This is a genomic window from Pelomonas parva (assembly GCF_043555835.1).
Lineage (GTDB): Bacteria > Pseudomonadota > Gammaproteobacteria > Burkholderiales > Burkholderiaceae_C > Pelomonas > Pelomonas parva.
In genome coordinates this window covers 112,301-169,228 of record NZ_JBIGHV010000008.1, presented here as the reverse complement: position 1 = coordinate 169,228, position 56,928 = coordinate 112,301, and the positions used below count along the sequence as shown (strand labels likewise).

The 56,928-nt window shown below is 67.8% G+C and carries 49 protein-coding genes (2 of these 49 only partly in view); 28 read left to right on the top strand and 21 right to left on the bottom strand.

The window, feature by feature from the left end; translation table 11 throughout:
- Positions 1–2,006 carry the 5' portion of a S41 family peptidase gene (locus ACG00Y_RS20915; RefSeq protein WP_394482224.1) on the bottom strand. It extends 1,324 nt beyond the left edge of the window, so only the first 2,006 of its 3,330 coding nucleotides appear in the window; its start codon is at positions 2,004–2,006; its stop codon lies off the left edge, out of view.
- Positions 2,007–2,143: 137 nt separating this feature from the next.
- Between ACG00Y_RS20915 and ACG00Y_RS20910 the strand changes: the two genes are divergently transcribed.
- The 6 genes from ACG00Y_RS20910 to ACG00Y_RS20885 all read left to right on the top strand — a co-directional run bounded on the left by ACG00Y_RS20910 (position 2,144) and on the right by ACG00Y_RS20885 (position 7,514).
- Complete coding sequence (locus tag ACG00Y_RS20910) at positions 2,144–3,676, top strand: DUF4331 domain-containing protein (RefSeq protein WP_394482222.1); 1,533 nt, start codon at positions 2,144–2,146, stop codon at positions 3,674–3,676.
- Positions 3,677–3,687: 11 nt separating this feature from the next.
- On the top strand, positions 3,688–3,960 hold the full coding sequence (locus ACG00Y_RS20905; RefSeq protein ID WP_394482220.1) for a hypothetical protein: 273 nt from the start codon (positions 3,688–3,690) through the stop codon (positions 3,958–3,960).
- A gap of 2 nt (positions 3,961–3,962) precedes the next feature.
- The gene (locus ACG00Y_RS20900) at positions 3,963–5,099 is read left to right on the top strand and encodes a hypothetical protein (protein WP_394482218.1); all 1,137 of its coding nucleotides are present in this window, start codon (positions 3,963–3,965) and stop codon (positions 5,097–5,099) included.
- On the top strand, positions 5,096–6,196 hold the full coding sequence (locus tag ACG00Y_RS20895) for a HupE/UreJ family protein (protein ID WP_394482217.1): 1,101 nt from the start codon (positions 5,096–5,098) through the stop codon (positions 6,194–6,196). The genes ACG00Y_RS20900 and ACG00Y_RS20895 overlap by 4 nt, the downstream gene beginning before the upstream one ends.
- A gap of 94 nt (positions 6,197–6,290) precedes the next feature.
- A complete protein-coding gene (locus tag ACG00Y_RS20890) occupies positions 6,291–6,968 on the top strand; it encodes a hypothetical protein (protein WP_394482215.1) in 678 nt (225 codons plus the stop codon).
- A 45-nt stretch (positions 6,969–7,013) separates the two neighbouring features.
- On the top strand, positions 7,014–7,514 hold the full coding sequence (locus ACG00Y_RS20885; RefSeq protein ID WP_394482213.1) for an endonuclease V: 501 nt from the start codon (positions 7,014–7,016) through the stop codon (positions 7,512–7,514).
- A gap of 267 nt (positions 7,515–7,781) precedes the next feature.
- Here the strand turns inward: ACG00Y_RS20885 and ACG00Y_RS20880 are convergent, their stop codons facing one another.
- Genes ACG00Y_RS20880 through ACG00Y_RS20870 form a run of 3 tightly spaced genes read right to left on the bottom strand, consistent with a single transcriptional unit; the run spans position 7,782 to position 10,177 of the window.
- A complete protein-coding gene (locus ACG00Y_RS20880; protein ID WP_394482211.1) occupies positions 7,782–8,222 on the bottom strand; it encodes a hypothetical protein in 441 nt (146 codons plus the stop codon).
- A gap of 16 nt (positions 8,223–8,238) precedes the next feature.
- Positions 8,239–9,156: a 5'-nucleotidase gene (locus tag ACG00Y_RS20875; RefSeq protein WP_394482209.1), complete on the bottom strand. Its 918-nt coding sequence runs from the start codon at positions 9,154–9,156 to the stop codon at positions 8,239–8,241.
- A gap of 31 nt (positions 9,157–9,187) precedes the next feature.
- Positions 9,188–10,177 carry an AAA family ATPase gene (locus ACG00Y_RS20870; protein ID WP_394482207.1) on the bottom strand — a complete coding sequence of 330 codons (990 nt, stop codon included), beginning with the start codon at positions 10,175–10,177 and terminating at the stop codon, positions 9,188–9,190.
- A gap of 266 nt (positions 10,178–10,443) precedes the next feature.
- Here ACG00Y_RS20870 and ACG00Y_RS20865 point away from each other — a divergent pair, with 266 nt between their 5' ends.
- Positions 10,444–12,003, top strand: coding sequence for a methyl-accepting chemotaxis protein (locus tag ACG00Y_RS20865; protein WP_394482205.1), 1,560 nt, complete (start codon positions 10,444–10,446; stop codon positions 12,001–12,003).
- Positions 12,004–12,267: 264 nt separating this feature from the next.
- Here the strand turns inward: ACG00Y_RS20865 and gspF are convergent, their stop codons facing one another.
- The 11 genes from gspF to gspG are packed head-to-tail and all read right to left on the bottom strand — an operon-like array spanning position 12,268 to position 22,761.
- A complete protein-coding gene (gspF, locus tag ACG00Y_RS20860) occupies positions 12,268–13,479 on the bottom strand; it encodes a type II secretion system inner membrane protein GspF (protein WP_394482203.1) in 1,212 nt (403 codons plus the stop codon).
- 11 nt (positions 13,480–13,490) lie between these two features.
- Positions 13,491–14,915 (bottom strand): type II secretion system ATPase GspE, encoded by a 1,425-nt coding sequence (gene gspE / locus ACG00Y_RS20855; RefSeq protein ID WP_394482201.1) that lies wholly within the window; start codon positions 14,913–14,915, stop codon positions 13,491–13,493.
- A gap of 9 nt (positions 14,916–14,924) precedes the next feature.
- Positions 14,925–17,111: a type II secretion system secretin GspD gene (gspD, locus tag ACG00Y_RS20850; RefSeq protein ID WP_394482199.1), complete on the bottom strand. Its 2,187-nt coding sequence runs from the start codon at positions 17,109–17,111 to the stop codon at positions 14,925–14,927.
- 2 nt (positions 17,112–17,113) lie between these two features.
- Complete coding sequence (gene gspN / locus ACG00Y_RS20845) at positions 17,114–17,974, bottom strand: type II secretion system protein N (protein ID WP_394482197.1); 861 nt, start codon at positions 17,972–17,974, stop codon at positions 17,114–17,116.
- On the bottom strand, positions 17,974–18,498 hold the full coding sequence (gene gspM, locus ACG00Y_RS20840; protein ID WP_394482195.1) for a type II secretion system protein GspM: 525 nt from the start codon (positions 18,496–18,498) through the stop codon (positions 17,974–17,976). Before gspM ends, gspN begins: the two co-directional genes overlap by 1 nt.
- Positions 18,498–19,730, bottom strand: coding sequence for a type II secretion system protein GspL (gene gspL, locus ACG00Y_RS20835; protein ID WP_394482193.1), 1,233 nt, complete (start codon positions 19,728–19,730; stop codon positions 18,498–18,500). The genes gspM and gspL overlap by 1 nt, the downstream gene beginning before the upstream one ends.
- A 52-nt stretch (positions 19,731–19,782) precedes the next feature.
- The gene (gspK, locus tag ACG00Y_RS20830) at positions 19,783–20,748 is read right to left on the bottom strand and encodes a type II secretion system minor pseudopilin GspK (protein WP_394482191.1); all 966 of its coding nucleotides are present in this window, start codon (positions 20,746–20,748) and stop codon (positions 19,783–19,785) included.
- Entirely contained in the window at positions 20,745–21,371 is a 627-nt protein-coding gene (locus ACG00Y_RS20825) for a PulJ/GspJ family protein (protein WP_394482189.1), read from the bottom strand. The genes gspK and ACG00Y_RS20825 overlap by 4 nt, the downstream gene beginning before the upstream one ends.
- Positions 21,372–21,375: 4 nt before the next feature.
- Positions 21,376–21,735, bottom strand: a complete 360-nt coding sequence (gspI, locus tag ACG00Y_RS20820) for a type II secretion system minor pseudopilin GspI (protein ID WP_394482187.1) — start codon at positions 21,733–21,735, stop codon at positions 21,376–21,378.
- Positions 21,732–22,334, bottom strand: a complete 603-nt coding sequence (locus ACG00Y_RS20815; protein WP_394482185.1) for a pilus assembly FimT family protein — start codon at positions 22,332–22,334, stop codon at positions 21,732–21,734. Before ACG00Y_RS20815 ends, gspI begins: the two co-directional genes overlap by 4 nt.
- A 4-nt stretch (positions 22,335–22,338) precedes the next feature.
- The gene (gene gspG, locus ACG00Y_RS20810; RefSeq protein ID WP_394482183.1) at positions 22,339–22,761 is read right to left on the bottom strand and encodes a type II secretion system major pseudopilin GspG; all 423 of its coding nucleotides are present in this window, start codon (positions 22,759–22,761) and stop codon (positions 22,339–22,341) included.
- A 60-nt stretch (positions 22,762–22,821) separates the two neighbouring features.
- Between gspG and ACG00Y_RS20805 the strand changes: the two genes are divergently transcribed.
- Positions 22,822–23,394, top strand: a complete 573-nt coding sequence (locus ACG00Y_RS20805) for a hypothetical protein (RefSeq protein ID WP_394482181.1) — start codon at positions 22,822–22,824, stop codon at positions 23,392–23,394.
- A gap of 4 nt (positions 23,395–23,398) precedes the next feature.
- Here the strand turns inward: ACG00Y_RS20805 and ACG00Y_RS20800 are convergent, their stop codons facing one another.
- Positions 23,399–24,472 (bottom strand): nicotinate-nucleotide--dimethylbenzimidazole phosphoribosyltransferase, encoded by a 1,074-nt coding sequence (locus ACG00Y_RS20800; protein WP_394482179.1) that lies wholly within the window; start codon positions 24,470–24,472, stop codon positions 23,399–23,401.
- A gap of 33 nt (positions 24,473–24,505) precedes the next feature.
- On the bottom strand, positions 24,506–26,074 hold the full coding sequence (ilvA, locus tag ACG00Y_RS20795; RefSeq protein ID WP_394482177.1) for a threonine ammonia-lyase, biosynthetic: 1,569 nt from the start codon (positions 26,072–26,074) through the stop codon (positions 24,506–24,508).
- A gap of 340 nt (positions 26,075–26,414) precedes the next feature.
- On the opposite strand from ilvA, the gene ACG00Y_RS20790 reads away from it, so the two are divergent.
- Positions 26,415–26,846: an OsmC family protein gene (locus ACG00Y_RS20790; RefSeq protein WP_394482175.1), complete on the top strand. Its 432-nt coding sequence runs from the start codon at positions 26,415–26,417 to the stop codon at positions 26,844–26,846.
- On the opposite strand, the gene coq7 is transcribed toward ACG00Y_RS20790, so the two are convergent.
- A complete protein-coding gene (gene coq7, locus ACG00Y_RS20785; RefSeq protein ID WP_394482173.1) occupies positions 26,847–27,509 on the bottom strand; it encodes a 2-polyprenyl-3-methyl-6-methoxy-1,4-benzoquinone monooxygenase in 663 nt (220 codons plus the stop codon).
- Between the two features lie 197 nt (positions 27,510–27,706).
- Here coq7 and ACG00Y_RS20780 point away from each other — a divergent pair, with 197 nt between their 5' ends.
- The 6 genes from ACG00Y_RS20780 to ACG00Y_RS20755 all read left to right on the top strand — a co-directional run bounded on the left by ACG00Y_RS20780 (position 27,707) and on the right by ACG00Y_RS20755 (position 34,157).
- Entirely contained in the window at positions 27,707–28,735 is a 1,029-nt protein-coding gene (locus tag ACG00Y_RS20780; protein WP_394482171.1) for a porin, read from the top strand.
- Positions 28,736–28,915: 180 nt separating this feature from the next.
- Positions 28,916–30,085, top strand: a complete 1,170-nt coding sequence (locus ACG00Y_RS20775; protein WP_394482169.1) for a porin — start codon at positions 28,916–28,918, stop codon at positions 30,083–30,085.
- A 175-nt stretch (positions 30,086–30,260) separates the two neighbouring features.
- On the top strand, positions 30,261–31,238 hold the full coding sequence (locus ACG00Y_RS20770; RefSeq protein WP_394482167.1) for an ABC transporter permease: 978 nt from the start codon (positions 30,261–30,263) through the stop codon (positions 31,236–31,238).
- 5 nt (positions 31,239–31,243) lie between these two features.
- Positions 31,244–32,188: an ABC transporter permease gene (locus ACG00Y_RS20765; RefSeq protein WP_394482165.1), complete on the top strand. Its 945-nt coding sequence runs from the start codon at positions 31,244–31,246 to the stop codon at positions 32,186–32,188.
- Entirely contained in the window at positions 32,185–33,165 is a 981-nt protein-coding gene (locus ACG00Y_RS20760; protein WP_394482163.1) for an ABC transporter ATP-binding protein, read from the top strand. Before ACG00Y_RS20765 ends, ACG00Y_RS20760 begins: the two co-directional genes overlap by 4 nt.
- Positions 33,162–34,157 (top strand): ABC transporter ATP-binding protein, encoded by a 996-nt coding sequence (locus ACG00Y_RS20755; protein WP_394482161.1) that lies wholly within the window; start codon positions 33,162–33,164, stop codon positions 34,155–34,157. Before ACG00Y_RS20760 ends, ACG00Y_RS20755 begins: the two co-directional genes overlap by 4 nt.
- On the opposite strand, the gene lptM is transcribed toward ACG00Y_RS20755, so the two are convergent.
- Positions 34,154–34,303, bottom strand: coding sequence for an LPS translocon maturation chaperone LptM (gene lptM / locus ACG00Y_RS20750; protein ID WP_394482159.1), 150 nt, complete (start codon positions 34,301–34,303; stop codon positions 34,154–34,156). The genes ACG00Y_RS20755 and lptM overlap by 4 nt on opposite strands.
- Before the next feature lie 11 nt (positions 34,304–34,314).
- On the opposite strand from lptM, the gene cyaY reads away from it, so the two are divergent.
- Positions 34,315–34,647, top strand: coding sequence for an iron donor protein CyaY (gene cyaY, locus ACG00Y_RS20745; protein WP_394482157.1), 333 nt, complete (start codon positions 34,315–34,317; stop codon positions 34,645–34,647).
- 6 nt (positions 34,648–34,653) lie between these two features.
- Here the strand turns inward: cyaY and ACG00Y_RS20740 are convergent, their stop codons facing one another.
- Positions 34,654–37,053 (bottom strand): penicillin-binding protein 1A, encoded by a 2,400-nt coding sequence (locus ACG00Y_RS20740; protein ID WP_394482155.1) that lies wholly within the window; start codon positions 37,051–37,053, stop codon positions 34,654–34,656.
- Between the two features lie 287 nt (positions 37,054–37,340).
- Between ACG00Y_RS20740 and ACG00Y_RS20735 the strand changes: the two genes are divergently transcribed.
- From ACG00Y_RS20735 to ACG00Y_RS20680, 12 genes are all read left to right on the top strand, one after another.
- On the top strand, positions 37,341–38,420 hold the full coding sequence (locus tag ACG00Y_RS20735) for a pilus assembly protein PilM (protein WP_394482153.1): 1,080 nt from the start codon (positions 37,341–37,343) through the stop codon (positions 38,418–38,420).
- Entirely contained in the window at positions 38,417–39,019 is a 603-nt protein-coding gene (locus ACG00Y_RS20730; RefSeq protein WP_394482151.1) for a PilN domain-containing protein, read from the top strand. Before ACG00Y_RS20735 ends, ACG00Y_RS20730 begins: the two co-directional genes overlap by 4 nt.
- 6 nt (positions 39,020–39,025) lie before the next feature.
- A complete protein-coding gene (locus tag ACG00Y_RS20725; protein WP_394482150.1) occupies positions 39,026–39,715 on the top strand; it encodes a type IV pilus inner membrane component PilO in 690 nt (229 codons plus the stop codon).
- 11 nt (positions 39,716–39,726) lie between these two features.
- On the top strand, positions 39,727–40,236 hold the full coding sequence (locus tag ACG00Y_RS20720; RefSeq protein WP_394482148.1) for a pilus assembly protein PilP: 510 nt from the start codon (positions 39,727–39,729) through the stop codon (positions 40,234–40,236).
- Complete coding sequence (locus tag ACG00Y_RS20715) at positions 40,233–42,413, top strand: type IV pilus secretin PilQ (protein WP_394482147.1); 2,181 nt, start codon at positions 40,233–40,235, stop codon at positions 42,411–42,413. Before ACG00Y_RS20720 ends, ACG00Y_RS20715 begins: the two co-directional genes overlap by 4 nt.
- 60 nt (positions 42,414–42,473) lie before the next feature.
- Entirely contained in the window at positions 42,474–44,600 is a 2,127-nt protein-coding gene (locus ACG00Y_RS20710) for a hypothetical protein (RefSeq protein WP_394482145.1), read from the top strand.
- A complete protein-coding gene (locus ACG00Y_RS20705; protein WP_394482143.1) occupies positions 44,566–45,165 on the top strand; it encodes a shikimate kinase in 600 nt (199 codons plus the stop codon). Before ACG00Y_RS20710 ends, ACG00Y_RS20705 begins: the two co-directional genes overlap by 35 nt.
- 27 nt (positions 45,166–45,192) lie before the next feature.
- Positions 45,193–46,287 (top strand): 3-dehydroquinate synthase, encoded by a 1,095-nt coding sequence (gene aroB / locus ACG00Y_RS20700; protein ID WP_394482141.1) that lies wholly within the window; start codon positions 45,193–45,195, stop codon positions 46,285–46,287.
- Positions 46,287–47,426, top strand: a complete 1,140-nt coding sequence (locus ACG00Y_RS20695) for a deoxyguanosinetriphosphate triphosphohydrolase (protein WP_394482140.1) — start codon at positions 46,287–46,289, stop codon at positions 47,424–47,426. Before aroB ends, ACG00Y_RS20695 begins: the two co-directional genes overlap by 1 nt.
- A gap of 53 nt (positions 47,427–47,479) precedes the next feature.
- On the top strand, positions 47,480–48,184 hold the full coding sequence (locus tag ACG00Y_RS20690) for an REP-associated tyrosine transposase (protein ID WP_394482138.1): 705 nt from the start codon (positions 47,480–47,482) through the stop codon (positions 48,182–48,184).
- Positions 48,185–48,312: 128 nt separating this feature from the next.
- Complete coding sequence (locus ACG00Y_RS20685; RefSeq protein ID WP_394482136.1) at positions 48,313–53,070, top strand: glutamate synthase-related protein; 4,758 nt, start codon at positions 48,313–48,315, stop codon at positions 53,068–53,070.
- Between the two features lie 66 nt (positions 53,071–53,136).
- Positions 53,137–54,612, top strand: coding sequence for a glutamate synthase subunit beta (locus ACG00Y_RS20680; protein WP_394482134.1), 1,476 nt, complete (start codon positions 53,137–53,139; stop codon positions 54,610–54,612).
- 166 nt (positions 54,613–54,778) lie between these two features.
- Here ACG00Y_RS20680 and ACG00Y_RS20675 read toward each other — a convergent pair whose 3' ends face one another.
- Positions 54,779–56,928, bottom strand: partial view of a pilus assembly protein gene (locus ACG00Y_RS20675; RefSeq protein ID WP_394482132.1) — the 3' portion only. 1,666 nt of this gene lie beyond the right edge of the window; 2,150 of the gene's 3,816 nt are visible here — the last part of the coding sequence; the start codon falls outside the window, past its right edge; it ends in the stop codon at positions 54,779–54,781.

The window sequence follows — 56,928 nt, the reverse complement described above, 5'->3', positions numbered from 1 at the left end:
TTGCGCACCAGCATCAGCTTCTTGCCATCGGCGCTGATGTCGTAGCCGCGCACGTCGCTGGCCAGCACTTCGGGCGGGCCGCCCTGGTTGTCGACGGCGATGGACTTGAGCTGGGTCTTGCGCTCCAGGTCCTGGTCCAGGAACCACAGCCGCTTGCCGTCGGCGCGCAGCGCCCGGTAGTTGCCGCCGGGCACGGGAAGTTCATGCAGGCGCTCGGCCAGGCCTTCGAAGACGATGGCAGGCTTGCCCTTTTTCTCTGCCGCCGGCTTGGCGTCCTTGTCGTCCGGTTTGCGTTCGGTGGGTGCCTTGTCGGTGGCCTTGCGGTCTTCGGCGCGCTGCTCTTCGGCCTTCTTCTCGGTGACGGATTCCAGCTCGTCCTTGGCCGCGAACGGCGAGCGCAGGCCCGGCTGCAGCGCCAGCGCATAGAGCTTGCTGCGGAAGGCCAAGAAGGGCCCGGTGTTGCGGTCGCCCCAGGGGCTGGGCTGGCCGGTGGTCGCGAAGTTGCGGTCGGAGGCGAAGTACAGCCATTGCCCATCGGGGCTGAAGGCGGCGGCGTCGCTGTCGTAGCGGTCGCTGGTCAGCGTGTGCGTGCGGCCGTCGGCCAGATTGTGCAGCTGCAGTTGGCTGCGGTCGCCGTGGCGCAGCGGCGTGGTCCAGGCCAGGGCTTGGCTGTCGGGGCTCCAGGCCTGCAGCTGCGGCGTGCCGAAGCCGCCGCGGCCGATCTCCTTCGTGGTCTTGGCCTTGATGTCAGTCAGCCAGATGCGGGCCTCCTTGTCCGTATGCGCCAGCCAGCGGCCGTCGGGCGAGGGCAGCAGGTCGCGTCGCTGTGTCGTTGCGCCCTCGGTGATGCGCTCCGGCTGGCCCGTGCCATTGGCGGCGAAGCGCCATACCTCTTGCTCGCCGCTGAAGTCGCAGACGGCAAACACGCTCTTGCCGTCGCTGCTGAACTCACCGTTGCGGCAGCGGCCGTCGGCGGGCTGAGGCAGCTCGGCGCGGCGCAGCTGCTGCACGCCCTGCGTGGCGAGACGGCCCCGCGCGGCCAGCAGCACGCGCTCGCCGTTGGGGGCGAAGGCCGCGCCGGTCAGGAAGTCCTGCGGCTTCTTGACCCAGCGCTCGCGCTGCTGGTCGAAGTCGCCGCCCAGGCTCACGGTTAGCTTCTTCGGCACGACCCCTTGCGCGAGATCCAGCGTGTAGAGGTCGGCGCCCAGCGCGTAGACGACACGGCTGCCGTCGATGCTGGCATGGCGGATGTCCCAGCCCTTGTGCGCGCTGTGCTGGCGAAGGTCCGCGCCCTGCGCGTTGACGCTCCACAGGTTGACCGTGCCGTCGCGGTCGGACAGGAAGGCGATGCGGTCGATGTTGCCGATGCGGTAGGGCAGGGGGCGGCGGTCGTTGTTGCCTTCGGCGATCAGCGGCTTGGCTTCCGCGTTGCCGCCGAGGTCCAGCGACCACAGCCGCGCGATGGCGCCGCCGCGGTATTGGCGGGCGTTGTCGCTGCGCAGGCCACTGCGGGTGAAGTAGAGCGTCTTGCCATCGGCGGTCAGTGCGCCGTCGCTGCCCTGGCCGACGGGCAGCTGGCGGCGCTGGCCGGTCTGGGTGTTGAGCGCAAAGAGTTGGGCGCCGGGGCGCGCGTCGAGCGACGTGTAGATGACTTCTCCTGCCGCGCTGAAACCCCACACGCGCATGCCGCCGCCTTCCCAGGTCAGCCGCTTCGGCGGGCCGCCGCTCACGGGCATCAGGTAGATCTCGGTGCCGCCGTCGTACTGGCCGGTGAAGGCCAGCCAGCGGCCGTCGGGCGACACGGCGGGCTGGCTCTCCAGGCCGTTGTGCGTCGTCAGGCGCTGGGCGTCGCCGCCCTGTGAACTGACCCGCCACAGGTCGCCCTCGGCGACGAGATAGACGGTGTCGCCCTGCAGGGCGGGCTGGCGGTAGAAGCCGCTGGTGCCGGCCAGCGCGCTTGTGGCGCACAGGGCGGCCGCAAGTGCGGCGAAACGGAAACGAGGCATTCGGCTCTCCTGTAGGAGGCGCCATTGTGTTGCTAGGGGGATTCCCGGCGATTCGTCACGCTGGTGAATCCGGGGCGGGTGTGGCGGCGTAGAGCCCCACAGATGCCAAGCCGGTATCGCCCCACAGGATGCCCCCCATGAATGCCCGACTCACCCGCAGCGCCATGGCCACGGCACTGCTCTGCATGGCCGCTGGCGCCCAGGCCTCCAGCCACCGCGAAGCGCCCTTCCTGACGACCGTGCCCAAGGTCGATGCGACGGACTTCTACATGTTCCGCAGCTACGAGGCAGGCCGCGACGGCATGGTCACGCTGATCGCCAACTACCTGCCGCTGCAGGACCCCTACGGCGGCCCCAACTACTTCTCGCTGGACCCGAACGCGCTCTACGAGATCCACATCGACAACAGCGGCGACGCCAAGGAAGACCTGACCTTCCAGTTCCGCGTCAAGAACCGCCTGGCCAACAACGGCGCGGGCGTCAGCCTCAACGTCGGCGGCAAGATGGTCGGCATCCCGCTGATCCAGGCGGGCGGCGTGGCCAACGTGAAGGACGCCAACCTGCAGCTCAACGAGAGCTTCACGGTGACGGTCGTGCGCGGCGACCGCCGCAGCGGCACCGCCCAGGCAGTCACCCATGCCACCAGCGGCGCCACGACCTTCGACAAGCCCGTCGACAACATCGGCAAGAAGACCATCGCCGACTACCCGGCCTACGCGGCCAAGCATGTCTACCCGATCACCATCCCGGGTTGCGCCACGCCGGCCAAGGTCTTCGTCGGCCAGCGCCAGGACCCGTTCGCGGTCAACCTCGGCACCATCTTCGACCTGGTCAACGCGCCTGTCGCCGTCATCACCGACCCCGCGCTGATCAATGCCGCACCCAACACTATCGGCGACAAGAACGTCACGACGCTGGCGCTGGAAGTCCACAAGGACTGCCTGAAGAGCGCCGGCAGCGACGTCATCGGTGGCTGGACGACGGCCAGCCTGCGCCAGGGCCGCCTGCTCGACCCCAAGCCGGCCTCGGGCCACCAGGCGGCCGAGAAGGCCGGCGGCGCCTGGGTGCAGGTCTCGCGCCTGGGCATGCCCCTGGTCAACGAGGTCGTCATCGGCCTGAAGGACAAGGACAAGTTCAACGCGACGAAGCCCACCGGCGACGGCCAGTTCGCCGACTACGTGACCAACCCGACGCTGCCCGCGCTGCTGGAGATCGCACTCGCCCTGCCGGGCACGGCGCCCACCAACTTCCCGCGCATGGACCTGGTCACGACCTTCCTGACCGGCATCAAGGGCGTCAACCAGCTGGCCACCGTCACGCCGTCCGAGATGCTGCGCCTTAACACGGCCATTGCGCCGGTCGCCTTCGCGCAGCAGAACCGGCTGGGCATCGTCGGCAACATCCTTGCCGGCGGCAGCGACAGCGCCGGCTACCCGAATGGCCGCCGGCCGAAGGACGACGTCGTCGACATCTCGCTGGTGGCCGTGATGGGCGGCCTGTGCATGGCCAATGGCGACACCGACGCGCTCGGCTTCGGCGCGGCCTGCAAGCCGTCCGCCGTGCCGCTGGGCGCCACCGCATTCAAGCTGCACGACGCGGTGGACCAGGCCGTCGTGCCGCTGCTGGCCGCCTTCCCGTATCTCAACACGCCCCTGCCGGGCACCAAGTGAAGGAGGCCGCCATGCGCACCCTGTTGACCCTGGCGGCGGCCGCTGCCGCCAGCCTTGCCCTCGTCGCCTGCGGTGGCGGGTCCGATGACGACGCCGGTTCGGCGCCCGGTCCTGGCCCGACGCCAACGCCGCTGACGGCGATACCCGACGGCGTCATCGTGTCGAGCGACGCGCTGGTGGGCTACCTCAATGTGCAGCCGACCAGCGACGAGATCAGCGAGGCGCTGACCTTGCCGGCCGGGGAGCCGTTCACCAGCGAGACCGCCGAGCCTTACTCGATCTGAACGTGCGCACGCTGCTTGTTCTGCTGCTTGCTGCGCCGCTCGCGGCCTCGGCCGAGCCCTTCACACCGAAGAGCGACGCCGAGATCGTCCAGCGCCTGCCCTACCGTGTCGGCGCCGACGAGCGGGCACGCCGGGTTGCACTCGCACGCGATCCCGCCCAGCTGCCTCTCGCGCTGGCCTCGGCCCGCGCCGCGCTCGACCGCGCCCGCGTGCTGGGCGACCCGCGCGAGCTGGGTGCTGCCCAGGCCGCGCTGGCGCCATGGTGGTCGCTAGCCGATGCGCCGCCCGAAGCCCAGCTGCTGCGCGCCCGCGTGCTGCAGGCCCGCCATGAGTTCGACACTGCCCAGGCCCAGCTGCGCGGCCTGCTGGCGCGGCAAGACCTGGCCCCCGAGCTGCGCGCCCAGGCGCTGCTGGACAGCGCCGCCCTGCACCAGCTGCGCGCCGAGCTGCCGCAGGCGCGTGCGCTGTGCGAGCAGTTGCAGCCACTCGCGCCGCTGCCCGCCACGGCCTGCCTGGCCGAGTTGGACAGCCTGACCGGCAGGGCCCCCGCCGCCGCGCAGGTGCTGGCCCGGTTGAGCCCCGGCCGCAGCGTCCTGCCCTGGCTCGCGCTGATGCGTGCCGAGCTGGCCGAGCGCATGGGCGACGCCGCCGCGCTGGGTCTGTACCGGCAGGCACTCGTGGGTGCCGACGAGGTCTACACCCGCGCCGCGCTGGCCGACTGGCTGCTGGCCCAGGGCCGCCACGCCGAGGCGCTGGCGCTGACCCAGGGCAGCGACGCCGACGCGCTGCTGCTGCGCCACGTCATCGCCTTGCACCGTCTGGGCCGCGACGCTGCCGAGCCCACCGCCCGCCTGCGCGACAGCCTGGCCTCGGCCGACAAGCGCGAGCCCGGCAAGCATGCCCGCGAGCAGGCCCGCTTTGCGCTGGACGTGGCCAGGCAGCCGCGCGAGGCCTTGCGCCTGGCCCAGGCCAACTGGGCCATGCAGCGCGAGCCGGCCGATGCCGTGCTGCTGCTGCGCGCCGCCCAGGCCGCCGGTCGCGATGGCGAGCCCGCGCGACGCGAGCTGGCCCGCTTCGTGCGCGAGCGGGGCTGGCAAGATGCCCGCCTCGCCGCCCTTGATCGACCCTTGAACTCGTGATCCGTGCACTGATCCTGCTGTTGTTCTGCACCGGCGCCTGGGCCCACCAGTCCAGCGACGCCTACCTGCGCTATCGCGTGGAGGGTGCCAGCGTGGAGCAGCGCCTGGACATCGCGCTGCGTGACCTCGACCGCGACCTGGGCCTGGATGCCGACGGCGATGGCACGCTCAGCTGGGGCGAAGTGCGCACTCGCTGGAGCGACATCGAGCGCCTCGCCGCCGACGGCGTGCGCTTCACGGCCGACGGCGCTGCCTGCCAGCCCGCAGGCGCCGACACGCCGCAGCTCGACGAACACAGCGACGGCATGCACGCCGTGCTCGTCACCCGCTGGCAATGCCCGGCTACCGTACAGGCGCTGGCCATCGACTACCGCCTCTTCACCGCCACCGACGCCGGCCACCGCGCGCTGGCCCGCCTCGTGGGCACGGCGGGCGAGCCACTGGTGCTGGTGCCCGGCGCCGGCCCGCAGACACTCAGCGCCAACAGCGCGGGCCTCGGCGGCTTCGTCATCGAAGGCATGGCCCACATCGCGGCCGGGCTGGATCACCTTCTGTTCCTCGCCACCCTCGTTCTCGTGGCGGTGTGGAAGCGCGATGGCACCGGCTGGGTGCCGCGCGCCAGCGGTCGCAGCGCCTTCGTCGAGACGCTGAAGCTCGTCACCGCCTTCACCGTGGCCCACTCCATGACGCTGGGCCTGGCGGCCGGCGGCGTCATCGACCCGCCGACGCGCTGGACCGAATCGCTGATCGCGCTGACCGTGCTGCTGGCCGCGCTGGACAACATCCGCCCCTTCCTGCCCGGCCCGCGCTGGGCCATGGTGGGCTTGTTCGGCCTCGTCCACGGCGTGGGTTTCGCGGGGCCGCTGAAGGACCTGGGCCTGAGCGGCAGCGAGCTGCTGCTGCCGCTGCTGGGCTTCAACGTCGGCGTGGAGCTGGGCCAGCTCGCCGCCGTCGCGCTGCTGCTGCCGCCGGCGCTGTGGCTGCGTGGGCGCACCGTCTACCGGCGCTGGTTCGTGCCCGGTGCGTCCAGCGCCGTCGCCGCGCTGGCGACGCTGTGGCTGGCCGAGCGCAGCCTGGCGCTGCAGCTGCTGCCCTGACGCGGGCGGGTAGTGGGCCGGGTGGCGTGCGCGCGCCACGTTCCTTGCGCCCACCGTGTCGGTCGCTAACATGCCCGTCCGGGAGGACTGGCCCATGAACCAGCTACCGATCGAGGTGGCGCGCGAGCTGCGCGTGCGGCTGAGAGACGCGCATTTCACGACCTTCAACACGCTGAACACCATCTTCACCGGCGGGCTGGTGGCCTACCTGCTGCGCCGGGTCTTGGAGATGCCAGAAGCCCAACGGCCGTGGCTGCTCGTGCTGGCGAGTCTGCTCACCCTCATCGCCTGCTGGAGCGGGCTGTTCCGCATGCTGGCGCTCGTGCGTTTTCCGTCGCGCATGTCGGACGCCTTGTTGTCCTTCGGCGCCGGCGCCGCCGTCTACATGATGGTCAGCCTGCTGGACGCGGGGCCGCAGGTCTGGTTGCGAACGGCCGCAGCCGTCGCGTTCTTCGGTGGCGTGGGCACCTTGAACATGCTGCGCGGTGCGCGCAAGGACCCCTTCAACGATGACGTGCTGCCGCTGATCGAACGTGACCTCCGACTCGCCGCCTGGGCACGATTGGGCTTTGTGCCGCTGACGCTGCTGCTGGCGCAAAGTGGGCTGCCGGACTGGGTGCTGAGCGGTGCGGCTGTTGTCGGGGCCGTGCTGGCACTGGTCGTGGACGATGTCGTGTGGGGGCGTTCGGTCTCGCTCACCTCGCGGCCCGACGTGCTCGCGAGCGAGCGGGAGGCTTTGCGCCAGGCGGCGCTGCTGGGCGAGCGGCGCTAGCCGCTGTTGCTCGATGGCCTGCGCCGCAGCGGCTCATACTCCTGCATGAAATTGATCGTGGCTGTTCATGTCGATGGTGCGCAGGCGACCGCTGCCGCCGTGGCTTTCGAGGCCTGGGATGCGGCGGAGGCGACGAAGACCTACGTCTGCCGCATCGCCCATGTCGAGAAGGCCGTGCGAGGCGAGCTGGACCTGCGCGAACTGCCCTGTGTGATGCAGCTGTTGCGCGAGCACGGCCTGGCGCCCGAGCTTGTCCTGTTTGAAGGCTTCGTCCATCTGGATGCCGACGAAACGCCGGGCCTGGGCCAGCACCTGCATCAGGCGCTGGGCGGCAAGGTGCCGGTCGTCGGTGTTTCGAAACGGGGTCTGCCGGGCCTGTCGGCGCAGTTCGAGGTCATGCGCGAGGACGAAGCGCCGCCGCTGTTCGTGACCTGCGCGGGTATCGACATCGGCGCGGCCAAGGCGCGGCTGCGTGGCATGCATGGCAGGAAGCGCGTGCCCACGCTGATGAAGCTCGCGGCGCGCCTGGCGAAGAACCAGGATTGATGCCGGGCGCGATGGTTCGCGGGGCGCCGCGAACGTCGGTTGGGCAGCGCTGGCTGTCATTGATACAGCCAAGTCCGCCGACCACTTCATGCCCCCTTCGGCCGCTCGCGCGGTAGATGCGATCAAGCGCCGTCGATATGCCGAGGCTTGGCGTTCCAGCGTGAGAGGGTCAGGTATTGCTCAAGCTATGGCTTGAAACCTGAGCCCTGACTCTGAACCTTGCGTGACCGTGAGCCTGCGAGCCTGATCTCTGCGGGGTTCGGCCGCTCATACCCTGGCAAGGAAGGCCGCCGCATCACCCGCTTCACACTTCCAGTCTGCGAAGACCCCGACCAGATTGCATTCCACGCAGCGGCAAGCGATGTAGTACCAGCGCACGTCATGTGTGCCCTCGTACACGGAGACGCCGGACATCAGCTCGAACACCTCGTTCTCGCACACGCACTCGTGCACCTCGGGCGCGGCTTCTTCAACGTAGTCCGCGCTGTCGCCCATCAGGTGTTCCTGCCCGCAGTCGGTGCAGGTGCGGATCGCCACGCCGGCTTCTTCATCGCTCTGCAGCGCGAAGGTCCGGCACCCGCAATCGCATTTGGACGCGGCAAACCGGACGGCCTCATGGCGATTCGCAACGCTGTAGCTGCGCAGCTCGGCCTGGGTGTCGCCGGACGTCGTCCCGTACCAGAACTCGCCCTTCTTCGTCAGTGCCATTGATGCTGCTCCATTCTTAAACCGGAATCTCCGAAACACGCGCCGCAGCCACTCCCGCTGTCACCTGCCCCGCCGGCACATGCGCCGCCGCGCTTTCGACATGGCCGACCTGGTCGTCGAAGAAGAAGTCCGGCTCGAACTCGCGCAGGAACTCGCCCTTGGCCAGGCCGCCGAGGAACATCGCCTCGTCGACCTCGATCTGCCAGTCCATCAGCGTGCGCAGCGCACGCTCGTGGGCGGGCGCGCTGCGGGCCGTCACCAGCGCGGTGCGCACCTTCATGCCGCCACCGGGCGCGTGCTGCAGCCGCTGCAGCGCCTGCAGCACCGGCTTGAACGGGCCGGCCGGCAGCGGCAGGTGGGCGCGGCTGCTCTCGTGCTCGCGGAACGCCGCGAGGCCGTCGCGCTGGAAGACCTGCTCCGCCTCGTCGGAGAACAGCACCGCGTCGCCGTCGAAGGCGATGCGCAGCTCACGGGGATGGGCGGCCGAGGCGCGCGCGGCCAGCGGCATCACGCGCGCCGCCGCCACGCCAGCATTCAGCGCCTGGCGCACATCGTCGTCGTTGGCCGACAGGAAGAGCTGGGCCGACAGCGGCTTCAGGTAACGCCACGGCGAGGCGCCGCGCGTGAAGACGCCGCGCTCGATGGCCAGCCCGTAATGCTTGGCCGAGCGGAACACGCGCATGCCCGAGATCGGGTCGTTGCGCGACAGCACGACCACCTCCACCTGCGGCGGCCCGCCGGCGTTGAAGGCCAGCAGCTTCTCGACCAGCGAGAACGCCACGCCGGGCGGCGCGGGCTCGTCCAGGCGTTGCTGCTGCAAGGCCATGTAGGCGCGGTCGTCGCCGGCCTCGAAGACCTGGTTCTCGGCCTCGAAGTCGAACAGGGCGCGGGAGGAGATGGCGACGACGAGTTGACCGTTCAGCGTGGCAGGCATGCCGCCATTCTGGCCTGCGCGCCTCCTTGCACTACTGCATGAAGCCGATGCGACCCTTTTTGCCGTTGCCACTGGGCAGGTCTTCGCAGAGCAGCGTGTCGCGTTGCGCGAGGCGGGCGTTGCCGAAGGCGGTCATCCAGACGCGGCGCATCTCGCGCGGCGCCAGCTCGGCCATGCGGTCCAGCACGGCGTCGCTGGGGTGCTCGTCGAAGCGGCGGCCCCAGTCGTGCGAGCCGCGCAGCTTCTGGTAGAGCCGCAGCGCAATCGTGCGGGCGGCGGCGAAGTCGGGCGCCTGCACCTCGTAGACGTTGACGCGGTTCAGGATGGGGTCGGGAATGCTGCGGGCGTCGTTGGCCGTGGCCACCCAGATCACCTGGCTGGCGTCCACGGCCACCTCGGCGAACTCGTCGATGAAGCTGCTGGCCGTGTCGTGCTCCAGCAGGCTGTAGAGCGAGCCCAGCGGGTCGTAGGCGGCCTCGCCGCCGGCCTTGTCGATCTCGTCGACCACCATGACGGGGTTGGCGTAGTCGCCGTCGACGAGCGCCTCGAAGACCTTGCCGGCGCGCGCGCCCTTCCACTGGCTGGAGGCGCCCGACAGCACCCAGCCGGCCGTCAGCGAACTCATGGACACGAAGCCCATGCCGGTGCCCAGCAGCTCGGCCAGCTGGCGCGCGAAATGCGTCTTGCCGACGCCGGGCGGGCCGAGCAGCAGCAGCGGCGTGATCTCCAGCGCGTCGCTGCTGTCGTTGCACAGGGCGATCTGGCGGCGCACGTCGTCCAGCACCTCGTGGAAGTTGGGCAGCTCGGCATACAGCGCGTCCATCACCGGCAGGCCCGAGGGCTTGACCTGGAAGCGCTCCTCGCCTTTTTCGAGCATGCGCTCGTAGGTGGCGCGCAGGGATTCGTGCTCCTTGGGCGGCAGCTTGTCGAGGCGGCGGGTCACGTCCTCGGCGCGGTAGATGCTGCGCATCCGGGCGACCGGGATGCGCGGGGCGACACAGGCGATGGCGGTACTGCTCATGGCTGGGATCTCCGTCTAGTCAGCTTCATTCAAGCAAAAACGGCGCCCGGCGTGTGCCTAGAGAAATCACCGAGTCGTGCAGTCTGTCGCGGCGGCGCGCACCTGCACGCGGAGCCGATGTGGGCCTCCGTCGCTCGATTCCGTGAAGCAGTCCTCGTTGTGTCCGGGTTTACCCGTTATATCGGTGGCGCATTCGCAGCAGCCCACCGAACATGCGCGGTTTCAAGCGGCCGCGACACCTCGCGTGCGCCACAGGGAGTTTCTCAATGTCGTCCATCACAACCGCCCGCCAGGGCTCCATCGGGCGCCGGCTTGCGCTGGTGCTGTCATGCATCCTCGGCCTGTCGGTGTTCAGCAGCGTCGTCGCCGTCTGGCAGCTGCGCTCGCTCGGCGTCGAGGTCGCAGACATGCTGCAAAGCAGCCTGAAGGTCGAGCGTGCGGCCACCGACTGGCTGCGTAACACGACGTCCGGCGTACAGCGGGCCGCCGCCATCGCCAGGAGCAGCGATGCGTCGCTGATCGAGTATTTCGCGCCCGCCACGGCAGCCGCCATCAAGGAGACCAACGAGCTGCAAAAGTTCATCGAGGCAGCGCTGACCACGCCGGAGGAGAAGGCGCTGTTCGGCCGGATCAGCGAGCTGCGCAAGTCCTACCTGGCCGCCCGCGAGGAAGTCAGCAAGGCCAAGAAGGAGGGGGACATGGAGGGCGCGGCGAAGCTGTTCGCCGAAAAGTTCGAACCGACCTCCCGCAGCTACCTGGAGGCCGTGGCCGCACTGGCATCGGGCCAGCGCGCCGAGCTGGATACCTCGGCGCTCAAGGTCGAGGCGCTGCGCCAGCGCACGGTCTGGCTGCTGGTGGGCTGCACGGCGCTGGCGCTGGTGGCCGGCATTGCGCTCAGCGTGGTGCTGTCCCGCAGCATCACGGTGCCGCTGCAGGCGGCCGAACGCGCGGCCCGCGCCATCGCCGACATGGACCTGACCGGCGCGGCCCAGCGCCATTACGGCAACGACGAGACCGGCCAGCTGCTGCGCGCCATCGATGCGATGCGCACGGCGCTGCGCAGTGCGTTGCAGGAGGTGCGCAGCGTCGTCGACAACATCTCCACCGCCAGCGCCGAGATTGCCAGCGGCAACCTGGACCTGAGCAGCCGCACCGAACAGGCGGCGGCCAGCCTGGAGGAAACGGCCAGTGCGATGGAAGAGCTGACCAGTACGGTGCGACACAGCGCCGACTCGGCCGGCCAGGCCAACCAATTGACCAACTCCGCCGCCGACGTCGCACGGCGCGGCGGCAGCGTGGTGGCCCAGGTGGTCGACACGATGACCGACATCCAGCAGTCCAGCCGCAAGATCGGCGACATTATCGGCACCATCGACGGCATTGCCTTCCAGACCAACATCCTGGCGTTGAACGCGGCCGTGGAAGCGGCGCGAGCCGGCGAGCAAGGGCGCGGCTTTGCGGTGGTGGCCGGCGAGGTACGCACGCTGGCGCAGCGCAGTGCCGAGGCGGCGCGCGAGATCAAGGCGCTGATCGGTGCCAGCGTGGACCGGGTCGAGGCCGGTTCGCGCCTCGTGACCGATGCCGGCGGCACGATGACCGAGATCGTCAACAGCGTGCAGCGCGTGACCGACATCGTCGGCGAGATCAGCACCGCCTCGCGGGAGCAGAGCCAGGGCATCGGCCAGATCAACCTGGCCGTGGCCGACCTCGACAAGATGACGCAGCAAAACGCCGCGCTGGTGGAGGAGTCCACCGCCGCCGCCGAGAGCCTGAAGGACCAGGCCAGCCGGCTGAGCAGCGTCGTCGCCACCTTCCGCTTGAGCTGACTGCTGAGTACCCCTCGCCCAACCTCGCATCGCTGAACGCGAGCGAGTCTGGTCGGTCCCCCAAGGGGACGGCGATGTTCGCGGCATTGAGCCGCGAGCGCATCGCCTGGCGGGCCGGCTTGGGAGCGGCCCGGCGCTCGGCCCGAGATGCCCGATGCGCGCGCAGCGCCGCATCCCCTCGCGCGACTCGCGCTGATCGGCTTTGCCGGGCAGCCGGGAGTGCCCCCTTGAGGGGGCCGCAGCTCCGCTGCGGTAGGGGGTGGTCTATTTCACCCACGTATTCAGCTGAATGATCGGCATTAGCACCGCCAGCACGATCAGCAGCACCACGGCGCCCATGGCGACGATCAGCAGCGGTTCCAGCAGCGTCGCCGCGGCCATGGAGCGGCGCTGCACCTCGACGCTGAGCTGGCGCGCGGCGCGGGCCAGCATCTCGGGCAGCTGGCCGGTCTGCTCGCCCAGGCGGGCGAACATCGCCAGGATGCCGGGGAAGCGCTTCTTGCCCGCCAGCGCCGAGCCCAGCGGCGCGCCTTCGCGCACCTGCACCAGCGCGTCCAGCGCATCGGCCTGCATGGCGCGGTTGGAAAGCGTCTCGGCCGCCGCCTGCAGCGCCTTCAGGATGGGCACGCCGGCGCCGGCCAGCATGGCCAGCGTGCCGGCGAAGCGCGCCGCGTTGTAGCCGCGCGCGAGGCGCCCGACCAGCGGCACGCCGAGCAGCGCGGCGTCGAAGCGCAGCCGGAAGGCCGGCGCCTTCAGCGCCTGGCGCAGCAGCAGGCCGGCCACGGCGGCAGCGCCGAGCATCGCCCAGCCCCAGGTGCGCGCGAAGTCGCTGATGGCCAGCATCGCGATCGTCAGCGCCGGCAGCGTGCGCTTGGAACTGGTAAACACGGTGGCGATCTGCGGCACCACGTAGGTGACGAGGAAGATGACGATGAAGAAGGAGATGACCGAAATGATGGCCGGATAGGCCATCGCGCCGATGAGCTTGCCCTTCAGATCCTCGCGCTCCTCCAGGTCGTCGGCCAGCTTCTCCAGCACCTGGCCCAGCGCGCCGCTCTGCTCGCCGGCGGCGACGACGCCGCGGTAGACCTCGTCGAACTCGCGCGGCGCCATGGCCAGCGCGCGGGCGAAGGTGGAGCCGGCATTGACCTCGGCCTTCAGCTGGCTGATCAGCTCGCGCTGGCGCACGTCCTCGCTCTCGTCGGCCAGCGCGGTCAGCGCACGCTCGATGGGCAGGCTGGAGCCGACAAGGCCGGCGAGCTGGCGCGTCCACACGGCCAGTGCCGTCGAATTGAAGACGCGCCGCACGAAGCGGCTGCGCTCCTGCGCACCGTGCTGCTGCACGATCTCGATGGACAGCGGCGTCAGGCCCTGGCCGCGCAGCATCGCGCGGGCGACGCGCGGGTTGTCGGCCTCGATCAGGCCGCTGCTCTGGCGGCCGGAGTCGGCGAGGGCTTCGTATTTGTAGGCGGGCACGGGCTAACGGCCTATTCGCGCGTCACGCGCAGCACTTCTTCAAGCGATGTCACGCCCGACTCGATCAGCCGCTCGCCGTCCTCGCGCATGGAGCGTAGGCCGACGGCTTGCGCAGCGGCGGTGAGCTGGCTCTCCGGCGCGCGGTTGTGGATGAGGCTGCGCACGGCGTCGTCTGCCACCATCAGCTCGTAGACGCCCGTGCGGCCTTTGTAGCCGGTGTTGCCGCAGGCCTCGCAGCCGACCGGGTGCCAGCGGCCGTGGTCGTCCTGGGTCTTGCAGGCCGGGCACAGCCGGCGCACCAGCCGCTGCGCCAGCACGCCCAACAGCGATGACGACAGCAGGAAGGGTTCCACACCCATGTCAGTCAGCCGCGTGACGGCGCTGGGCGCGTCGTTGGTGTGCAGCGTGGCAAGCACCAGGTGGCCGGTCAGGGAGGCCTGGATGGCGATCTGCGCCGTCTCGAAATCGCGGATCTCGCCGATCATGATGACGTCCGGGTCCTGGCGCAGGATGGCGCGCAAGGCCTTGGCGAAGGTCAGGTCGATCTTGGCGTTGACCTGCGTCTGGCCGATGCCGGGCAGCTCGTACTCGATCGGGTCCTCGACGGTCAGCACGTTGGTCGTGCTGGTGTCCACGGTCTGCAGCGAGGCGTACAGCGAGGTCGTTTTGCCCGAGCCCGTCGGGCCGGTGACGAGCACAATGCCGTGCGGCTGCTGCACCAGCTTCTTGAAGGCGGACAGCACGTTGCCGTCCATGCCCAGGCCTTCCAGCGTGAACTTGGATTCGCTCTTGTCCAGCAGGCGCAGCACGGCGCGCTCGCCGTGGGCACTGGGCAGCGTCGACACGCGCACGTCGATGGCGCGGCCGCCGATGCGCAAGCTGATGCGGCCGTCCTGCGGCAGGCGTTTCTCGGCGATGTCCAGCTCGGCCATGATCTTCAGCCGCGAGATCAGCGCCGCGTGCAGCGCCCGGTTGGGCTGCACCACCTCGCGCAGCGTGCCGTCGACGCGGAAGCGCACCGAGCTGCTGCGCTCGTAGGGCTCGATGTGGATGTCGCTCGCGCCGTCCTTGGCCGCCTGCGTCAGCAGCGCGTTGAGCATGCGGATGATCGGCGCGTCGTTGGCGGCCTCCAGCAGGTCTTCCACCGCTGGCAGGTCCTGCATCATGCGCGACAGGTCCACCGCGCTCTCGACCTCGCCGACGACGACGGCCGCGCTGCTCTCGCTGCCGGCATAGACCGCATTGATGCGAGCGGCCAGCGACGAGGCCGCCTCGGACTCCAGCCGGTCCACGGCGTACTGGCGCTGCACCTCGGACAGCGTGGCCCAGCCGACCTCGGGCGCGGCCCACAGCGTCAGCGCGCTGCCGTCGTCCTCCAGCAGCACGAGGTTGGCCTTCGCAAAGGCATAGGGCAGGGGGTGGCGGGTGGCGGCCATGGGAGCGGGTTACTGCGGCAGCGGCACGGGCGTGCTGGTCGCGGGCGGCTTGGCCTCAGGCAGCACCGGCGCGCCGGTGTCGGGCAGCAGCACGTTCTGCGTCGGCTGGGTGACCTGCTGCACGGCGCGGATGCTCTCGTAGCGGTCCAGCGACAGCTTGCTGGCGCCTTCGGCCGAGCGCAGCACGACGGGGCGCAGGAACACCATCAGGTTGGTCTTCACGCGCTTGCGGTTCTTGCTGCCGAACAGGTTGCCCAGCACCGGGATCTTGGACAGGCCCGGCACGCCGTCGTCGCCGTCGGTGTACTCGTCCTTCAACAAGCCGCCCAGCACGATGATGTCGCCGTCATCGACGACCACCGACGTGTCGATGGCGCTCTTGTCCAGCGTCGGGCCTTGCGTGCCGCTGCTGCCGGGCACGACCGAGGAGTTCTCGTGCGAGACCTGCATGCGCACGGTGCCGCCCTCGCCGATCTGGCTCTTGATCTTCAGCGTCAGGCCCACGTCCTTGCGGTCCACCGTCGTGAACGGGTTCACCGTGCCGCCGGTGTTGCCGGTGTTGGCATAGGAGCCGGTCACGAAGGGTACGTTCTGGCCAATGACGATGCGTGCCTCCTCGTTGTCCAGCGCCACGAGGTTGGGCGTGGACAGCACGTTGGCGCCGCTCTGGCTCTCGAAGAAGTTGGCGACGGCGCCCAGCGTGTACAGGCTGCCGAACTTCTTGAGCACGCCGATATTGAGGCCGGTGGGCGCCGAGGCGCTGGCCAGCGCCGTCGTCACACCGGATGTGCCGTTGGCCACTGCGCCGGTGGCGTTGATGATGTTGGCCAGGCCCGAGCCGAAGTTGGTGCCCGCGCCGGTGATCGTGGTGTCACCGCTCTTGCCGAACAGGTTCTGCCACTGCACGCCGAACTGGCCGGCCTTGGTGTTGTCGATCTTGACGATCAGCGACTCGACATAGATCTGCGCGCGGCGGGCGTCGAGCTGCTCGATGACGGCGCGCACCTGGCGGTACAGCGGCTCGGCGGCCGTGATGATCAGCGAGTTGGTCGACGGGTCGGCCTGCACGAAGCCGCCTGTGGACGGGCCGGCCGAGGCGCTCAGCGGCGCCGTCGCGGCGGTCGAGAGGCCGCTGCCGGTCGTGTTGTTGCCGGTCAGTGTGTTGTTCTGGCCACCGAAGCTGGTGCCCGCGCCGGTCAGCCCGCCGGTGTTGGTGGTCGACGTGCCGCTGCCGCCGCCCGCGCTGGCGGACGAGCCGGCGCCGAAGGCCGCGCGCAGCACGGTGGCGAGCTTGGTGGCGTCGGCGTTCTTCAGGTAGACGACGCGGATGTTGTTGCTGCTGTCCGCGCTGGGCTGGTCCAGCTTGTCGACCATGGCCCTGACGGCAGCCAGGCGCGCCGGGTTGCTGGCGCGCAGGATCAGGCCGTTGGAGCGCGGGTCCACCAGCACGTTGACGGCGCTGCTGGCCTGGCCCGGCACGGCCTGCACGGCGGTGGAGCCGCCGTCTGCGAGGCGCTGCACCAGCGGCGCGAGGTCGGCCGCGACGGCATGCTTGAGCTGCACGATCTCGATGTCGCTGGTGCCCGGCGTGTCCATCGCCGCGATGATCTTGCCGATGCGCTTGAGGTTGTCCGCGTAGTCGGTGATGACCAGGCTGTTGTTGCCCGGGTTGGCGTTGATCGTGTTGTTGGGGCTGATCAGCGGGCGCAGCACGGCGACGAGGTTGTTCGCGTTCTCGTGCTGAATGCGGAAGATCTGCGTCAGGATCTGGTCGCCGCGGATGGCGCTGGTCTCGATGGCCACCGAGTCGGCCTGCAGCTTGGCGTCGGCCTCGGGCAGCACCTTCAGCAGGCCTGCCGCCTCGACAACGGTGAAGTTCAGCCCGCGCAGCGCGGCCAGGTAGTTGCGATAGGCCTCGGCCACCGACACCGGCTGCTCGCTGTAGACGGTGATCGTGCCCTTCACGCGCGGGTCGATGATGACCTGGCGGTTCAGCATCACGCCGATGGCGCGGGTCACCGCCTCGATGTCGGCGTTGACGAAATTCAGCGTCACCGGCGAGCTGGCCCGCACGGCGGGGCCCTTGGCGTTGCCCGGGCGGGCGCGTTGCACGTTGGCGTTGTCGGGCTGCGCGAAGGCGCTGCCGGTGGCCATCAGCAACGCAGCGAGCGCAGTGGCGGTTCGGTGCAGATTCATGATCATCCGATCGTCAAGACGGAGCGCGCCCCTTGGCGGCGTCCGATGATGTTCAGCAGGTTGTTCAGCGCTTCCTCGCGGCCCGGCGCGGCGCCGGCCTCGCCGGTGAAGCGGCTCTTGCCGCCGGGGCTCAGCGTGCCCGCGCCGTTGAGCTGCAGCGCGCCCTCCAGCGTGAACAGGTGCAGCGTGCTGACGCCGGGGTTTGCCGGGTCGGCATTCAGGTTCAGCCGGTAGCTGCCCAGCGGCGCGACGGTGGACACGCGCGAGGACAGGTTGAGCAGCTCCAGCTGCAGGCCGCCGAACTGGCGCCAGCGGCCTTGCACCGACTCCAGCCGGAACTCCTGCGCCGACACGCGCAGCGAGCCGCCCAGCTGCAGCGTGTTCCACGGCGTGCCCAGGCCGGCCAGCAGGCCGGCGGGCAGCCGGGCCAGCCAGTCGGCGCGGTTGTCGATGCTGATCGCCATGCGGCCCAGGCCGGGCTTGATGCCGAGCAGCAACTCGCCGTTGATGCAGCAGTCCTGGCGCGCAGCGAGTTGCAGGCCCAAGCCCTTGGGCACCATCTTCCAGTGCAGGCGGCCGGGCAGCGAGGCCGCGTCGCGCGCGCCGACGCCGCCGGTCAGCACGACGGTGCCCGAGCCGTTCCAGACGCTGCCGCTGCTGTTGACGATCAGCAGGTGGCCGTTCGTGGCCGAGGCCAGATAGCTCGCCAGCCAGCTGGCCGGCGCGAACGCGACGACGGCGCCGGCGATGCCCAGCAGCGCGCCGGCCACGGCCCAGCGCCGCGGCGTGTCGTGGCGCACCGCGCGGCCGCCGTCCTGCGTCGTCGGCGGCGTCGATGCGGTCTTCTTTCCTAACCAGGCCATCACGCGCCTCCTCCCAGGCTCAGCACGAGGTTGCCGGAGAAGCCCGTGGGGCCGCGCGTCAGCTGCGCCTCGACGGGCCGTGCGCGCGCGGCCGCACGCACTTCGGCCAGCCAGGCCTGCAGCGCGGGTGGCGCAACGCCGGTCAGCGTGACGACGGCGCGGTCGCCCGTGATGTTGAGCCGGGCGGCGGCGCCCAGGTGCTCGACCGAGGCCTTCAACGCCGCCTCGGCCTGGGCCGGCGGCACCGGCGGCGCGGCGCGCAGAGCGCGCGCCTCCTGTGCCTGGGCCTGCATCTGCTGCAGCTGCAACTCCAGCGTTTCCAGTTCGGCGGGCGCCGTCTTCAGCGTGCGCAGCGCCGGCGCCACCAGCAGGCTCCAGGCCAGCAGCAGGCCCAGCAGCACGCCGACCGTGCCCACCGCGAGGCGTTCGCGTTCGCCCAGCGATTGCCACTGCGTCAGCACCTGGGCGCGGGCGTGGCGCAGCTGGGCTTGGAAGCCCTCGCCGGAGGTAGAGGGGCGGGCCATCAGCGTCGTCCTTGCGTGGCCGCGCGGCCGACGGTCAGCTTGCCTTCGCTGGCATCGAGCTGCCAGCCGGCGCTCTGCAGCTGGGCGCGGAAATTGTCGATCTGGGCCGGGCTCCAGCCCTGGGCCGGCAGTGTCAGGCGGCCGGGCTCAAAGGCCAGCGCATCGGCCGGCGGGCGGTCGGCCGGCCAGGCACTGGCGGCGGCACCGAGCAAGGCTTCGAGGTCTTGCTCGCCGATGCTGCCGGCGCTGATGCGCAGCAGGTCGAGTTGCTTCTGCATCTGGATGGGCGCGTCGAGGATGGCGCGCACCTGCGGGAAGGCGCTGGTCAGCGTCGCCGTGACGGCCGCGCGCCGTTCGGCCACTTCGCGGTTCTGAAGCCAGGCCCACAGGTTCAGGCCCAGCAGCTGCACGACGACCAGCGCGGCCACGCCCCAGCGCACCGGCTGCCAGGGCTTGCGCATCAGGTCGCGGCTGACGAAGCGCAGCGCCCGCATGCCGCGGGCGCGCGGCGCCAGGTCGAACTGGCGCAGTTCCCAGGTGTTGGCTATGACGGCCAGCGCGCGCTGGGCCGGCGTCTGCACGGACACCGTCGTGCCCAGCCAGCGCTCGGCGGCCGTGGCCACGCCGGGCGTGGCCGTCCACTGCGCGGCGTGGACGAGGTCGGGCGGGAACAGCTGGCGCGCCAGCCCGCCCTGCAGCGGCAGCGTGGCCACGCCTTCGGCATGGCTCCAGCGCAGCGAGACGGCGTCGCCGCCGGCCTCGAAGAAATGGCCGCGCGGCAGCTCGTCCGGCCAGGCCAGCGGCGCGACGCGTTCGATGAAGACATGGGCCGCGTCAAGGTGCGCGAGGTGCTCGGCCAGCCAGGTGCGCGACAGGGCGGCCACCCAGGCCGTGTCGCCGCCGACGGCATCGGGCTCGACGGCGAAGTGCAGCGCCTCAGGGTCGTCGAGCAGGCTCTCTTCCAGCTTGCCGGCCAGTGCCGCGCGCATCTGGCGGCCGGCGCGCGGCAGCTCGAGGCGGCGCCAGCTGATGTCCGACTCGGCGACGACGGCGATGACGCTGTCGGCGGCCGGCAACGCAGCGGCGGCGGACCGGCCTTCGCTGTCGATCTGGCGGCCGTCGGGCGTCAGTGCCCAGTCGTACTCGCGCAGCGCCGGGGCCGGCTCGGACGCGGCTTGGCCCAGGGCGCGCAGACGCGTCCGGGAGGGCAGGAACAGCAGCAGGGTGCTCATGGGACGCGGCGCATTCTAGGAGGGGGCTGTGACGTGGCGGAGCGACGGTCCATCAGCGGTCCAGCAGCTGGCTGATGCGCTCGCGCGCGACCACGGCCATGGTCTGGCCTTGCCGCTCGATCAGCGAGCGCTGTTCGAGCTGGCGCTCGTCCAGCCGCAGCCGGCCGGTGACGACGAAGAAGGACGAGTTCACCGACGCGCGGGTCGGTGGAATCACGAAGTTGGCCGACAGGAAGGTCGCAGCCTCGGCGATGCTCTGCAGCGGCCGCCCCTTGCGGCTTTGGACGATGCGCTCGGCGGAAGCCAGGTCGATGTTGAGCAAGGCCGCGATGACCTCGCGCGGCGCCGTATTCAGGTTGACCGGCGTGGCCTTGGGCAGCAGCACGACATAGGGCTGCAGGCGCTTGATGGTGTCGGCGTCCAGGCCCAGCCAGGTCAGCTGGTCCAGGCCGGCGGGCTGCAGCGGGCCGCTGTCGCTGATGGTGTTGCCGGTTGGCGCGCTCGCGCCACTGGCGGGCGCGGGGAAGGCGGCGCGCAGCCCGCTGACGATGACGGCCGCCGTGCCGGGCGGCGCGTTGACCTGGCTGCAGAGCTGCTCCAGCGTCAGCTTTTCCTCCGGCGCCAGCTGGGCGCCGGCCGTCAGCGCGCGCAGGTTGTAGCGGCCCTGCGCGTCCTCGATGGTGCCGGACAGGAAGGCGTCCGGGCCCTCGTCGTCGGTGGCGGCCGTGCGGTCGGCGGCCAGGAAGGTGGACAGCCGCGCCTCGGCCAGCGGCACGGCCCAGGGCTCGCCGAGGTGGTCGACGGGCTTGCCCTGCGCGTCGGTCTTCAGGATCAGCCGCGCCCAGTCCAGCGCGCCCTGCAGCATCCAGCCACTCTGCGCGCGGGCGCGGTCGGCGGCCTCGATCTGCACGGCGCGGTACTGCTGCCACACCATGCCGGCGGCCAGGCTGGCGATCAGCGTGACGATGATCATGGCGGTCAGCAGCGCGGCGCCGCGCTGTGGCTGAGGAGGCCTCATCGGACGGTGATCTCCAGCGAGCGCGTCAACGTGCCCACCAGGCCGCTGCCTTCGGCGAACTGCATGGCGATGCGCAGTCCTGCCGGCGGCTGGCCGGCGGTCTGCGGGTTGACGGGGCCGGTATCGGCCTGCGGCCCGCCGCCGGTGGACTGGCAGTTGCTCCAGGCATTGCCCCAGAAGCAGTAGAGCTGCCAGCCGGACACGCCATCGAAGGCGCGCAGTGCCGGGTTGCGATCGGTGAGCTGCTGCAGCCCGCGCTGGCGCTGGTCCTCGAGGTCCTCCACGGTGCGCTGGGCCGGGCTCTCCCAGCGCCACAGGCTGCCGTCGCGCAGGCTCCAGACGACGACCTGCAGGCCGGTCGCTGCCTGGCGCGTCAGCACGAGGTTGCCGCCGTCGAAGGCGACCGGCGGCACGGTGCTGTGGCTGTCCTGCACGGCGCGCAGGTCGACCTCCCATTGCGCCAGCACGGTCTGCAGCCGCGCGGTCTGCGCCAGCCGGGCCTGGGCGATCTCGCGGCTCCTGATGAGGGCGTCGATGCCGCGCCAGGCCATGGCCGCCATCGTCGCCATGACGACCAGGGCGACCAGCACTTCGACCAGGGTAAAGCCGCGAGCTGCCTTCATGCGGTCAACCGCCCATGATGGTGGACAAGGTCAGCATGGGCCGTCCTTCGTCGTCGGCGACATCGGCATCGACGCGGCGGAACAGCGGGTTGGGCGTCGGGCTGACCCGCAGCTTGCCGCTGTAGCTGCGGCCGAGCTGCTCGCACGCGAAGGGCGACTCGCCAATGTTGACGCGCTGCTGGGTCAGCCGTAGCTCGGTCAGCATGTTCTCGGCACACCACTGCGCGGCGCTGACCTGAGCCAGGCGCTCGGCGTTGTTGGTCAGCGCGCCGGCCGCCTTGATGCCGGCGCCCAGCGCGATGGCGACGATGACGAGGGCGACGAGCACCTCGATCAGCGTGAAGCCGCGCGTCGGCTTCTTCATTGGGGCACCACGGTATCGAAGGCGCCCAGACCGTCCGTGCCCAGCACGACGCTCTGGCTGCCCAGCAACAGGCGCAGGCGCTGCGCGGGGATGAGCGGCTCGGGGCCCAGCACGAGGCCGGGGTTGGCCGCGCTGGCATTCTCGATCTGCACCGCCACCGGCTCACCAAGCCAGCGCGTCGGCAGCTGGATGGAGGCGGGCAGGCCCTCGAAGCGGAAGTCGTCGCCGGTCTTGATGCCCTTGGGAATCCAGCGCACCGCCAGGCCCGACGTGCGGCTCTCGGCGCGTGCGGTTTCTAGCAGCGCGGCCAGGCGCTGGGCCTCGCGCTGCAACTGCAGTTCGGCGGGGTCGCGCAGGGCCAGCGAGATGGTGGCGCTGGTGATGGCGATCAGCGCGACGACGACCAGCAGCTCGATCAGCGTGAAGCCGCCACCCGCGCCACGTCTGCAGGGTCTGGATCGCGGGCCGAGCGCCGGGCCGCTCCCAAGCCGGCCCGCAGGCGATGTGCGAGCGGGGAACTCCCCGCGAGCATCGCCGTCCCCTCGGGGGACCGACCAGACTCGCTCGCGTTCAGCGACGCGAGGCTGGGCGAGGGGCATCACCTTACTGCCAGGAGCCGACGTCCGCGTCACGACCCTCGCCGCCGGCGCGGCCGTCGGCGCCAAAGCTGTAGACATCGACCTCACCCTTCACGCCCGGGTTGGCGAACTGATAGGGCTGGCCCCAGGGGTCGTTGGGCAGCTTCTCCAGATAGGGCTTCCAGTTCGGCGGCGGCGTGCCGGCCGTGGGCTTGCGCACCAGCGCGTCCAGGCCTTGCTCGGCGCTGGGGTAGCGCTGGTTGTCGAGCTTGTAGAGCTTGAGCGCCTGCATCAGGTTGTTGACGTCGGTGCGGGCTGCGGTCACGCGGGCGTCCTCGGCGCGGTCCAGCACGTTGGGCACGACCAGCGCGGCCAGCACGCCGATGATGACGAGAACGACCAGCAGTTCGATCAGCGTGAAGCCGCGGGCGAGTGAAGAACGGCGCATGTCTGGGGCGTGGAGGCAGGGGGAACGGGCCATCATAATGGGCCGATGGTTGCGAGACTGATGACGTTTTCCGTGTGGTTGCTGCTGGGCGGCTCGGTGGCTTACTGGGGCCTGCAGCTGCTGGCCCGACCGCTGGCGATGCCGGTGTCTGTGCTGCCGGCTGACAGCGCGCAGGCCGCGCAGGTCGACCTCGGGCGGTTGCTCGGCGTGGTCGCGGCAGAGGCAGCACCGGCGCCCGAACTGGTGCCGTCCACCAGTCTGCGCCTGCTGGGTGTCGTGGCGCCGAAGAATGCGCGCGCCGCCGATGCCGGCGAGGGCGTGGCGCTGATCGATGTGGACGGCGTGCCGCGCACGGTGCGCGTCGGCGCGGTCGTCGATGGTGAGCTGCACCTGCTGCGCGTGGACACCCGCAGCGCCAGCCTGGGCCGCTTGGGGCAGGCGCCCAGCCAGGTGCTGGAGATCAGCCCGCCCGCAGCGCCGATGACCGGCTCGCTGCCGCCGGCGGCGCCGTCGCCCATCGTGCTGGGCGGCAACCCGCAGGGCGCGATTCCGCCGCAACCCGCCGCGCCGCCTGCCGTCTATGGCGTGCCGCTGGCCTCGTCCGCCCCGGGGGGGCCGGCCCAACGGCGCTGAGCGCTCAGGCGTTCAGCGTCGGGACCACGACGCCGGGCTCCGGCCGTATCGCCAGCCGGGCCTCGGCCACTTCATGCAGGTCCGTCAGCAGCGCCGCTGCAGAGCGGATCATTGGCCAGGCCAGCGCCGCGCCAGTGCCGTCGGCGCTGTCCATGCCCAGCTCCAGCAGGGCCGAGGCGTGGAACAAGGCCAGGGCTTCGTCCAGGCCGCGGTGCACATGGCTGCGGCAGAACACCGCGTAGTCGGTCACCGGCGCGCAGATCAGCGACGCCAGCTTGAGCGCGGCGCAGGCGGCAATGCCGTCGACGATGATGAGGCTGCGCTTGCTGGCCGCGACCAGCATGGCCCCCACCATGACGGCCAGCTCGTGGCCGCCGAAGGCCGCCAGCAGGTCCATCGGGTCCTTGGCTTCGCGGTGGCGGGCCTGGGCGCCGTGCAACACGTCGAGCAGGTGGATGAGGTCGTCCTGGCGCATCGTCGGGCCGGAGACCACGAAGTCGCGCACCGGCTGCTCGGCCAGGCGAGACAGCACCAGCGCCGCGCATTCGGCCGAACCTTGGCCCATGGCCGCGCAAGCCAGCACATTGCCGGGCAGGTTGTCGGCGATCTCCATGCCCACGCGCACACCGGCATGGGCCTGCTCCACGCTCATGGCCAGCGCCGTGCGCGCATTGCGCGTGCCGTGCGCGACCTTGCGCGCCAGCAGGCGGGCGTGTGGCGGCAGGTTGTCGGCGACGCCGCAGTCGACGACGGTCAGGTGCAGGCCTTGCAGCCGGGCGAACACCGACACCGGCAGCTGCGCGTGCAGGGCCATCTGCACCTGGTCTTTCGTGGCGCGGCCCCATTGGGCGCCGACACCGTCGACGACGATGCCATGGTCCGCCGCGAACAAGGCCAGCACCGGGTCGCGGAAGCGCGGGGTCAGGCTGTTCTGCACCAGGCCCAGGCGCACGGCCAGCGGTTCCAGCTCGCCGAGGCCGCCGGCGATGGCCGAGCGCCGGTCGACGCGGTCGCGCAGTGCTTTCTCAAGCTCCGGGTTGGCGGTGGGGGAGATCAGCGACTGTTGGGCGACGGTCATGGCGCGGGCGTTGTCATTCCCCCGGATTTCAACTCAACCCAGGAACAAGCGGTAGACCGGGTTCGTTGTTTCATCCTCGAATGGGTAATTCAACCCTTCCAGGAATTTCCGCAGCGCGGCGGCGTCGCCCCGGGGCACCTGGATGCCGACGAGGATGCGGCCGTAGTCCGCGCCCTGGTTGCGGTAGTGGAAGAGGCTGATGTTCCAGTCCGGGTGCATGCTAGACAGGAACTTCATCAGGGCGCCCGGCCGCTCGGGGAACAGGAAGCGGTACAGCCGCTCGTCACGCGCCAGTTCGCTGCGCCCGCCGACCATGTGGCGGATGTGCTGCTTGGCGAGTTCGTTGTTGGTCAGGTCCAGCGTCTCGAAGCCGGCCTTCGTGAAGGTGCGGGCCAGCTTGGCGGCGTCGTCGGGCTTGGAGATGGCGATGCCGACGAAGACGTGGGCGATGTCGGCGTCGGCGATGCGGTAGTTGAACTCGGTGACGCTGCGTGGCCCGAGCAGTTCGCAGAAGCGCTTGAAGCTGCCGCGCGCCTCAGGGATGGTCACCGCGAACAGCGCCTCGCGGTGTTCGCCCACCTCGGCCCGCTCGGCGACGAAGCGCAGGCGGTCGAAGTTCATGTTGGCGCCGCAGGTGATGGCGATCAAGGTCTGACCCTTGGCGCCCGTGCTGGCGACGTATTGCTTGATGGCGGCGACGCCCAGCGCACCGGCCGGCTCCAGGATGGAGCGGGTGTCCTCGAAGACGTCCTTGATCGCCGCGCAGACGGCGTCGGTGTCGACCAGGATGTAGTCGTCCACCAGCTCGCGGGTGATGCGGAAGGTTTCCTCGCCGACGAGCTTGACCGCCGTGCCGTCCGAGAACAGGCCCACGTCATTGAGCGTGATTCGCTTGCCGGCCTTGACCGAGCGCGTCATCGCGTCCGAGTCGGTGGTCTGCACGCCGATGACCTTGATGTCCGGCCGCAGCGCCTTGACGTAGGCCGCCACACCCGAGATCAGCCCGCCACCGCCGATGGCCACGAAGATCGCGTCGATGGGGCCGGGGTGCTGGCGCAGCAGCTCCATTGCGATGGTGCCCTGGCCGGCGATGACGTCGGGGTCGTCGAAGGGGTGGACGAAGGACAAGTTTTGCGCCTTCTCCAGCTCCAGCGCGTGGCCGTAGGCATCGGTGAAGCTGTCACCGTACAGCACCACCTCACCGCCCAGCGCCTTGACGGCGTCGATCTTGAGCTGGGGCGTCGTCACCGGCATGACGATGACGGCACGGCAGCCCAGCTTTTTGGCCGACAGCGCGACACCTTGCGCGTGGTTGCCGGCCGACGCGCAGATGACGCCAGCGGCGCGCTGCTCGGGCGTCAGATGGGCCATCTTGTTGTAGGCGCCGCGCAGCTTGAAGCTGAAGACAGGCTGCTCGTCCTCGCGCTTGAGCCAGACCTTGTTGGCCAGGCGCTTGGACAGCTTGGTGGCGGCGGTGAGCGCGGTCTCGCGGGCGACCTCGTAGACCCGGGCGTTCAGGATGCGCTGCAGATAGCTGCTGCCGGGCGGCAGCATCGCGGGCACCTGGGCTGCGGGTGCCTTGCGGCGCGAGGGGGCGCTCATCGGGTCTCCATGGGGGTCATTGGGGCGCCGCATGATAAGAGACACCTTCCGTGCCCCCCTGGAGACCGGCGTCGCACAGCACTGCTGCGCGGATGGGCGTTTGGCGAGAGGCCGCAGGCCTGCGGTGCTCCAGCGCCGCACGCATCGCGCAGCGAGGCGTTCGCCAAACGCACAACAAAAAAAACCCGAGCTTTTGCAAGCTCGGGTTGAATCCACCATGGAGGCGGTGGAGGAGACAATCGGTGCGAAAGCGTTTTCGCGTGCTTGCAGTTTAGCGCCGAGTTTTGCTGCAGTGCAATATTTTTCTGTGAACTATTTGGAGCTGGTTCCCTAAATGACGATGGAATGCACAGTCAGTTGGCTGGGTCCTGAGGGCCCGAGTGGCATGAGCTTCGTTGCCGAGACCGGCAGCGGCCATGTGTTGTCCATGGACGGCGCTCCCGACGGCGGCGGGCGCAACCTGGCGCCGCGGCCCATGGAGACCGTGCTTGCCGGGACGGGCGGGTGTACGGCTTACGACGTCGTCCTGATCCTCAAGCGAGGCCGGCACGACGTGCGCGGCTGCAAGGTGACGCTGAAGGCCGAACGAGCCACGAGCGACCCCAAGGTCTTCACGGCCATCCACTTCCACTTCGTCGTCAGCGGCAAGGGGCTGAAGCCCGAGATCGTCGAGCGCGCGGTCGCGCTGTCGCACGAGAAGTACTGCTCGGCGACGGCCATGCTGGCCAAGACCTCAGCCATCAGCACGTCGTTCGAGGTCGTCGAAGTTTGATCAGACGCGGTGGGCCACGGTCGTCATGACCTTGGCGGCGGCGCGCATCAGTCCCTGCACGATCGCCGGCAAGGGGCGCGCGCCTGCCGCCAGGGCGGCGTCGGCGTGCTCGGCTTCCTCGCGCTTCATCTGGTCGACGATGGCGCGCGACGCCGCGTCCTCGGCCGGAAGCCGCTCCAGATGGGACGCCAGGTGTGCCTCGACCTGGCGTTCGGTTTCGACGACGAAGCCCAGGCTCCAGCGATCACCCGCCAGCCCGGCCAGGCTGCCCCATGCAAAGGCACCCGCCCACCAAAGCGGTGCGAGGTGGCTGGTGTGCGTGCCCAACTGCGCGATGCGTTCCGCCGTCCAGGCCAGATGGTCCAGTTCCTCTTCAGCGGCCTGCTCCAAGTGCCGACGTAAATCGTCGTTGCGGCCAAAAAGGGCTTGGGATTGATACAACGCCTGCGCGCAGATTTCACCTACGTGATTGACACGCATCAATGCGCCAACCTCCTGGCGGGCGGTAGCGCTCAGGGTTTTGGCCTCCAGCCCTGCGGCGGGCGATGGGCGACTGGCGCGAGGCTGCGCAAAAACAGTTCGCAAACCCGAGTCGAGGGCGCTCAGGCATCGATCTGGAAAATCGAGCCGGCCCGAATGTTGCGTGCTTACGTGTGGATGCATTCAATTGAGTCGTGTTGCGATGACGAAATCGTGACACAGGCTTCGCCGTTGTCGTCACACAACGGCAAGGCAGAATTTCATATCCGTGAATTCCCCAGGCTCTCAACCTGTAGTGGAATACGCGCACTTCCTCTCTGGAGGTGAACTGCTACGCATCGGTTTGGTGCGTGGCCCGGATGAATACCTAGGAGTATCGAATGAAGAAAGCTCTGATTGCCCTGGCCGTCCTCGGTCTGACCGGTGGTGCTGCTGTTGCGCAATCCTCCGTCACGCTGTTCGGTGTCGTGGACGCCGCCGTGCGCTACACCAAGGCCAATGGCGTGACCGCCAAGCGCCTGGACTCGAGCGGCCTGGGCACCAGCCGCCTCGGCGTGCGCGGTGTGGAAGATCTGGGTGGCGGCCTGAAGGCAGGTTTCTGGCTGGAGTCGCAGATCGACACCGACACCGGCGTTGCCGGCGGTGGTTCCGCCTTCTGGGGTCGTCGTGCAACGGTGAGCCTGACGGGCGAATTCGGTGAAGTGCGCCTGGGTCGCAACAAGACCGCGTCGCGCCTGCACCTCGAAGACTTCGACCCTTACGCTGCTACCGGCCTGCCCAACACGCTGGCGGTCTACAGCAACCTGGGCGGTGGCAACAGCACGGCTTACGGCCGCGCCGACAACCTGGCCTCCTACTCCCTGCCTGGCGGCCTGGGTGGTTTCTACGGCGGCGTGGACGTTGCTGCCGCTGAAGGCACGCTGGCCAACAAGCACATGTCCGCTCGCGCTGGCTACAAGGCTGGCCCGTTGCATGTGTCGGGCACGTTCGCGAACGCTGATGGCCCCGCTGCCAAGTACAAGTTGACGTCCGTCGGCGTGGCTTATGACCTGGGCGTTGCCAAGCCGTCGTTTGCCTACACGCAAGCCAAGTACGGTGCGCGCAAGCAGACCATCTACACGGCCGCCGTGGTCGTGCCGCTGGGTCAAGGTTCCATCCAGGCTTCGTACACCGATGCCAAGGCAAACACCGCCGCTGAAACTGCCGCGACGGGCTACACCCGCATCGGCGACGCTTCGCTGCTGGCTGTCGGCTACACGTACAACCTGTCCAAGCGCACCGCGCTGTACACCACCGTTGCTCAGATCAGCAACGACGGCGCTGCCCGCTTCGCGCTGTCTGGTTCCCCGGCGGTTGCTGCCGGCGGCAAGTCCAGCGGCTTCGACGTCGGCGTTCGCCACAGCTTCTGATCTCCGTGCGGCCTTCGGGCCGCTGCGGATCAGCCAAGCCGCCTTCGGGCGGCTTTTTGTTTGTCTCGTTTGGGACAGGGGAATTGCTGTGGACGAAGAACAACAGGCCTTGCGCCGTGCTATCGCCGTTGGTTGAGAATGACTTGGTTCCCACATTTCGAAAAGCAGGAGACAACCTCGATGAAAAAAGCAGCCTTTGCCGTTGCCGTCTTGGCCGCGAGTACCTCTGCCGCCTGGGCTCAGTCCAGCGTGACCTTGTATGGCATCGTTGACGTGGGCGTGCGCTACACGACGAATGCCAATGCTGGTACGTCGACCAAGACCGTCGTGCCAGGCGGTATGTCGCAGAGCCGTCTTGGCGTGAACATCACGGAAGACATGGGCGGTGGTCTGAAGGCCTTGGCCAATCTGGAGCACCGTCTGCAGTCCGACACCGGTGCGGTATCCGGTACTCCCGATTTCTGGCGCCAGGCCTGGGTGGGTCTGCAGTCCAGCGAGTTTGGCCAGATTCGTCTGGGTCGCCAGTACAACATCCTGTTCGACCTCTACACGTCGACCTTCGCTTCGTTCCGTTATTCGCCCTACATCGAGGCCTACAAGCCCGAAATCGGTCTGGCGATGACGGCACGTCAAGACAACATGGTCAAGTACCTGGTGCAACTCGGCAACTTCTACGGTGAAGTGCAGGTCAGCGCCGGTGAAGGCGCCACGGGTGCCGCAGCAGCACAGCCCGCCAAGACCATGGGCGGCATGGTGCGCTACAACGACGGCAAGTGGGGCGCCGGTGGTGCCTACCTGCAGGCGACGGAGCAGACGGGCAAGAAGATCAAGGCGACTGTGTTCGGTGTGTCTTATACCGATGGTCCGCTGTACGTTCATGGTTCCTGGGGCCAGAACAAGTTCGACGGCATTTCCAACCTGATCACTTCTGCCGCATCGGTGAGTGACGCCACCAGCCCGTTCCGTGTCGGCTTGACCACCCGCGGTGCTTACACGAGCGGCCTGCTGGGTGCCAGCGTGTTCAACACGAACTCTGCTGACATCAAGGACCGCACGATGTACATGTTCGGCGCGACCTACCAGCTGACGCCGCAGTTCAACATCGGCGCCAACGCATGGCTGACCAAGCAGAAGCACTACGGCCTGGCGTTGGCTCCGCTGGGGCTGTCGACGAGTGCGAGCCGCTCCTCGAAGGCTGACTTCTTCGCCGTCGTGCTGGACTACGCGTTCTCGAAGCGCTCGGACGTCTACCTTGAAGTGGACTACACCAAGACCAGCGGCTCGGTGGCCTTCGCCAACGGCGCCACCAAGCGAGGTGGTGCGATGGTGGGCGTGCGTCACCGCTTCTGATCCAGCGGCGGCATCATGCCGCCTGCTTTCACGACGGGCCGCTTCTGCGGCCCGTCTGTATTTTTGGGCATCGCTCTTGCTCATTAGGGCTTTCCCAGGCGCTTGAGCCTCCTGGCCTTCGCCATGATCGCGCCTTCGCTCAGCGCCACAAGCGCGACAGGCTTATCCGAACCTCATGCTGGTCTTCATCCTCCGCCGACTCGCGCAAGCCGTTGTCGTCATGCTGTCGGTGGCGTTCATCGCCTTCATGCTGTTTCAGTACGTGGGTGATCCGGTCACCAACCTGCTGGGTCAGGATGCGACCGAAGAGCAGCGCACGGCGTTGCGCAAGGACCTCGGCCTCGACCAACCGTTCCCCGTCCAGTTCGCGCGCTTCGTCGGCAATGCGGCGCAGGGGGAGTTCGGCATCAGCCTGAGACAGGGTCGCCAGGTCTCGGCGTTGATCGTCGAGCGCTTTCCCGCCACGCTGGAGCTCGCCGTCGTGGCCGGCGTCATCGCACTGGGGCTGGGCATTCCGCTGGGCGTCTTTGCGGCCTTGCGGCGCGGCAAGGCGAGCGCGCAGTTGCTGATGGCGGGCACGCTGTTCGGCGTCAGCCTGCCCAACTTCGTCATCGGCATCGTGCTGATCTGGGTCTTCGCCGTCGAGTTGAAATGGCTGCCCAGCTTCGGGCGCGGGGAGGTCGTTGCTTTCGGGTCGTGGACGACCGGCCTGCTGACGCGCGACGGCCTGCTGCATCTGATCCTGCCGGCGTTCACGCTGTCGGCCTTCCAGCTGACGCTGATCATGCGTCTGGTGCGCGCCGAGATGCTGGAGGTGCTGCGCACCGACTACATCCGCTTCGCCCGCGCCCGGGGGCTGACCAACCGCAGCGTCTACTTCGGCCATGCGCTGAAGAACACGCTGGTGCCCGTCATCACCATCACGGGCCTGCAGCTCGGCTCGCTGATCGCCTTTGCCATCATCACCGAACAGGTCTTCCAGTGGCCCGGCATGGGCCTGCTGTTCATCCAGGCCGTGCAGTTCGCCGACATTCCCGTCATGGCGGCCTACCTGTGCCTGATCTCGCTGATCTTCGTCGTCATCAATCTCGGCGTGGATCTGCTGTATTTCGCCGTCGACCCGCGCCTGCGCGTGGAAGGCAAGGGGCACTGAACCCGATGGCTGCTGACGCCAACCCGCATCCCGTGCCCTCGGCCTCCGCGCTGCGTGCGTTCTTCGACGGCGACGTCTGGCATTCCTTCCGCTCGTCGCCGGTGGCGATGCTGGCGGCGGCGCTGACGCTGGTCTGTTTCGTCTGCGCGTTGTTCGCCGGCTTCGTCGCGCCCCACAACCCCTTCGACCTGGCGACGCTGGAGTTGATGGATTCGCTGAAGCCGCCCGCCTGGGTGGAGGGTGGTGAACGCAGATACCTGCTCGGCACGGACGGTCAGGGCCGCGACATCCTGTCCGCGTTGATGTACGGCGCGCGCATCTCGCTGCTGGTCGGCTTCGCGTCGGTGCTGCTGTCCATCCTGATCGGCGTCACGCTCGGCCTGCTGGCCGGCTTCCTGGGCGGCCGCACGGACGCCTTTGTCATGCGCATCTGCGACGTGATGCTGTCCTTCCCGTCCATCCTGGTCGCGCTGATGATCAGCGGCGTGGGCCGCACGCTGTTCCCGAACGCGCACGACATGCTGGCCTTCGTTGTTCTGGTGTTGGCCATCTCGCTGACCGGCTGGGTGCAGTACGCGCGCACGGTGCGCGGCTCGACACTGGTGGAGCGCAACAAGGAATACGTGCAGGCCGCGCGCGTCATCGGCGTCGGCAGCTTTCGCATCATGCGACGGCATGTGCTGCCCAACGTGCTGGGCCCGGTGCTCGTGCTGGCGACCATCCAGATCGCCTCGGCCATCATCACCGAGGCGACGCTGTCCTTCCTCGGTGTCGGCGTGCCGGCCACGAGCCCGTCGCTGGGCACCTTGATCCGCAACGGCAACGACTACCTGTTCTCGGGCGAGTGGTGGATCACCGCCTGGCCCAGCGTGACCCTGGTGCTGATCACGCTCAGCGTGAATCTGCTGGGCGACTGGCTGCGCGACGCATTGAATCCCCGTCTGAGATGACTGCACCGCTTCTCGAAGTCAGCCACCTGCGGGTGGAGTTCCCGACCCGTCGCGGCACGCTGCTGGCGCTGGACGACATCTCCTTCACCATTGCGCCGGGTGAGATCCTCGGTGTCGTCGGCGAGTCCGGTGCCGGCAAGTCGCTGACCGGCGCGGCCATCATCGGCCTGCTGGACCCGCCGGGGCGTATCGCTGCGGGTGAGATCAAGCTGGCCGGCCGACGCATCGACAACCTGCCTTACGAGCAGATGCGCCGCCTTCGCGGCCGCGAGATTGGCGCCGTCTTCCAGGACCCGCTGACCTCGCTGAACCCGCTCTACTCGGTGGGCCACCAGTTGGTCGAGACCATCACCACCCATCTCGACCTGACCGCGTCACAGGCGCGCACCCGCGCCATCGAGCTGCTGGCGTCCACCGGCATTCCGGCGCCCGAGGCGCGCATTGACCATTTCCCGCACCAGTTTTCCGGCGGCATGCGCCAGCGCGTCGTCATTGCGCTGGCGCTCGCCGCCAGTCCCAAACTCATCGTCGCCGACGAGCCGACGACGGCGCTGGACGTGTCCATCCAGGCGCAGATCATTGCGCTGCTGAAGAAGGTCTGCAAAGACCAGGGCGCGGCGGTCATGCTGGTCACGCACGACATGGGCGTCATCGCCGAGACCTGCGACCGAGTCGCCGTCATGTACGCCGGCCGCATCGCCGAGATCGGCCCGGTCGCCGACGTCATCCACCGTCCTGCCCACCCCTACACCGTCGGCCTGATGGGCTCCATCCCGGCCATGGACGAGGACCGCGAGCGGCTGCTGCAGATCGACGGCGCCATGCCGCGGCTGACGGCCATTCCACCCGGTTGCGCCTTCAATCCGCGCTGCCCACGCGTGGTGGACCGTTGCCGCGTTGAACGGCCCGACCTGTTCGAAGTCAACGCCACGCGCGCGGCCTGCTGGCGCCCGGTGACCGTGGAGGTGGCGCGATGAGCCGGCCTCTCGTCGAGGTGCAAGACCTCGCCAAGGTTTTCGACGTGTCGCCACCGTGGCTGAACCGCGTCATCGAGCGCAAGCCCAAGGCCTTCGTGCACGCGGTGGATGGCATCTCCTTCGCCATAGCGCGCGGCAAGACGCTGGCGCTGGTCGGCGAAAGCGGCTGCGGCAAGAGCACGGTCGCCCGCCTGCTCGTGGGCCTCTACGGTGCGACGCGGGGCTCGGTGAGCTTCGACGGTGAAGACATCGTCAAGACGCTCGCCGGGGCCGGCGCGGGCCCGCTGCGCCGGCGAATGCAGATGATCTTCCAGGACCCGTATGCGTCGCTGAACCCGCGCTGGAAGGTGCTGGACATCGTCGCCGAGCCGCTACGCGAGCATGCCCTCGTCAAGGGCGACGGCGAGGCGCGCCAGCGCGTCGGTGAACTGCTGAGCTCGGTGGGCCTGAACCCGGCGGACGCGGAGAAGTTCCCGCACCAGTTCTCCGGCGGCCAGCGGCAGCGCATCTCGATCGCGCGTGCCCTGGCGACGAACCCGGAGTTCCTGGTCTGCGACGAGCCGACCTCGGCGCTGGATGTGTCGGTGCAGGCCCAGGTCCTGAACATCATGAAGGACTTGCAGCGCGACAAGGGCCTGACCTATCTCTTCATCTCGCACAACCTGGCCGTCGTGCGCCATGTGGCGGACCAGGTCGGCGTCATGTATCTCGGCCGCCTCGTTGAGGTGGCGGACAAGGCGACGCTGTTCGCGCGGCCGCTGCACCCCTATACGCGCATGCTGCTGGATGCGATCCCCGACATCCATATGACCGGCCGTGCCCGCACGCCGGTGCAGGGCGAGGTGCCCAACCCGCTGAACCCGCCGAGCGGCTGCAGCTTCCACCCGCGCTGCCCGCTGGCGAACGCGCGCTGCAAGACCGAGCGGCCGGCGCTGCTGGAGCTGCGTGGCGTGCGCGTGGCCTGCCACGCGGTGGAAGAGGGCCGGGACTAACGCCCCGGTGCAGGGGCGGGCGCCGACGCTGCGCCGGCCGCCTTGGGCAGCGTCAGCGGGCCCTTCTGGCCACAACCCGCAAGGGCAGCAAGGGTGATGAGCAGGGCGGCCAGTCGCCCACCTACACTGACGGCAGTCTTGTTCATCTGCCCAGTTTATGTCCCTGTCCGACGCCGACTACCACGCCAAGTCCCACGCGCTGCTCGCCCGCATCGAGGCACAGGTCGACGCCTGGCTGGATGAGGATGTCGTCGACATCGACAGCCACCGCACCGGCGGCCTGCTGGAGCTGACCCTGCCGGGCAACAGCAAGATCGTCATCAACACGCAGCCGCCGCTGCAGGAGATCTGGCTGGCCGCGCGCTCGGGCGGCTATCACTTCAAGTGGGACGGCGCGCAGTGGCTGGACCGCGAGGGCCAGGAGTTCTGCGCGCGCCTGTCACGCAGCGCCAGCGAGCAGGCCGGCCAGGCGCTGACGTTCAGCGCCTGAAAGCGCTCAGCGCTTGAAGAGGTCCAGGATGGACTTCTTCTCGTCTTCTGTCGTTGATTCCGGCACGTTAGGTTCGGCCGACAGCTCGCGCACGCCGTTGCCCGAGGTGTACTCCTCGTAGAACCATTCGCCGTTGGCGTTGATGACGCCGTCCGGCGGCGTCAGCTCGGCGACCGGCTTGCCGCGCAGCGCGAACTGCATGTACTCGATCCACACCGGCAGGCTTAAGCCCCCGCCCGTCTCGCGGTCGCCCAGCTTGCGCGGCTGGTCGTAGCCTATCCAGACGACGGCGACCAGATCCTTCTGGTAGCCGGCGAACCAGGCGTCCATGGAGTCGTTGGTCGTGCCGGTCTTGCCATAGATGTCGGGCCGCTTCAGCGTCGCCTGGGCGCGTGCCGCCGTGCCGCTGCGCGTGACCTCCTGCAGCAGGCTGCTCATCAGGAAGGCGTTGCGCGGCTCGATGGCGCGGGCACTGTCGGCTAGCGTGGTGGGCAGGGCCTCGTAGAGCTGCCGGCCCTTGCTGTCGGTGATGCGGCTGATGAGCTGCGGGTTGACGCGGTAGCCGCCGTTGGCGAACACCGAATAACCCTGCGCCATCTGCATCACCGTCACCGAGCCGGCGCCCAGCGCCATCGTCAGATAGGCCGGGTGCTTCTCGGCCTCGAAGCCGAAATGCGTCAGCCAGTCCTGCGCGTATTGCACGCCAATGGAATGCAGCACGCGGATGGACACCATGTTCTTGGACTTGGCCAGCGCCGTGCGCAGCGGCATCGGGCCCTCGAACTTGCCGTCGTAGTTCTTCGGCTCCCAGGGCTGGCTGCCGGTCGTGCCGGCGTCGAAGAACAGCGGCGCGTCGTTGACGATGGTGGCGGGTGTGAAGCCCTTCTCCAGCGCCGCCGAGTAGATGAAGGGCTTGAAGCTGGAGCCCGGCTGGCGCCAGGCCTGCGTGACGTGGTTGAACTTGTTCTTCGCGTAGTCGAAGCCGCCCACCATGGCCCGCACCTGGCCGTTGTTCGGGTCCAGCGACACGAAGGCGCCCTCCACCTCGGGCAGCTGGGTGATGGTCCATTCGCCACCGTCCTTCTGCTTGGGGCCCTTGACAACGCGGATGACGGCACCGCGGCGGATGCGCGTCTTGGGGTTGCCCTTCTCCGACAGGCCGGACGTGGCGGGCCTGAGGCCGTCGCCCGTGATGGCGATGGTGTCGCCGCTCTGCAGCACGGCGGTGACCTTCTTGGGGTCGGCCTGCAGCACGACGGCTGCCAGCAGCTCGTCGTTGGCGGGGTGGTCGGCCAGCGCCTCGGCGATGCGGGCGTCCAGCGCCTTGGCGTCGCCGGGCAGGTCGGCATAGGCCTCGGGGCCGCGGTAGACCTGGCGCTTCTCATAGTCCAGGATGCCGCGGCGCAGCGCGCGGTAGGCGGCGTTCTGCTCGGCGCTGTTCAGCGTCAGGTAGACGTTCAGCCCGCGTGAGTAGGCCTCATCGCCGTACTGGCTGTAGATCAGCTGGCGCGCTGCCTCGGCCACGAATTCGGCGTGCGTGACCGACTCCGGCACTGGGCGGATGCGCAGCTTCTCGGCCTTGGCCGCATCGCGCTCTTCCTCGGTGATGTAGCCGGTCTCGTACATCCGCTCGATGATGTATTGCTGGCGGATGGTCGCGCGCTTGGGGTTGTTGATGGGGTTGTAGGCCGACGGCGCCTTGGGCAGGCCGGCCAGCATCGCCGCCTCGGCCACGCTGAGCTTGTCCAGCGTCTTGCCGAAATAGACCTCGCTGGCCGCCGCGAAGCCGTGCGCGCGGTGGCCCAGGAAGATCTGGTTCATGTAGATCTCGAGGATCTTCTCCTTGGGCAGGGCCGCCTCGATCTTCAGCGCCAGCAGGATCTCGTAGATCTTGCGCGTGAAGGTCTTCTCCGTGGACAGGTAGAAGTTGCGCGCCAGCTGCATCGTGATCGTCGATGCGCCCTGGCTGCGCGACTCGCCGACGTTGGCCAGGCCCGCGCGGATGATGCCGAGGTAGTCCACGCCGCCATGCTGATAGAAGCGCGCGTCCTCGATGGCCAGCACGGCCTCCTGCATGAGCTTGGGGATCTGCTGGATGGGCAGGTAGTTGCGCCGCTCCTCGCCGAACTCGCCCAGCAGCACGCCGTCGCTGGACAGCACGCGCATGGGCAGCTTGGGTCGATAGTCCGTCAGGCCGCCGATGTCGGGCAGGTTGGGGTAGGCCAGCGACAACCCGAGCGCGAGCAGCAGGGCCACGGCCAACGCGCCGCCAGCAAGCAGACCGACGGCCCACAGCGCGAGCCGACCCAGGCGGGCAGTCAGCGAGCGGGCGTGTCGGGAAGCTGGGGTTGAGCCGGCGGCTGCGGACGACGGAGGGGGCGCAGCGGATCGGGGCTTGTCATTCATGAGCCGGCGTGGCGCGCCCGTGGGGCGCGTGGGGAAGAGGCGTCGGATTATAGGAAGCGCTGTTCAAGCGCCCGCGTATACCCGCCGAGCTGCCGTGCGGCGTGCCAAACGACCGCTCCCCATGTGTTTTTCAGGAGCTTGCAATCCTGTTGATTGGTGTATGTTTAGCAACGTGGCGTTACCAGCTGAGGCCGGATTTGCGTTCGCTGTCAACGGCTTTGCTGCTAGCATTCAAGTAACTTATTAATAGTCCGATACGTAAACTCACGTGTCGGGAGACAAAGGGCATGGGAATACTCGACACGCTTTTGGGTCGCACGCACCCAGCCTTGATCGGTCTGGATATCAGCTCGTCCAGCGTCAAGCTGGTGGAGCTGAGCCAGACCAAAAGTGGCGAGTTGGTGCTCGAGCGTTTTGCCAGCGAACCCTTCGAGAAGGGCTGGATCGCCGACGGGCAGATCGAGAAGTTCGACGAAGTTGCGGATGCCGTGCGCCGCGTCGTGGCCCGCAGCGGTTCCCGCACCCGCGATGCCGCGCTGGCCATGCCCCAGTCGGCGGTCATCACCAAGAAGATCATGCTGCCCGCCGGCCTGCGCGAGGAAGAACTCGAGATGCAGGTCGAGGCCGAGGCCAACCAGTACATCCCGTTCTCGCTCGACGAGGTCAGCCTGGACTTCTGCGTTCTCGGCCCCAGCCCCACGTCGGTGGGTGATGTCGAGGTGCTGATCGCGGCGTCCCGCAAGGACCGTGTGCAAGACCGCCAGGGCCTGGCCGAAGCCGCCGGGCTGCGCCCCGTCGTGCTCGACATCGAATCGCATGCATCGCGCATGGCCATGGGTCGTCTCATCGCCGCGCTGCCCAACGAAGGCAAGGACGCGCTGGTCGCGCTGTTCGAGATCGGTGCCGACACCACCAGCCTGAAGGTGTTGCGCGACGAAGAGCTGCTCTACGACCGCGACCAGTCCTTCGGCGGCTCGCAGCTCACGCAACTCATCTCTCGCCAGTACGGCTTCTCCTTCGAGGAGGCCGAGCAGAAGAAGCTGTCCAGCGACCTGCCGGAAGACTACGAGAGCGGCGTGCTGAACCCCTTCGTCGACAGCCTGTCGCAGGAGATCGGCCGCGCGCTGCAGTACTTCTTCACCAGCACGCCGCATCACAAGGTGCACTACGTGATGCTGGCAGGCGGCACGGCCACGCTGCCGGGTCTCAAGGAGCGCGTGACCGACCTGACCGGCTTTGCCTGCATGGTCGTCAACCCGTTCGAGAACATGGGGATGGGCTCGGCGGTGCGCGAGCCCAAGCTGCGGCGTGAGGCGCCGTCCTATCTGACCGCCTGCGGCCTCGCGATGCGGAGGTTCTACCAGTGATCCTGATCAACCTGCTGCCTTACCGTGAGGAAAGGCGCAAGCGGCGCAAGGCTGCCTTTTTCGCGGGCCTGGGTCTGGCGGGGCTGGTGGGCGCGGGCATCGTCGTCGCGGCCTATCTGCTGCTGCAGTTCCTGACCCAGGAGCAGGAGTCCCGCAACCAGTACATCCAGAGCGAGATCACGCGGCTGGAGGCGCAGATCAAGGACATTGCCAACCTGAAGGCCGAGATCGAGTCGCTGAAGTCCCGCCAGCGCGCCGTCGAGGACCTGCAGACCGATCGCAACACGCCGGTGCAACTGCTCAACGATGTGGCGCGGCTGGCGCCCGAGGGCATCTATGTGACTGGCATCCGCCAGGCCGACAAGGTGGTCACGATCAGCGGCATCGCGCAGACGAACGAGCGCGTGTCCGAGTTCCTGCGCAATGTGTCGCGCGGCTCGGAGTGGCTGGAAAAGCCCGACCTCATCGAAGTGAAGCTGGCCAACGTCAGCACCAACACGCGCGATCAGCGCCGCTTGCTGGACTTTTCCATGAAGGTGTCGATCAAGGCGCCGCCGCGCGACGCCGCAGCGGGTGCTTCGGCACCGAACAAGGGCTGATCGACCATGGCCACCTCCATGCCCAAGATCGATGTGAATGCCTGGTTCGCGGACTTTGCCGCCCAGTTCCAGGGTCTCAACCCCAAGGAGCCCGGCCAGTGGCCGCTGGCGCCCAAGCTGGCCACGGGCCTTGCCGTCATCGTCGTGGTCTGCGTTCTGGGCTATGTGGCCCTGCTGTCCGACGAGCAGGCGCGGCTGGAGGCCGAGCACGCCCGCGAGCCGCAGCTGCGCCAGGACTACCAGGCCAAGCTGGCCCAGGCCGTCAACCTGCCCGAACTGCGCAAGCAGAAGAGCCAGGTCGAGGAGTACGTGACGCAGCTCGAGAAGCAGTTGCCGGGCAAGGCGGAGATCGATTCGCTGCTGTCCGACATCAGCAGCGCCGGTGTTGGCCGCGGCCTGCAGTTCGAGCTGTTCCGCCCGGGGCAGGAGGTGGTGAAGGACTACTACGCCGAGCTGCCCATCGCGCTGAAGGTGTCGGGCCGTTATCACGACATCGGGGCCTTCGCGGCCGACGTGTCCAACCTGTCGCGCATCGTCACCCTGCACAACGTCGTCGTCGTCGCGCCGACTGCACCGACCGCGCAGGCCGGCTCGTTGAACATGGAAGTGACCGCGCGAACCTACCGCTATCTGGACGCCGCCGAAGTGGCCCAGCAGCGCAAGGCCGCCACGGGCAAGGCCGGGGGCAAGAAATGAAGCCGCTGCTGATGTCTCTCGCCACCCTGCTGGCGCTGGCCGGCTGCAGCGGCGACCAGGACGAACTGCGCCAATGGATGGAGCAGCAGCGCAAGGACGCCAAGCCATCGGTGACGCCACTGCTGCCGCCGAAGAAGTTCCTGCCGCAGCCTTATGAATCGGGCGCTGGCGTGGACCCGTTCAGCACGCAGAAGCTGAGCGTCGCCATCCGCCAGGAAGCGGCGCAACCCAATTCGCTGCTCACCGCCGAGTTCAACCGGCGCAAGGAGCCGCTGGAAGCCTACCCGCTGGACAGCATGGCGATGGTGGGCAGCCTGACGCGCGACAACCGGCGCTATGCGCTGCTGCGCGTGGACAACCTGCTGTACCAGGTCAAGGTCGGGGACCACCTCGGCCAGAACTTCGGCCTCATCACCAAGGTCAGCGAGACCGAGATCACGTTGCGAGAGATCGTCCAGGATGCTGCGGGCGAGTATGTCGAGCGCATGAGTACCCTCCAGCTACAGGAGAAGGGACGATGAAGTCATTCCAGGAGAACAAGTCGATGGGCCGTAGCTGGGTGCTGGGAATTGCCGTCGCACTGTTGGGCGCGCCCGTGGCCTGGGCGCAAACCCAGATCCGCGCGATCAACACGAGCCAGCAGGCGGGTGTGGATGTCGTGCGCATCGAATTGAGCGAGCCGCTGGCGGCGGTGCCCACGGGCTTCACGATCCAGACGCCGCCACGCATCGCCATCGATCTGCCGGGTGTCGTCAACGGCATCGGGCGCAACCTCGTCGAACTGAACCAGGGCAACCTGCGCTCGGCTGCCGTGGCCCAGGCCGGCGAACGCTCGCGCGTCGTGCTGAACCTGCGCCAGGCCTCCACCTACAGCGCCAAGCTGGAGGGGAGTTCCCTCGTTCTCGTGCTGGGCAACACCGTGGCGGCGCCTCAATCGCCCGGCGAGCCAGTGCACTTCGCGCAGAGCCTGAACGCCGCGCCGCAGTCGCTGCGCGACGTCGACTTCCGCCGCGGCGCCGACGGCGCCGGCCGCATCATCGTCAACCTGCCGAGCAACCAGGTCGGCGTGGACATCCAGCAGCAGGGCCAGAGCCTCGTCGTCGAGTTCCTGCGCTCCAGCCTGCCGGAGAACCTGCGCCGCAAGATCGACGTGACCGACTTCGGCACGCCGGTGCAACTGATCACGACCCGTCAGGCCGGCGACCGCGTGCGCATGGTCGTCGAGCCCAAGGGCAACTGGGAGCACAGCGCCTACCAGAGCGACAACCAGTTCGTGCTGGAAGTGCGGCCGCAGAAGGTCGATCCCAACAAGTTGACGCAGGGCCCGGGCTATGCGGGCGACAAGCTGTCGCTGAACTTCCAGAACATCGAAGTCCGCGCGCTGCTGCAGGTCATCGCCGACTTCACCAACTTCAACGTTGTCACCAGCGACACCGTGACCGGCAATGTCACGCTGCGCCTGAAGGACGTGCCCTGGGACCAGGCGCTGGACATCATCATGCAGGCCAAGGGCCTGGGCCTGAGGAAGTCGGGCAACGTGCTATGGATCGCGCCCAAGGACGAGCTGGCCGCCAAGGAAAAGCTGGACCTCGAATCCAAGGCCGCCATCGCCCAGCTCGAGCCGGTGCGCACGCAGTCCTTCCAGCTCAACTATGTGAAGGCCGAGGAAATCGCCAAGGGCCTGACCGGCCAGAGCATCGGCTCCGGCTCGGGTGGCAGCAGCTCGGGCTCCAGCTCCGGCTCGGGCACCAAGATCCTGTCGCCGCGTGGCAGCGTCATCTCTGAGTCGCGCACCAACCAGCTCTTCGTGTCGGACATCCCGAGCAAGCTCGAAGAGATCCAGGCCATGATCGCCAAGATCGACATCCCGGTGCGCCAGGTGCTGATCGAGGCGCGCATCGTTGAGGCCAACGACCGCTTCGGCCGGGCGCTGGGCGTGAAGCTCGGCGGCTATGACGCGCGCGGCCGCATGGGTGGCATCCCCGGCTACAACGTCGGTGGCGACAGCTACCTGACGGTCGGCAGCAACTACAACCTCGTGGGCTGGCAGACGCAACAGAACGCCACCGACCCGGGCTACAACAACACCAACTTCGTCAACCTGCCGGCCAACACCTCGTCCGACAGCTTTGCTGGTGCCGTGGCCCAGACGATCGCCGTGTCGCTGTTCAGCGCGACGGCCAACCGCTTCCTGAACCTGGAACTGTCGGCCCTTGAGTCCGACGGCAAGGGCAAGGTCGTGTCCAGCCCGCGCGTCATCACGGCCGACCAGGTCAAGGCGCTGATCGAGCAGGGTGAGGAGCTGCCCTACCAGGTGGCCACCTCCAGTGGTGCCACGTCCATCGCCTTCCGCAAGGCCAACCTCAAGCTCGAGGTCACGCCGCAGATCACGCCGGAAGGCAGCGTCATCCTGAACGTGGACGTCAACAAGGACAGCCGCGGCACGCTGACGCCGCAGGGTTACGCCATCAACACCAAGCATGTGCAGACGCAGGTGCTGGTCGAGAACGGCGGCACCGTCGTCATCGGCGGCATCTACACGCAGGACGAGGGCGAGACCATCAACAAGGTGCCGCTGCTCGGTGACGTGCCGTTCGTCGGCAACCTGTTCAAGAACAAGACGCGCACGACCTCCAAGACCGAGCTGCTGATCTTCCTGACGCCCAAGGTCGTCAGTGAGCGGGCTGCGGTGCGCTAAAACGAATCCAATGAACTGACGATGGGCTGGCCGATGCGGCAGCACATGGGAGTAGCAAAGATGACGAAGTTTGAAGTTTGGAGCCGCAGTGCGTCGCGTGCGCTCCTCGGCTGCTTGCTGGTGGGCAGTCTCGCAGCTTGCGGTGGTGGTGGCGGTGACGCCGGAACCTCGGTTTTCGTCCCCGCACCGGGAGCCTCCAGCCCGGCAAGTGCGGCCAGTGCGGTGGCAGCGGATTTGGTCGTCGTGCTGAGCAAGAACACGATGACCAATTCGGGTTCGGATTCGATCACAGCCACTGTGACGTCTATCGATGCCAACCGAGTGGCCATTGGCGCCATCCCCGTTAGTTTCACCGTCGACGCCAATGCGGTGGTGACGCCTGGCGGTACTGCGACCGATGCGACGACAGGTGTGCAGACTGCAATCATTACCCAGGGGGCGGATACGTCGCCGAGGCCAGTGACTGTGACGGTCAAGTCGGGCTCCATCACGCGGCCGGTAACGTTCAACGTTGTTCAAAATTCGTCCCCGACGAACCCGCAAGCCAGTGACCTGACACTGACGCTAAGCGCAACCAATATCGACAATTCCGGAAGCAGGACTGTTGTTGCGACAGCGACGGCGGTCGACGTGAACCGCAACGCGTTGCCTGGTATCCCTGTTCAACTGACAGTCTCGGATACAAGTGCTTTCATCGTCGCGCCGTCCAATCAAACCAATTCGAACGGGCAGGTCACGGGCACGGTGAGTGTGGGTGAGAACCGTTCGAATCGAACCGTTACGGTGATTGCGACCAGTGGCACGCTGTCGCGAACGGCCGCTTTCCAGATTACCGGTGCACGGTTCACGCAGGCCAGTCCAGTACCAGCCGTTGTGGCGGCCGGTGCAGCCGGTACGGTGCAGTACAAGCTGACAGATGTGAACAGCAATCCGATGGTGGGTGTGCCGATAGCCGTTTCGGGCGGCGGCATTGCTGCCAAGGCTGGGCAGACTGACTTGAACGGTGACTACACCTTCGACTACACGGCGCCGAACGCTCCGGGAACCAATCTCACGATCACCGCCAACGCGGGCGGCGCTGAACCTGCCGTGACTGTGGTGTCCATCCCTGGTGGGGGCAGTACTGGCGTACCAGTGGTGACCACTACACCGGTGGCTCAGGCCTTGAACCTGTCTGCGGATGTTGTGACCATCAACACCGGCACCACGAACAATCAGATTACCGTGAGCGCCTTCTTCCGGGATGCCGCCAACGCGCCGATTCGCAATGTCCGTGTCTTGTTCGGCGTGACCGGCGACAACGCAACTGGCTCTATCGGTTCGGGCACGAATACCGTGTTGTCAGATGCATCTGGTACTGCTTCAACCACCTACAAGCCCGGCTCGGTCAGTAGTCCCACCAATGGGGTCACCATAAGGGCATGTTGGAAGGTCAGCGACTTCGCATCGACCGACACCACCACCAACTGCGCTGCGGCCGGCGGGCAGTTGATGACGACTACGTTGACGATCGTCTCCAATCCGGTCTCCATATCGATCGGCACGGACAACACTATCGGTGTTGGCGCCTCAACACTCACATACGTTAAGAGGTTCGTGGTGCTTGTGGTCGACTCGGCCGGCAATCCGAAGTCCGACGTGCAGATCACGCCATCGCTGGATCTGGGCGGTTTTGGCAAAGGCTTCTGGAGGTACAACGCAGTGGTCGCGAGGTGGGAGCGGTCCCCGGACTTTGGTGATGTTGGCTTGCTGACCGCGACGTGCCCGAACGAAGATCTGAATCGCAATGGCGTCATCGACACCGGCGAAGACGTCAACACCAACAAGCAACTTGACCCGCGAAAGTCGGACGTTGCGATTACCCTCGTCGGAGCCACTAGGACCGATGCGAATGGTGTCGCGGTACTGCAGCTCGAATATCCAATGAACTTGGCCAGCTGGGTGAACTACAAGATCACAGTGACAGCGGCTGGCGTGCTCAGCCCCCCGGCCTACTATCCGTTAGGCATTCCGGTGGCGTTGCCATCGAAGGCGTTCGGGGCGTTCGCTCCCTGGGAGACAGTGACGGACTACCTTTACACCTACGTGTGGCTGCCGGTGCCTGCGGCCGCGCTGGCCGCAGAAGGGGACCCGCCGTTCAAACTCAGTCCATATGGCCAGTTGCCAAGTTGCACCGAGCCGAAGTGACCCGCTGATTTCACTCGTCGGCATGCCCGGCGGTGGCAAGTCCACCGTCGGCAGGCAATTGGCACGCCAGATCGGCGTGCCTTTTGTCGATTCGGACCATGAGATCGAGCAGCGCATCGGCGGCAGCATCAAGCAGTTCTTCGAGCACCACGGTGAGGATGCGTTCCGCGATCTCGAGACCGAGGTCATTGCCGAGTTGATCGCCCGGCCCGGTGCCTGCGTGCTGGCAACAGGCGGTGGCGCCGTGCTGCGAGAGCAAAACCGCGAGTTGCTGCGCGCTGGGTCGACCGTGCTGTATCTGCGCTCCACACCGGAGGACTTGTTCCGCCGCCTTCGCCATGACACGACCCGGCCGCTGCTGCAGGTGAAGGACCCGCTCGCCCGGCTGCGTGAAATGCACCAGCAGCGCGACCCGCTGTACCGGCGCTGCGCCCATTTCATCCTCGAGAGTGCCCGGCCATCGGCGGTGCAAGCCCTCGTCAACATGGCGCTGATGCAGCTGGAGCTGGCTGGCCTGCTCGACCCCACGCGCGTGGCGGCGACGGTCGGCGCCGAGCCGACCTGACGAGGGGCGGCTTCTACACTCCGCCATATGCCCGCCACCGACACCGTCCACATCTCTCTCCCCGACAACCGCCACTACGAGATCCGCATCGGCTCCGGCCTGCTGGGCGAGCCGGCTAGCTGGCAGGACCTGCCCAAGGCCTCGGCGGCCGTCATCGTCAGCAACGAGACCGTGGCGCCGCTGTATGCCCAAGCGCTGCGCCAGCGCTTGCTGGCGGTCTATGCCCGCGTCGATCTCGTCGTGCTACCCGATGGCGAGCAGCACAAGGGCTGGGACAGCCTGAACCGCATCTGCGACCACCTGCTGGGCGAGGCGCTGGACCGCAAGACCGTGCTTTTCGCGCTGGGCGGCGGCGTCATCGGCGACATGACGGGCTTCGCCGCCGCCATCTACATGCGTGGCGTCCCCTTCGTGCAGGTGCCCACCACGCTGCTGGCGCAGGTCGATTCGTCGGTGGGCGGCAAGACGGCCATCAACCATCCGCTGGGCAAGAACATGCTCGGCGCCTTCTACCAGCCCGAGCGCGTCATCGCCGACCTGGACACGCTGGACACGCTGCCCGAGCGCGAGCTGCGTGCCGGGCTGGCCGAGGTCATCAAGTACGGGCCCATCGCCGATGCCGGCTTCCTGTGCTGGATCGAGGACAACCTCGACGCGCTGCTGGCCCGCGACAAGGTCGCGCTGGCCTACGCGGTCAGGCGCAGCTGCGAGATCAAGGCCGACGTGGTCGGCCAGGACGAACGCGAGCAAGGCCTGCGCGCCATCCTGAACTTCGGCCACACCTTCGGCCATGCCATCGAGGCCGGCCTGGGCTATGGCGAGTGGCTGCATGGCGAGGCGGTGGCCGGCGGCATGGTGCTGGCGGCGGACTTGTCGCGCCGCATGGGCTTGATGCCCGACAGCTTCGTCGACCGGCTGCGCGCGCTGATCGCACGCGCCGGCCTGCCGGTGCAGCCGCCGCGGCTGGGCGCTGAGCGCTACCTGCAACTCATGCGTGTGGACAAGAAGGCCGAGGCTGGTGCCATCCGCTTTGTGCTGATCGAGTCGCTCGGCAAGGCCGGGCTGCACTCGGTCCCGGACGCTCTCATCGTCGAGACGCTGACGGCCCACGGAGCCGCCTGATGCCGCTGTCGACGCGGCCCGCCTATGCTGCCGACCCGGCACGCACTCGGGGCCGCTGCCTGCAGGAGCCTGCCGCGCCGACGCGCAGCGAGTTCCAGCGCGACCGCGACCGCATCATCCACAGCACGGCCTTCCGGCGGTTGGTCTACAAGACCCAGGTCTTCCTGAATCACGAGGGCGATCTCTTCCGTACGCGGCTGACGCATTCGCTCGAGGTGGCGCAGCTGGGCCGCTCCATTGCCCGCAGCCTGGGCCTGGATGAAGACCTGGTCGAGGCGGTGGCGCTGGCCCATGACTTGGGCCACACGCCGTTCGGCCACGCCGGCCAGGACGTGCTGGATGACTGCATGCGCGAGCACGGTGGCTTCGAGCACAACCTGCAGTCGCTGCGCGTTGTGGACAAGCTGGAGCAGCGTTACCCGGATTTCGACGGGCTGAACCTTTGCTTCGAGACGCGCGAGGGCATCCTCAAGCACTGCTCGCGGCGCAATGCCGAACTGCTTGAGGCAACCGAGCCGGGCGGCGTGGCGATGCGCTTCCTGCAGGGCGGCCAGCCCAGCCTGGAGGCGCAGCTCTGCAATGTGGCCGACGAGGTCGCCTACAACGCGCATGACGTGGACGATGGCGTGCGCTCGGGGCTCATCGAGCTGGAGCAGTTGCTGGACGTGGACCTGGTGCGCGAGCACTGGCGCGCGGCGCTGGACGCGCATCCGCAACTGGCGGGCAAGCGGCTGCTGTTCGAGACGATCCGCCGCATGCTGTCGGCTCAGGTCTACGACATCATCGACGCGACACGCGCGGCGCTGGCCGAGGCGGTGCCGACGGACGCCGACGCGGTGCGGCGCTGCGACAAGCCCCTGCTGCGCTTCAGTGCGGACATGCGCAGCAAGAGCACGGCACTGAAACGCTTCCTGTTCGCCAACCTCTACCGCCACGCCCAGGTGCAGGCGACCCGCGCGAGAGCGGAGCAGGTGCTGCGCGATCTCTTCACGGCCTACGCCGATGACGCGTCCCAGATGCCGCCGGACTTCGCCGACCGGCCGGACCGTCACCGCGCCTGCGCCGACTACATTGCCGGCATGACCGACCGATTCGCGATTCGCGAGCACCAGAGACTGACGGGCAAGAATGTGTTCTGAAATTGGGGTCGGAGTCGATTATTCTTCGGCAACCGAAAGCCTGATTTCCCAACATGGCCCGCCTGCCCCGTCTCATCCTGCCGGATCAACCCCACCACGTCATCCTGCGCGGTAACAACCGCCAGGCCATCTTCTACAGCGACCTCGACCGCGAGCACATGCTCGCCACGATGGCGGAGGCGGCTTCCCAGTATGGCGTGGCCGTCCATGCCTATGTGCTGATGGACAACCACCTCCATCTGCTGCTGACGCCGCCCAGCGCCGACGCCTTGAGCCGCATGATGCAGTCGCTCGGCCGGCGTTACGTGGGCTGGTTCAACGCCCGCCACCAGCGCAGCGGCACGCTGTGGGAGGGGCGCTTCCGGGCCGGGCTCATCGAAGGGGAGCGGCATTTGCTGGCCTGCATGCGCTACATCGAGCTCAATCCCGTCCGCGCCGGTTTGTGCGTGGAAGCGGCGGACTGGAAGTGGTCCAGTGCGGCCCACCACCTCGGGCTGGTCCGTAACGTGCTAGTGACGGAACACCCCATGTATTGGCTGCTGGGCAACACGCCGTTCGAGCGGGAGCATGCCTATCGCGAGTTTCTCGGCGAGGGCGTCGCTACAGCAGAGCGGTCGCTTTTCACCGAGGCCGTGCTGCGCGGCAGGCCGGTTGGCAGTGAGGCCTTCCTGCAGCCGCTGGCCGCAGACCATGCCGCTGTCGTGCAGCGTCGCCCGCGTGGCCGGCCGAGAAAACCCGTTGAGCCGGCGGGCATCTGACTATGGCCCCATTAATTTTAGAGCCGACATCTGCTGCTGGATAAATTGACTCTGACCCCATTTTATTGGGTTGCTGCGCAAGTCATGCTGCGGTAATCTCCCGGTCCGTTGTGTTCCAGGAGGGCGCCATGAGCCACGCCGCGCAGATTCAGTCCGAGCTTCAAGACCTTGCCGAACATGGGCTCTACCGTCCGTCGAACGAAAAAGATGCCTGCGGGCTCGGCTTCGTGGCTCATATCAAGGGCCAGAAGGCGCACAACATCGTCCAGCAGGGTCTGAAGATCCTCGAGAACCTGGACCATCGCGGTGCGGTCGGTGCCGACAAGCTGATGGGCGACGGCGCCGGCATCCTGATTCAGGTGCCCGACGAGTTCTACCGCGAGGAAATGGCCAAGCAGGGCATTGATCTGCCGCCTCCCGGCGAGTACGGCGTCGGCATGATCTTCCTGCCCAAGGAGGCCGCCTCCCGCCTGGCCTGCGAACAGGAACTGGCCCGCGCCATCAAGGCCGAAGGCCAGGTGCTGATCGGCTGGCGCGATGTGCCCGTGGACCGCGACATGCCCATGTCGCCCACCGTGCGCGAGAAGGAGCCGGTGATCCGCCAGATCTTCATCGGCCGCGGCCCGGACATCATCGTCCCCGACGCGCTCGAGCGGAAGCTCTACGTCATCCGCAAGACCGCCTCCAGCGCCATCCAGGCGCTGCAGCTCACGCACAGCCGCGAGTACTACGTGCCGTCGATGAGCTGCCGCACGGTCATCTACAAGGGCCTGCTGCTGGCCGACCAGGTGGGCAAGTACTACAAGGATCTGGCCGACCCGCGCGTCACGTCCGCCATCGCGCTGGTGCACCAGCGCTTCTCGACCAACACCTTCCCCGAGTGGCCGCTGGCCCACCCCTACCGCATGGTCTGCCACAACGGTGAGATCAACACGGTCAAGGGCAACTTCAACTGGATGCGCGCCCGCGAAGGCGTCATGAAGTCGCCCGTGCTGGGCGACGACCTGCAGAAGCTCTATCCGATCAGCTTCGAGCACCAGTCCGACACGGCCACGTTCGACAACGCCATCGAGCTGCTGACGATGAGCGGCTACCCGCTCGCCCACGCCGCCATGATGATGATCCCGGAAGCCTGGGAGCAGCACGAGGGCATGGACGAGCGCCGTCGCGCCTTCTACGAGTACCACGCCGCCATGATGGAGCCGTGGGACGGCCCCGCTGCGATGGCCTTCACCGACGGCCGCCAGGTCTGCGCCGCGCTGGACCGCAACGGCTTGCGCCCGGCCCGCTACTGCATCACCGACGACGACCTCGTCGTCATGGCCTCCGAGTCGGGCGTGCTGCCCATCCCGGAAAGCAAGATCGTCAAGAAGTGGCGCCTGCAGCCCGGCAAGATGTTCCTCATCGATCTGGAGCAAGGCCGCATCGTCGATGACGAGGAGCTGAAGAACCAGTACGCCAACGCGCGCCCCTACCGCCAGTGGATCGAGAACGTGCGCGTCAAGCTGGACGACATCACCGTGCCGGAAGGCTCGCGCCCCGAGTTCGCCACGTCGCTGCTGAACCGCCAGCAAGCCTTCGGCACGACGCAGGAAGACATCAAGTTCCTGCTCGCGCCGATGGCCGCCAACGGCGAAGAGGGCATCGGCTCCATGGGCAACGACTCACCGCTGGCGGTGCTGTCAAGCAAGAACAAGCCGCTCTACAACTACTTCAAGCAGTTGTTCGCCCAGGTCACGAACCCGCCGATCGACCCGATCCGCGAGAACATCGTGATGTCGCTGAACAGCTTCATCGGACCCAAGCCCAACCTGCTGGACATCAACGCCGTCAACCCGCCGATGCGGCTGGAAGTCAGCCAGCCCGTGCTGGACTTCGACGACATGGCCCGCCTGCGCCACATCGAAGGCCCGACGAACGGCAAGTTCAAGTCCTGCGAACTGGACATCACCTACCCCGTTGGTTGGGGCCGTGCCGGTGTCGAAGCCCAACTGGCCTCGCTGTGCGCATCGGCCGTGGACGCGATCAAGAGCGGCCACAACATCCTCATCATCACGGACCGCCACCTCAGCGCCGAGCGCATCGCCATCCCCGCGCTGCTGGCCCTGTCCGCCGTCCACCACCATCTGGTGCGCGAAGGCCTGCGCACGACGGCCGGCCTGGTCGTCGAGACCGGCACCGCGCGCGAGGTGCACCACTTCGCCGTGTTGGCCGGTTATGGCGCCGAAGCCGTTCACCCCTACCTCGCGCTGGAAACGCTGGAGGCCATGGGCGATGAGCTGCCGGCCAAGCTGACGGCCGAGCAGGCCCGCTACAACTACATCAAGGCGGTGGGCAAGGGTCTGTCCAAGATCATGTCCAAGATGGGCATCTCGACCTACATGTCCTACTGCGGCGCGCAGATCTTCGAGGCCATCGGCCTGAAGGCGGACTTCGTCGAGAAGTACTTCCGCGGCACGCCCACGCAGGTCGGCGGCATCGGCGTGTTCGAAGTCGCCGAGGAAGCCATCCGCATGCACGAGGGCGCCTTCGGCGACGACCCGCTGCTGGAGAGCATGCTGGACGCCGGCGGCGAGTACGCCTGGCGCACCCGCGGCGAAGAGCACATGTGGACGCCGGACGCCATCGCCAAGCTGCAGCACAGCTCGCGAAGCGGCAAGTTCGAGACGTACAAGGAGTACGCCCAGATCATCAACGACCAGAGCAAGCGCCACATGACGCTGCGCGGCCTGTTCGAGTTCAAGTTCGACCCGGCCAAGGCCGTGCCGCTGGAAGAGGTCGAGTCGGCCGCCGAGATCGTCAAGCGCTTCGCCACCGGCGCCATGTCGCTGGGCTCCATCTCCACCGAAGCCCATGCCACGCTGGCCGTTGCGATGAACCGCATCGGCGGCAAGAGCAACACGGGCGAGGGCGGCGAAGACCCGGCCCGTTACCGCAACGAGCTGAAGGGCATCAAGATCACCGGCGGCAGCAAGGTCGGCGACGTGCTGGGCCACAAGATCATGGAGGCCGACTACGAACTGCAAGAGGGCGACAGCCTGCGCTCCAAGATCAAGCAGGTCGCGTCGGGCCGCTTCGGCGTCACGACCGAATACCTGGTCAGCGCCGACCAGATCCAGATCAAGATGGCCCAGGGCGCCAAGCCCGGCGAGGGCGGCCAGCTGCCCGGCGGCAAGGTGTCCGAGTACATCGGCTTCCTGCGCCACTCGGTGCCGGGCGTCGGCCTCATCAGCCCGCCGCCGCACCACGACATCTACTCCATCGAAGATCTGGCACAGCTCATCCACGACCTGAAGAACGTCAACCCGCGGGCCGACGTGTCGGTCAAGCTGGTGTCGGAAGTGGGCGTGGGCACGGTGGCCACCGGCGTGGCCAAGTGCAAGGCCGACCACATCGTCATCGCCGGCCATGACGGCGGCACGGGCGCCTCGCCCTGGTCGTCCATCAAGCACTGCGGCACGCCGTGGGAACTGGGCCTGGCCGAGACGCAGCAGACGCTGGTCGTCAACCGCCTGCGCGGCCGGGTGCGCGTGCAGACCGACGGCCAGCTGAAGACCGGCCGCGACGTCGTCATCGGCGCGCTGCTGGGTGCCGACGAGTTCGGCTTCGCCACCGCGCCGCTGGTGGCCGAGGGCTGCATCATGATGCGCAAGTGCCACCTGAACACCTGCCCGGTGGGCGTGGCCACGCAGGACCCGGTGCTGCGCAAGAAGTTCACCGGCCGCCCCGAGCACGTCGTCAACTTCTTCTTCTTCGTCGCCGAGGAAGCGCGCCAGATCATGGCCCAGTTGGGCGTGCGCAAGTTCGACGAGCTGATCGGTCGCTCTGACTGGCTGGACACCAAGAAGGCCATCGCGCACTGGAAGGCCAAGGGCCTGGACTTCGCCCGCATCTTCCACCGCCCGAACGTGCCGGCCGACGTGGCGCGCATCCACAACGACGTGCAGGACCATGGCCTGGACCGCGCGCTTGACGTGAAGCTCATCGAGAAGTGCCTGCCCGCCTTCGAGAAGGGCGAGAAGGTGCAGTTCATGCAGGAGGTGACCAACGTGCGCCGCTCGGTGGGCGCGCGCCTGTCCGGTGAACTGATCCGCCGCAAGCCCGAGGGCCTGCCGGACCACACCATCTTCATCCAGATGGAAGGCACCGGCGGCCAGAGCTTCAGCGCCTTCCTGGCGCAGGGCATCACCTTCTACCTGATCGGTGACGCCAACGACTACACCGGCAAGGGCTTGTCGGGCGGCCGCGTCGTCGTGCGTCCCAGCATCGAGTTCCGCGGCGACGCAGCGAAGAACATCATCGTCGGCAACACCGCGCTCATCGGCGCGACGCGCGGCGAGGCCTTCTTCCGCGGTGTGGCCGGCGAGCGCTTTGCGGTGCGCCTGTCGGGCGCCACGGCGGTCGTCGAGGGCACGGGCGACCATGGCTGCGAGTACATGACCGGCGGCACCGTCGCCGTGCTGGGCAAGACCGGCCGCAACTTCGCCGCCGGCATGAGCGGCGGCATCGCCTACGTCTACGACGAGGACGGCCACTTCGCCAAGCGCTGCAACACCAGCATGGTCACGCTGGAGAAGCTGCAGACCGCGCAGGAGCAGGAAGCGGGCGTGGACAAGGCCATCTGGCACCGTGTCAAGGGTGTGGACGGCGTGGACCGCGAGGCGCAGACCGACGAAGCCATCCTGCGCAAGCTGCTGGAAGATCACCACCGCTGGACCGGCAGCCAGCGGGCGCGCGACATCCTCGACCACTGGACCGAGGCGCGCACCAAGTTCATCAAGGTGTTCCCGAACGAATACCGTCGCGCGCTGGGCGAGCTGAACGCCGCCAAGGAAGCCGCACAAACCATCGCTCAGGCCAAGTCGCCTGAGGCTGCGAAAGTTTGATGATTTGCGGGGCAGACCGATCGCGCGAAGCGAGTAGCTCTGTCCCCAACTGACTAAGGAACCGACATGGGAAAAGTCACCGGCTTCATGGAGTACGAACGTCTGGAAGAGGGCTACGAGCCCGCTCCGGTTCGTCTGAAGAACTACAAGGAATTCGTCATCGGCCTGAACGTCGAGCAGGCCAAGCAGCAGGGCGCCCGCTGCATGGACTGCGGCACGCCGTTCTGCAACAACGGCTGCCCGGTCAACAACGTGATCCCGGACTTCAACGACCTGGTCTACAAGGGCCGGCCGGAGGACTGGAAGAATGCCATCGCCGTCCTGCACAGCACCAACAACTTCCCCGAGTTCACCGGCCGCATCTGCCCCGCGCCCTGCGAGGCGGCCTGCACGCTGAACGTCAATGACGACGCCGTGGGCATCAAGTCCATCGAGCACGCCATCATCGACCGCGCCTGGGCCGAGGGTTGGGTCACCCCGCAACTGCCCAAGGTCAAGACCGGCAAGAAGGTGGCCGTCGTCGGCGGCGGACCGGCCGGCCTCGCCGCTGCCCAGCAGCTGGCGCGCGTGGGCCACAGCGTCACGGTGTTCGAGAAGAATGATCGCGTCGGCGGCCTGCTGCGCTACGGCATCCCGGACTTCAAGATGGAGAAGTCCCACATCGACCGCCGCGTCGAGCAGATGAAGGCCGAGGGTGTGGAGTTCCGCACCGGCGTGCTGATCGGCGCCATGCCTGAAGGCAGCAAGGTCACCAACTGGGCGACGCAAACCATCAGCGCCGACGAGCTGAAGGCGCAGTTCGATGCCGTCGTGCTGACCGGCGGCGCCGAGCAATCGCGCGACCTGCCCGTGCCCGGCCGCGACCTGGCCGGCGTGCACTTCGCGATGGAGTTCCTGCCGCAGCAGAACAAGGTCAACGCCGGCGACAAGCTGAAGAACCAACTGCGCGCGGACGGCAAGCACGTCATCGTCATCGGCGGTGGCGACACCGGCAGCGACTGCGTCGGCACCAGCAACCGCCACGGCGCCAAGAGCGTCGTGCAGTTCGAACTGATGCCCCAGCCGCCCGAAGTGGAAGACCGCCCGCTGACCTGGCCCTACTGGCCGATCAAGCTGCGTACCTCGTCCAGCCATGAAGAGGGCTGCGAGCGCGAGTTCGCCATCGCCACCAAGGAGTTCCTCGGCGAGAAGGGCAAGCTCACCGGCGTCAAGACCGTGCGCCTGCAATGGCAGGGCGGCAAGATGACCGAGGTCGAAGGCAGCGAGCAGATCCTCAAGGCCGACCTGGCCCTGCTGGCCATGGGCTTCACCGCCCCGGTCGCGACGGTGCTGGAGGCCTTCGGCGTCGACAAGGACCAGCGCGGCAACGGCAAGGCCTCGACCGAGGGCGCCAATGCCTACAAGACCAATGTCGACAAGGTCTTCGCCGCCGGCGACATCCGCCGCGGCCAGAGCCTGGTGGTGTGGGCTATCCGCGAAGGCCGTCAGGCCGCCAAGGCGGTGGATGAGTACCTGATGGGTGCGAGCACGTTGCCGCGTTGAGCGGCCCCCGGTCGCCCGGCGCTGCCGGGCCACCATGTGGTGACCGAGCGGGCCCACAAAGCGAAAAGCCAGTCAGTTTCAACTGACTGGCTTTCTTGTTTTCAGCTCGATTCCGACTTGGCGAGGACAGGGCTGGCATGGCCGCCTTGAGCGGTCATGCCTTGCCTCAGTTGTTGACCTGGATCTCTCGCCAGTTCAGGCGCTGCAGCCCCAGATTGGGCGGGCGGCGCAGTTCATTTGCGCCCACTTTGCCTTTGTCGTCACCGTACACGACGCGGGTGGTCTGGGGGTCGCTGTTCGGCGGATCGGCAATGATCTGCACGTCGACGATCACGCCATCGGGTGGGCTCGAATAGCACGATGTGCCGGTGCCCTTCAGCGCGCAAGAACCCGTACCCAGGTCCAGCGCATACACACGGCTGTTTCCGTTGGGCGAGCAGGCATCTCCGGAGCTGGGAGCGGTGGCGGCAAACGCGACGACGCCGTAGTACGAGGTCGGATCAGAAAGCACCCGCCACCCCTGCCCGCCGGTAGCCACGCCCAGGTCCAGGTACCAGCCCACCTCCTTGCGAAGGTCGAGGGCGATCTTCGCGTTCAGGTCGGTGAGCTGCCGCATCTTCGCGACGGTCAGCGGGAAGGTCACACCAGTGGGAAGGTCCGACTTCTTGCCGCCCACCGTGCCATCGTTGCTGAAGGCGGCATTGGTGCCGTCCAGGATGGCGAAGAAGCGTTGCGCCTGGCCACTGTTGAGATCGCTAGGGTCCAGCAAACGGCCCGTACCGACGGTGATGTAGCGCCGGTTGGTGCCCGGTTGCACGACGGGCAACGGCTTGCTCGTGATGGGCAGCACGTTGCCGTCCGAGCCGGTCAGCGTGGCGAACTTCACCGGCTCCGGATAGGTGCTGGTGCCGGAAACGTCCAGGCGCCACACATTGCCCATCAAGTCGCCGCCATAGATGGTGTCGGCCGTGCCGTCACTCGCGTCCAGCATGAAGGCGTTGATGTGCGCGAGGCCAGCCTGGTTGGTCGAGGAGCAGCTGCCGCAAGGCGTTGCAACCTTCTCCAGCAGTGCACCCGTTTTTGGGTTGATGAAGAAGAAGTAGCCCTTGCCATCGCGGTTGTTGTAGCCGGAGCCCGCGACGACGACCCAGCCGTACTTGCGCGTCTTGACGACGACCGGCTGGCCGAAGGAGTAGCCGAGGTCGCCGTCGGCGTCGGTGAACTCCCACATGACCTTGGTGGCTGCTTCGGTTTCCCGTTGAACGCCTTCGGACTTGTCAGTGATGTTCGATGGATTGGTGATGTCCAGCGCGTAGATGGCCTTGCCGCCCTTGCCGAGGCCGCCCACCAGCAGGGTGCGCCAATCGGTGCCGGTGCTGCCCGATGTGCGCCCGAGGTCCACGTCGACTGCCAACGGCGTGGCGTCAACCAGGAACCGGTGCGTGAAATCAGGGTTGCCGACATGGGCCAGACCATTGGTGTTGGGGGTCGACGTCGGGCCAGTGAAGGTCGGGCTGGGGATGTAGGCAAAGACTTCTTTGCCGGCATCGGTGCCGGTCAGGCTGCCGTTGATGGCGTGCACCATGCCAGCGTTGGTGCCGGCGTAGACCATCGGCGTCCGGTTGGCGAGGTCGGACTTGAACTTGCTGTAGCCGGGATTCGTCACGCTGGAATAGGGCGCGGCGGGCGGGCCGACCGGGCGGGCCTTGGCGTTCACGACATCGCCGACCAGGCCGGCACGGTCCCGGTAGGCGCGCGTCGAACCCGTTGCTGCGGAGGACCGCTCATGGGTGCGGTCGCCGCGTAGGTAATTGAGGTAGTTGAGCTGATCATCGCCACTGACGTAGGACGTGTTCAAGCTGGTCGACTGGGCTGCTGAGATCTTGGCGCTGCGAAAAGGCACGCCTACCTTGCTGCTCGTGTTGTAGGTGACGATGTTGCGTTTCGTGTCCCAGCCGGTGCCGGCGGCCTGTGTGGCCAGCACCTCTGCGAAGCTCCAGCGCGTTTGCAGGACGGGCTTGCCGGTGTCCACATCGACCGTCGCCAGGCTGGCGACCACATCGCCGGTCCAGGTCTTGGCGTCGAACTTCGTCGCGTAAGTGGCGCTCCCCAGTGAAGAAATCTGCGGCACCGAGGTGACGAAGGACGTGGAGTAGGCGCTCAGCTGCGAGGAGATGCTTGAAAAGGCGGCGGTCAGGCCCTGCACCATCTTGTCAGGGGCGTCAGCGGTGTAGTAGTTGTCAGGCCTGTCCTGGCTGCCGATGGTGTCGCTGGTGGTGCTCCACCAGCCCTTGTTGTTGGTGAACTGCGCCGCCG

Coding starts and splice junctions, on each gene's coding strand:
- ACG00Y_RS20725 (WP_394482150.1), top strand. CDS start 39,026: ATGGCCACCTCCATGCCCAAGATCGATGTGAATGCCTGGTTCGCGGAC.
- gspI (WP_394482187.1), bottom strand. CDS start 21,735: ATGAAGAAGCCGACGCGCGGCTTCACGCTGATCGAGGTGCTCGTCGCC.
- lptM (WP_394482159.1), bottom strand. CDS start 34,303: ATGAACAAGACTGCCGTCAGTGTAGGTGGGCGACTGGCCGCCCTGCTC.
- ACG00Y_RS20875 (WP_394482209.1), bottom strand. CDS start 9,156: ATGCCTGCCACGCTGAACGGTCAACTCGTCGTCGCCATCTCCTCCCGC.
- ACG00Y_RS20865 (WP_394482205.1), top strand. CDS start 10,444: ATGTCGTCCATCACAACCGCCCGCCAGGGCTCCATCGGGCGCCGGCTT.
- ACG00Y_RS20710 (WP_394482145.1), top strand. CDS start 42,474: ATGACGAAGTTTGAAGTTTGGAGCCGCAGTGCGTCGCGTGCGCTCCTC.
- ACG00Y_RS20790 (WP_394482175.1), top strand. CDS start 26,415: ATGGAATGCACAGTCAGTTGGCTGGGTCCTGAGGGCCCGAGTGGCATG.
- ACG00Y_RS20775 (WP_394482169.1), top strand. CDS start 28,916: ATGAAAAAAGCAGCCTTTGCCGTTGCCGTCTTGGCCGCGAGTACCTCT.
- gspL (WP_394482193.1), bottom strand. CDS start 19,730: ATGAGCACCCTGCTGCTGTTCCTGCCCTCCCGGACGCGTCTGCGCGCC.
- ACG00Y_RS20720 (WP_394482148.1), top strand. CDS start 39,727: ATGTCTCTCGCCACCCTGCTGGCGCTGGCCGGCTGCAGCGGCGACCAG.
- gspK (WP_394482191.1), bottom strand. CDS start 20,748: ATGAGGCCTCCTCAGCCACAGCGCGGCGCCGCGCTGCTGACCGCCATG.
- ACG00Y_RS20910 (WP_394482222.1), top strand. CDS start 2,144: ATGAATGCCCGACTCACCCGCAGCGCCATGGCCACGGCACTGCTCTGC.
- ilvA (WP_394482177.1), bottom strand. CDS start 26,074: ATGAGCGCCCCCTCGCGCCGCAAGGCACCCGCAGCCCAGGTGCCCGCG.
- ACG00Y_RS20765 (WP_394482165.1), top strand. CDS start 31,244: ATGGCTGCTGACGCCAACCCGCATCCCGTGCCCTCGGCCTCCGCGCTG.
- ACG00Y_RS20695 (WP_394482140.1), top strand. CDS start 46,287: ATGCCGCTGTCGACGCGGCCCGCCTATGCTGCCGACCCGGCACGCACT.
- ACG00Y_RS20715 (WP_394482147.1), top strand. CDS start 40,233: ATGAAGTCATTCCAGGAGAACAAGTCGATGGGCCGTAGCTGGGTGCTG.
- ACG00Y_RS20825 (WP_394482189.1), bottom strand. CDS start 21,371: ATGAAGGCAGCTCGCGGCTTTACCCTGGTCGAAGTGCTGGTCGCCCTG.
- ACG00Y_RS20880 (WP_394482211.1), bottom strand. CDS start 8,222: ATGGCACTGACGAAGAAGGGCGAGTTCTGGTACGGGACGACGTCCGGC.
- ACG00Y_RS20800 (WP_394482179.1), bottom strand. CDS start 24,472: ATGACCGTCGCCCAACAGTCGCTGATCTCCCCCACCGCCAACCCGGAG.
- coq7 (WP_394482173.1), bottom strand. CDS start 27,509: ATGCATCCACACGTAAGCACGCAACATTCGGGCCGGCTCGATTTTCCA.
- ACG00Y_RS20870 (WP_394482207.1), bottom strand. CDS start 10,177: ATGAGCAGTACCGCCATCGCCTGTGTCGCCCCGCGCATCCCGGTCGCC.
- ACG00Y_RS20685 (WP_394482136.1), top strand. CDS start 48,313: ATGAGCCACGCCGCGCAGATTCAGTCCGAGCTTCAAGACCTTGCCGAA.
- ACG00Y_RS20905 (WP_394482220.1), top strand. CDS start 3,688: ATGCGCACCCTGTTGACCCTGGCGGCGGCCGCTGCCGCCAGCCTTGCC.
- gspM (WP_394482195.1), bottom strand. CDS start 18,498: ATGGCCCGCCCCTCTACCTCCGGCGAGGGCTTCCAAGCCCAGCTGCGC.
- ACG00Y_RS20760 (WP_394482163.1), top strand. CDS start 32,185: ATGACTGCACCGCTTCTCGAAGTCAGCCACCTGCGGGTGGAGTTCCCG.
- ACG00Y_RS20735 (WP_394482153.1), top strand. CDS start 37,341: ATGGGAATACTCGACACGCTTTTGGGTCGCACGCACCCAGCCTTGATC.
- ACG00Y_RS20885 (WP_394482213.1), top strand. CDS start 7,014: ATGAAATTGATCGTGGCTGTTCATGTCGATGGTGCGCAGGCGACCGCT.
- ACG00Y_RS20770 (WP_394482167.1), top strand. CDS start 30,261: ATGCTGGTCTTCATCCTCCGCCGACTCGCGCAAGCCGTTGTCGTCATG.
- ACG00Y_RS20740 (WP_394482155.1), bottom strand. CDS start 37,053: ATGAATGACAAGCCCCGATCCGCTGCGCCCCCTCCGTCGTCCGCAGCC.
- gspE (WP_394482201.1), bottom strand. CDS start 14,915: ATGGCCGCCACCCGCCACCCCCTGCCCTATGCCTTTGCGAAGGCCAAC.
- ACG00Y_RS20680 (WP_394482134.1), top strand. CDS start 53,137: ATGGGAAAAGTCACCGGCTTCATGGAGTACGAACGTCTGGAAGAGGGC.
- gspD (WP_394482199.1), bottom strand. CDS start 17,111: ATGAATCTGCACCGAACCGCCACTGCGCTCGCTGCGTTGCTGATGGCC.
- ACG00Y_RS20815 (WP_394482185.1), bottom strand. CDS start 22,334: ATGCCCCTCGCCCAGCCTCGCGTCGCTGAACGCGAGCGAGTCTGGTCG.
- ACG00Y_RS20780 (WP_394482171.1), top strand. CDS start 27,707: ATGAAGAAAGCTCTGATTGCCCTGGCCGTCCTCGGTCTGACCGGTGGT.
- aroB (WP_394482141.1), top strand. CDS start 45,193: ATGCCCGCCACCGACACCGTCCACATCTCTCTCCCCGACAACCGCCAC.
- ACG00Y_RS20705 (WP_394482143.1), top strand. CDS start 44,566: ATGGCCAGTTGCCAAGTTGCACCGAGCCGAAGTGACCCGCTGATTTCA.
- gspN (WP_394482197.1), bottom strand. CDS start 17,974: ATGGCCTGGTTAGGAAAGAAGACCGCATCGACGCCGCCGACGACGCAG.
- cyaY (WP_394482157.1), top strand. CDS start 34,315: ATGTCCCTGTCCGACGCCGACTACCACGCCAAGTCCCACGCGCTGCTC.
- ACG00Y_RS20805 (WP_394482181.1), top strand. CDS start 22,822: ATGACGTTTTCCGTGTGGTTGCTGCTGGGCGGCTCGGTGGCTTACTGG.
- ACG00Y_RS20755 (WP_394482161.1), top strand. CDS start 33,162: ATGAGCCGGCCTCTCGTCGAGGTGCAAGACCTCGCCAAGGTTTTCGAC.
- gspG (WP_394482183.1), bottom strand. CDS start 22,761: ATGCGCCGTTCTTCACTCGCCCGCGGCTTCACGCTGATCGAACTGCTG.
- ACG00Y_RS20890 (WP_394482215.1), top strand. CDS start 6,291: ATGAACCAGCTACCGATCGAGGTGGCGCGCGAGCTGCGCGTGCGGCTG.
- ACG00Y_RS20690 (WP_394482138.1), top strand. CDS start 47,480: ATGGCCCGCCTGCCCCGTCTCATCCTGCCGGATCAACCCCACCACGTC.